A 55,038-nucleotide genomic window follows, 5' to 3' on the forward strand; every position below is an offset into this window, starting at 1 on the left:
CGCGGGCTGCACCCGCATCCGCCTGGCCCCCGGCGCCGCGCAGCCGCTGCTGGGCGTCCCGGCGGCCGAGCTGACCGATCGGGTCGCGCTGCTGTCGGCACTGCCCGGTCCGGCGGCAGAACTGGCCGACGTGCTGCTCGAGCTCGACCCGGATGAGGTGACCGCGTTCCTGGAAGCCGAACTCCCGCACCGGGTCACCGAGGACCCGGTGCGCCGCGACCACCGCCGGCTCTTGAATTCGGCCGTGACCGCCATGGACACCGCCGCGCCGGTCGGCGAGCTCGCCATCGGTCTGGCGGTCTCCGAACGCCAGCTCCGCAATCTGTTCACCGCCGGAATCGGCGTGTCTCCCAAGCACTACGCGCGTATCACCCGGCTGCGCCAGGTGCTCGCCGCGGGCGGCAACACGCCGTGGTCGGATCTGGCCCACTCCTCGGGCTACTACGACCAGTCCCACCTGAGCGCCGATTTCCGCTCGCTCATGGGCGTCGCGCCGACCGCCTACTACCGTGGCGACATCCCGGCCCCGACACCGTGCCAGGCGCTGACCCGGCGTTAGCGCGGAGCGGTGTGATCAGCGGCTGGGTTTCGCTTGCGGGCCACAGGGTTTCGACGACCGCCGTGAGTCGGATGCGGGATTTGCCGAGGCGGCCGGTGAATACGCGCCGGCCCGCGGCGGCGTCGCGCATCTCGGTGGCGTCGGTGAGGGTGAGCGCGCGAGCCCGGATGATCAGCCGGATATTCCATGTGGCGGCGGGCAGATCCGGGTGGACGTTGCCCCGCAACGTCACTCGCCCCGTGTGTCGATGGCGACCGCGCCGCACCCGCGGCGCCGGGTCCGGGCACGGAAACGCCGGCCGACTCTGCTCACCCGGAGGGGGACGTGCGGGAGAGCGAATCGGCCGGCGGAATCGGGCCAGCGCCTCGAGATGGCCCGATGACCGGTGCGGAGCCGGGCAGGGGGACCGGCTCCACGGGGTCGGAAAGCGGGACTAGCTGGCGTAGGCGCGCAGGCGGTCGGCGCGCTCGCCCTTGCGGAGCTTGGACATGACCTCACGCTCGATCTGGCGAACCCGCTCGCGGGAGAGCCCGAAGAGCTTGCCGATCTGGTCGAGGGTGCGCGGCTGGCCGTCGTCGAGGCCGTAGCGCAGCCGGATGACCTGCTGTTCGCGTTCGTCCAGGGTGGCGAGCACGACGCGCACGTCGCGGTGCAGCAGCCCGGCGATGACCGCGCTCTCGGCGGAGGTGGCCTCGGAGTCCTCGATGAAGTCGCCCAGCGGAGCCTCTTCGTCATTGCCGACCGGCATGTCCAGCGATACCGGGTCGCGGCTGTGGTCGAGCAGATCGGCGATCTTGTCGACCGGGATGCCGGATTCGCGCGAGAGTTCCGCGTCGGTCGCCTCGCGGCCCAGCTGCTGGTGCAGCTCACGCTTGATGCGGGCCAGCTTGTTCACCTGCTCGACCAGGTGGACGGGGAGGCGGATGGTGCGGGACTGATCCGCCATGCCGCGGGTGATGGCTTGGCGAATCCACCAGGTCGCGTAGGTCGAGAACTTGAAGCCCTTGGTGTAGTCGAACTTCTCCATCGCGCGGATCAGACCCAGATTGCCTTCCTGGATCAGGTCCAGCAACGGCATGCCACGACCGGTGTAGCGCTTGGCCAGCGAGACCACTAGGCGAAGGTTGGCTTCCAGCAGGTGCTGGCGGGCGGCCTGACCCTCGCGAACCAGGATCGCCAGATCCTTCTTCTTCGCGGCGGACAGGCGCTTGCTCGTCTCCAGCAGGTGCTGAGCGTAGAGGCCCGCCTCGATGCGCTTGGCCAGCTCGACCTCGTCGGCAGCCGTGAGCAGCGCCGTCTTGCCGATCCCATTCAGGTACACACGTACCAGGTCGGCGGCGGGGCTCTGGGCGTCGAGGTCTTGTTCGCTGGTGCGCACGTCAGTGGTGGCGGGGCTTGTCATGACTTGCCTCCTGTCGGTGGTGTCTCGCTCCGTACAACGGGCCCGACTTCAGGAAAGTTCCCCGCCTGAGCCCTGGTAAACCGCACCTGAGCTGCGGTTTTTACGGTGCACGGCTGAGAAGTTCCTGAGAAGCGCGGATCCCCGGGAACCGGTGCCGCCGGCGGACGGGCCCTCGGTGTCCGGGTGGTTGCCGCCGCCGGACTCGAACTTCACGATGCCGCAATCGAATACGTGTGAACGGCCGGTGCCGAGGCGTCGTGAAGCGAGTACGGGATAGAACGAAACGGGGTTCGAGCGCATTCCCCGCCCGGACCGGATCGGTATCGGCGTGACATTCGATCGTGACCGACCTCACCGCCGGTCAGTGCGGGTTTTCCGCGGAAACGACGACGGCCGCCGGGTGTCCGGCGGCCGTCGGCGGGGGTGGTTCGCGGGGGTTCAGCTCGGGTGCACGAGACCGTGCCGGACCAGTCCGGCGACCACGGTCATGGCGGCGGTCTCGAAATCGGGGGTCGCCGCGTCGCCGGTCTCGCCGAACGCCAGCAGGTCGACCAGTTCGCGGAGCGGGAGCCCGTCGGGCCGCATGCCGGCCAGCAGCGCGGCCGTGGTGTCGTCGACCTCGTGCTGCCAGCGCGGCCCGTCGCCGCGGTGCAGCCGGGCCACGGCCTGCGCCCAGCCGTCGTCGCCGGGGAGATAGACGCGTTCCAGCGCGGTGGCCGGATCGACCCGGTAGCGCGAATCGAGGATCAGGTCCGGGTCGGCGGCCGCGGCGCGCAGCCAGGCCGAGCGCTCGAAGTAGGCCAGCGCCTCGGGCCCGAGCGGATCGTCGAAGCCGTGGGTGAGGTCCTCGGCGAGCAGTTCGGTGGGGCCGTCGATGGCGCGCAGGTACACGAAGCCGAAGCCGATGCCCTCGACCTCGGACTCGCGGAAGGCGTCGAGCCAGCGTTCGGCGCGGGCCTGGGCGGCGGGTTCGCGCGGGTCCAATCCGGCATCGCGCAGCCAGGTTCCGACATAGAGGGCCGGATCGGCGATGTCGCGCTGCACGATCCAGGCGTCGATGCCCCGGTCGGGCAGCCAGCTCGCGACCCGGCTCCGCCAGTCCTGGCCTTCGAGGTGGACCCAGGAGGCCAGCAGCGCGGCGGTGCCGCCCGGGTTGAGCAGCTCCGGGATGCCGGAGATGACGAGTTCGCTGGCGCCGTCGAGGGCGAGACCGGAGTCGCGGTAGGTGTGCTCGACCCGGGCCGGGCCCACCACGAACGGGGGATTGGCCACCACCTGGTCGAAGCGGCGGCCCGCGACCGGCTCGAACCAGGAGCCTTCCAGCAGCTCGATATCGAGGTCGTTGAGCGCGGCGGTGGCCTCGGCCAGCCAGATGGCCCGCTTGTTCACGTCGGTGCCGGTGACGCGGCGGCCGTAGGAGGCGGCGTGCACGGCCTGGACGCCGCAGCCGGTGCCCAGGTCGAGCACGGTGCCGGTGGCCGCGGTCGGGGTGGCGCGCAGCAGCGACAGCGAGGCGTGGCCGACGCCGAGCACGTGGTCGGCGTCGAGGGGCCGCCGCCGCATGGAGTCGTCGAGGTCCGACAGCACCCAGCGGGTGCCGTGGCCGAGGTCGAGCGGACGCAGGTCCAGGGCGGCGCGGATCTCGCCGCCGTCACGCTCGACCAGGCCGGCGGCGACGGCGCGGTCCAGGTCGACGGGCGAAAGCGCCGCTGCCGCTTCGCGTTCGGGGACCGCGTCGCCGAGCAGCAGCAGCCGCACCAGGGTGCCGAGCTCGCCGAGCTCGGCGGCGGCCCGGCGGACCGGGACGGGTTCGCCGCGGCCGAGTGCGGCGTGGGCGGCATCGCCCAGCGCCTCGAGCAGGGTGTCCGCGTCGTAGCGGACGCGGGTCAGCGCCGCGCGTAGATCGGGCGCGAGGTCGGCGAGCAGGGACGATGTGGTCGTCTGGTTCGTCGGCATGCCGAGAACTCTGCCACCGCTACCTGTGGGCATCCGGCAGTGGGCCCGGTTGCGGGTGTCCGGGCCGGACGATCGAGCCGGACACACCCAAGGAAACCGGTTGGTTGCTGGCCGCCGATCCAGCCGAATCCCGGCTCACATGTCGATGAATTCATGATCTCACCTGCGGTTATTCGCCATTGTCACAACCACTTTCGTTGCTACTGTGACCGGCATCACCAGGAGGTATCGCAGTTGACAACTGAAACCCAGACCGGCGGACCGGATCCCGACTGGCCCCAGGTCTTCGACAGCCCCGAGTTCCAGAGCCTGCGGCGTCGTTTCCGCCGCTTCGTCTTCCCCATGACCGCCCTGTTCCTGGCCTGGTACGCGCTGTACGTACTGCTCGCCGACTACGCGCACGGCTTCATGTCGCACAAGGTGGGCGGCAATATCACCGTCGGCCTGATCTTCGGCCTGCTGCAGTTCGTCTCGACCTTCGTCATCACCGGCCTATACGTCCGCTACGCCGACCGCACCCTCGACCCGGCCGCCGAGGCGATCCGCGCCGAACTGGAAGGACCGAACCGATGACCACCTATCTGGCCGCCGCCGTCGAGGGCAGCCGTCCGGGCCTCAACATCACCATCTTCGCGATCTTCGTGGCCATCACCTTGGGCATCGTGGTGTGGGCCAGCCGTGACAACCGCACGGCCGCCGACTATTACGCCGCCGGGCGCGCCTTCTCCGGTCCGCAGAACGGCATCGCCATCTCCGGCGACTACCTGTCGGCCGCCAGCTTCCTCGGCATCGCGGGGGCCGTCGCGCTGTACGGCTACGACGGGTTCCTCTATTCCATCGGATTCCTGGTGGCCTGGCTGGTGGCGCTGCTGCTGGTCGCCGAGTTACTGCGCAACACCGGCAAATTCACCCTCGGCGACGTGCTCGCGTTCCGGATGCGGCAGCGACCGGTGCGGGCCGCGGCGGCCACCTCCACGCTGGCGGTGAGTCTGTTCTATCTGCTCGCGCAGATGGCGGGCGCGGGCGTGCTGATCTCGCTACTGCTGGGCGTATCCGGCTCGGCGGGACAGAATCTCGTGATCGCCGTGGTCGGCGCGATCATGATCGTCTACGTGCTCGTCGGCGGTATGAAGGGCACCACCTGGGTGCAGATCGTGAAGGCGGTGCTGCTGATCGGCGCGGCCGCCGCCATGACCGTCTGGGTGCTGGGGCGCTACGACTTCAACTTCTCCAGCCTGTTGCAGGACGCGGTGAACCACGGTGGCAAGACCGGCGCGAAGCTGCTGGAGCCGGGTGCGAAGTACGGCAAGACCGGCACCAGCAAGCTCGACTTCCTCTCGCTCGCACTGGCTCTGGTGCTGGGCACCGCCGGACTGCCGCACGTGCTGATGCGGTTCTACACGGTGCCGACGGCCAAGGAGGCCCGCCGCTCGGTGGTGTGGGCGATCGGGCTGATCGGCGTCTTCTATCTGTTCACCCTGGTGCTCGGCTACGGCGCGGGCGCGCTGGTGGGCCCGGAGAAGATCGCCAAGGCGCCGGGCAAGGAGAATGCCGCCGCGCCGTTGCTGGCGCTGGAGCTGGGCGGCCCGGTGCTGCTGGGATTCGTTGCGGCCGTGGCGTTCGCGACGATTCTGGCGGTGGTCGCGGGGCTGACCATCACCGCGTCGGCGTCGTTCGCGCACGACGTGTACGCCAATGTGATCAAGCGCGGCCGGGGCGGCGCTGACGCTGGGGAGGGCAAGGACAGCGAGGTGCGGGTCGCGCGGATCACCGCGGTGGTGATCGGCGCGCTGGCGATCGTGGGCGGCATCCTGGCGAAGAACCAGAATGTGGCGTTCCTGGTGGCGCTGGCGTTCGCGGTGGCCGCCTCGGCAAACCTACCGACCATTTTGTATTCATTGTTCTGGCGGCGCTTCAACACCGCCGGCGCGCTGTGGAGCATCTACGGCGGACTGGCGGTCACCATCGTGCTGATCGTGTTCTCCCCGGCGGTCTCCGGGGCGCCCACCGCCATGATCAAATCCCATGACTTCCACTGGTTCCCGCTCGCCAACCCGGGCCTGGTGTCCATCCCGGTTTCGTTCGCTCTGGGCTGGCTGGGAACCGTGTTGTCGAGGGAGCACGACGACGGCAAGTACGCCGAGATGCAGGTGCGGTCGCTGACCGGCGTCGGAGCGGAAAAGGCTGTGCAACACTGATGTCCGAATTAATTGGCGGAAAGTTCGCTGAAAAGCGTTTCAGAATTTCAAGATCAACAATTTGAAGATCAAAAATACTGCCCCGCAACGAGGTTGGGCTGTGTATGCTATTGATCATGCACGGCCCCACTACGAGGTGGGATGACGGCGAGGCGGTGTCGTATTGGACCTCAACAGGCTCCGGATGCGGAGAGCGACTGCAATTGCAATCGCTTTCGGCGTACTGGCTTTGATGGTCACCGGTGCGTTGGATCGATTGTTGCTGGGTGTTTTCATGGCTACCGGTCTGACGCTCGGCTGGGTTAATGCCCGGCTAACGTGGATGTCCATCGTGCGCATCACTGATGCGGAAACTCCCAGCAAACAGAAATTGGCGCTGTCCTCGGCGTCTCGATTGATCATTCTGACCGGGCTGTCGATTCTGGTGGCATTCCTGACCCGTCCCTACGGCGTCGGAATCTTCTTCGGGCTCGCGGTCTTTCAGCTGATTATGGTTCTCCATACGGCTCTGCCCGAGGTGAAAGGGCTTCGACAGCAGTCATGAGCATTCTCGCGATACTAGCCGCCGAGGAACCCTCCGGTGAGTCCAAGATTCATGTCGGCGATCACGCCCAGGCGCACCTGCTGGGCATGACCTTCAATGTCGACACCATCGTGTCCACCGCGGTGGCCGCGCTGATCGTGCTGGGGCTGGCCTTCTACCTGCGGGTGAAGATCACCTCGGGCGTGCCCAACGGGGTGCAGCTGTTCTTCGAGACCATCACCGTCCAGATGCGCTCCCAGGTGGAGACCGCCATCGGGATGCGGGTCGCGCCGTTCGTGCTGCCGCTGGCGGTCACGCTGTTCACCTTCATCCTGCTGTCGAACTGGTTGTCGGTCTTGCCCGTTCAGTACGGTTCGGGCGAATTGATCGCACCGCCGGCGTCGGACTTCAACTTCACGCTGGCGCTCGCGCTGTTCGTGTTCCTGCTCTATCACGCCGCGGGCGCGTGGCGGCGCGGGCCGGGCGGGCACGCGAAGCAGTTGCTCAAAGGCCACACCGGCTGGGGCCCCATGGTTTTCATCAATGTGGTCGAGGAAATCGCCAAGCCGCTGTCGCTGTCCTTGCGACTTTTCGGCAACATGTTCGCGGGCGGCGTCATGGTTTCGGTGATCACGTTGTTCCCGTTCTGGATCAGCTGGGGACCGAATGCCGTCTGGAAACTCTTCGACCTGTTCGTCGGGGCGATTCAGGCGTTCATCTTCGCCCTGCTGACCATTCTCTACTTCAGCCAGTCGATGTCGCTGGAGAGTGAAAACCACTGAGCGGCTCGGGCCGTTCGGCGTTGCAGTACCCATTCGGGCTGCGGCTATTTTTCAAAACAAGGAAGTGAACAATGGCAGACCCAGCAACCGCGAGCATCGTTCAAGGCGCCCTCATCGGCGGCGGCATCATTCTGGCGGGCGGTGCCATCGGCGCGGGCATCGGTGACGGTCTGGCCGGCGCGGCGTTGATCAACGGCGTCACCCGGCAGCCGGAGGCGGAAGGCCGCCTGCGCGTGAACTTCTTCCTGACCGTCGGTCTGGTCGAAGCGGCCTACTTCATCAATCTAGCGTTCATGGCACTGTTCGTATTCGCTACTCCCGGTAAGTAGACGTCATCATGTCTCCCAGAACGGATGTGGAGGCCGCGGGGAACTTTCTGGTTCCCAACGGCACCTTCGTCGCCGAGTTATTGATCTTCCTGATCGTGCTCGCAGTCATCTGGTTCTTCGTGGTTCCGCCGATCCGAAAGGTGCTGGCGGAACGGGAGGCACGTGTCGAGGTCACGACGGCGACCGCCAAGGAAGCCAGCGAAACCTTCGCCGAAGCCGAAGCGCGCTACGAGGCCGCCCTCGAGCAGGCCCGACTGGAAGCGGCCGATATCCGCAACCAGGCTCGGGCCGAGGGGCGGGCCATCCTCGACGAAATGCGCGGCGAGGCCCAGAAAGAGGCCGACCAGATCGTGGCCGAGTCCACGGCGCACTTGCGCGCCGAGGCCGACCAGGTCGCCGCCGAACTACGCGAAGCCGTCGAACCACTCGCTCAGGACCTGGCCGGCCGGGTCCTGGGCGGGAACGATCGTGCCCGGACCACTGCGGGCCAGCAGAGAGGACGGGGGTCTGCATGATCCTCACCGATACCCATCTCGCCGAGGGTATTTACAACATCACCTTCGATTGGCCCGTCTTCCTCAGCCAGCTGTTCGGCTTCGCCGTCATCGTGTGGTTCATCATGAAATACGTTGTGCCACCGGTGAAGAAGATCATGAACAATGCTCAGGACCAGATCCGCCGGCAACTCGAGGAGAGCGAGGCGGCGGCCGATCGGCTGGCCACCGCCAAAGCCGCCTACGACAATGCCGTCGCCGAGGCCCAGGCCGAACTCGAGCGCATGCGCGAGGACGCCCGCGCCGACGCCGAACGCATCATTCTCCAGATGCGCGAGGCCGCGGCGGCCGAGGTGGAGCGGGTCCGCAAGCAGGGCCGCGATCAGATCCTGCAGTACCGCAGGCAGATGATCCGGGACCTGGAACAGGATCTGGCGGCCGCCATGCTCGCGCTCACCGAGGAGAAGGTGCGCGAGCAGATCGGGTCGCCGCAGTCGCGCGCCGACAGTATCGAGAGGTTCCTCGAAGATCTGGAGGCGCTGGCCAATTCCGGTGAGGCGCGGCGGCAGCCGCAGACCGAGCGGAAGTAGCCAACTCGCAGTTCGAGCCCGGCACCCCGGATCCGCTCCGGGGTGCCGGGCTCGTTCATGCCGGCCGGCGGCTGGTCAGGCAGTAGGGCAGGCCGGACGGGTCGGCCATGACGAGCCAGTGCTTGCCCTGTTCGACGCGGCGGGCGCCGAGCCCCTCGTGCCAGGTGGCGGTGGCTTCGATATCGGTACAGGCGATATCGGGGTGCGCGGAGGTCGGGCGGTCCTCGCCGAGGCGCTGCATGAGGAAGTCCAGGGGGAGGCCGGGGCGGCCGGTGAGGCGGGAGAACTCCGGGAGGCTGGCCGGCTTCCAGGCCCAGCCGGTCAGTTCGGTCCAGAAGCGGGATTCGGTGTCGTAATCGCTCACGCCGATATCGAGGCAGATCTGATCCAGGCGGCTGCGGTCGCCGGACGGTCCGGTGACGGTGGGTGTGAGCGGGCCGGCGGTGTCGCGGAACGGCGTGAAGCAGAACGGCATTCCGGCGGGGGAGCGCAGCACCGCGTAGCCGATGCGTTCGGTGAGGATGTAGTCGCCGTCGAGGGTGGCGCCGAGCTGTTCGGCGCGTTCGGTGGCGGCCACGACATTGTCGACATCGAGGTCGAGGTGGACGCGGCCGGGCCCGCCGGTGGACTGCATCTTGAGCGTGGGCGCGCCGGAATCCGGGAGCAGCGTGAGGAATTCGTCGTGTTCGCCGCGCGGGGCCGATCGGGTGGTGGCGGTGACTCGGGTCCAGAATTCGGCGCAGTCGTCGAATTCCGCGGCGGGCCGGTCGAGAAAGGCCCATACCCAGCGAATGGTCATGCGGTCTCCAGGGTTTCGCGCTTGCGGAAGGTCTTACGGTAGGTCAACGGCGGCACGCCCAGTTCGGAACGCATGTGATGGCGCAGGGAGGCGGAGGTGCCCAGGCCCGCGTTGCGCGCCACCTCGTCGACCGGCAGGTCCGTGGTCTCGAGCAGGTGGCGGGCGTGGCGGACGCGCTGCTGCAGGATCCACGCGCCCGGCGCCATGCCGGTCTCGGCCTTGAACCGGCGGGTGAAGGTGCGCACGCTCATATGCGCGTGCGCGGCCAGCGAATGCAGATCCAGTTCGTCGTCGAGGTGGTGCAGCGCCCAGCGGCGGGTGGGCGCGGTGCCGTCGCTGCCCGCCTCGGGGACCTGTCGTTCGATGAACTGCGATTGACCGCCCTCGCGCCAGGGCGGCACCACGCAGTAGCGGGCCGCGCCATTGGCGGCGGCGGTGCCGTGGTCGGTGCGGATCAGGTGCAGGCACAGGTCGATGCCGGCCGCCAATCCCGCTGAGGACCAGACGTTTCCGTCCTGCACGAACAGCTGGTTCTCGTCGAGGACGACGTTCGGGTAGAGGGCGCGGAACTGGTCGGCGAAACGCCAGTGGGTGGTGGCGCGGTGGCCGTCGAGCAGGCCCGCCGCGCCGAGCACGAAGGCTCCGGTGCAGATGGAGACGATGCGGGTGCCGGGGCGGATGGTGGCGAGGGCGTCGGCGAGTGCCTCCGGCAGCAGGCCGTCCTGCCGCGGCCCGGGGATGCGGGTGCCGGGGATGATCACGGTGTCCGCGCGGGCGAGCAACTCCGGGCCGTGCGCGGGGGTGACGGTGTATCCGCCGACCGCGGCGACGGCTCCGCCGCCGAGACCGCAGATCCGCACGTCGTAGAGCGGATTTCCGTCCTCGTCGGTGGCCGCGCCGAGGACCATCGACGGGATGGTCATGTCGAAGCCGACCGCCGGTTCCAGGACCAGGACGGCGACGAGGTGCGGTGCCGGCACGATGACTCCTTCTCACGGTTGGCTAGATCTTGACGCATTGTGGCATTCAGGCCACTCGTGCGGGTAGGGGTTTTCGGTCACGCTCGATCGGTGAGCGAACTGACGGATGACCTCGACCGGGAAGCGCCGGACGGCGCCACGGCCCGGGCCGAGGCGGAGTCCACCGTTGATCAGGTCCGATCCGGCCCGGGCGCCATCGCGACGGGCGGTACCGGCACCGTGTCGGCGCGTGCGGGATTGCACCCGGCCTGGATCGTGGCCGTGGTCGGCTTCATCGCATTGCTGGGCGCGGCCGGATTCCGCTCGGTGCCCGGCGTGCTCATGGATCCGCTGCATCAGGAATTCGGCTGGTCGCACGGCACCATCGGGGCGGCGGTGTCGGTGAATGTGCTGCTGTACGGCCTGATTTCGCCGTTCGCGGCGGCGCTCATGGATCGTTTCGGCATCCGCCGGGTGGTGGCCTGCGCGCTATTGCTGATCGCGGCGGGCGCGGGGCTGACCGTGTTCATGACCCGGCCGTGGCAGCTGATGGCGACCTGGGGTGTGCTGGTCGGCGTCGGCGTGGGTTCGATGTCGATGCCGTTCGTGGCCACCATCACCGGGCGCTGGTTCGTCAAGCAGCGCGGCCTGGTCACCGGCGTGCTCACCGCGGCCGGAGCCACCGGGCAGCTGATCTTCCTGCCGCTCATCGCGAGTCTGGCCCGGGACCACGGCTGGCGGACGCCGTCGATCGTGGTGTCGGTGACCGCGCTGGCGGTGGTGCCGCTGGTGCTGCTGTTCATTCGCGACTTCCCCAGCGACGTCGGGGCTCGTGCCTACGGCGCCGAGCCCGGCAGCGAGGCGGGTGTGCGGACCTCGGCTCCGGGTGGCGCGGCCCGCGCCCTCACGGTCTTGGCGAGCATCGTGCGCAAGCCCGTGTTCTGGCTGCTGGCAGGCGGTTTCGCCATTTGCGGGGCGTCCACGAACGGTCTGATCGGCACCCATTTCGTCAGTGCCGCCCACGACCACGGTATGCCCGCCACCACCGCGGCCGGCCTGTTGGCGCTGGTCGGGGTGTTCGATGTGGCGGGCACCATCGCCTCGGGCTGGCTGACCGACCGCCTGGACTCGCGCTACCTGCTGGTCGCCTATTACACGCTGCGCGGGGTCTCGCTCTTGTTCCTGCCGGTGCTGTTCGGGCCGGACGTGCAGCCGAGCATGTGGGCGTTCATCATCTTCTACGGCCTGGACTGGATCGCCACCGTGCCGCCGACGGTCGCGCTGTGCCGCAAGTACTTCGGCGACGACGGGCCGGTCGCGTTCGGCTGGGTCTTCGCCTCGCACCAGATCGGTTCGGCGCTGGCGGCTTTCGGCGCGGGCGTGATCCGGGATGTGCAGGGCAGTTACACGACGGCCTGGTTCATCGCCGGTGGCCTGTGCGGTCTCGCGGCCTTGCTGTCCGCGGCGATCCCCGTCCACCGGGACGCCCGGGCGCTCGCGGGGAGCTAACCCTGCGAGTCGGTCCAGCCTTCGATGGACTTGTGCGGTCCCGATTCCAGCGCCGTCTGATCGCGTCGCCCGTCCCAGCGGCTCGGTTCGTCGCTGGTGCGGGGCGGCCGGTCGTTGGCGATCAGGACCGCGATCCACGGCAGCGGCACCGAGACGCCGATGATCAGCAGCGACAACCACCAGTTGTGCCACAGCCCGTAGGCGGCCGCCGCGCCGATCAAGCAGGGGATGCGGAACGCCATGATGGTGATGTACCGCCGCACCCGGTCCCGATGCTGCTGCTCGAGCGAGGTCTGCGCCTCGGTGATCAGGGCAGGATGCTGCTTCTCCTCACCCGGGAAGTACCCCTGGGAGGCCCGGGGCGGTTTCGGGATCGAACCGGCGGGGTGGAACTCGACGTCCGGGCGACCCGCGCCGCTACTGCCGTCGGCCTGGGATTCGCCGTCACGCTGCATACCCCCGAGTCTTCCACTACAGCGCGTCGGATGCACACGCCGCCCGCCCCCGGCCGGGCCGACCTGGCATGATTGATGCCGTGAGCACAGATACCCTGGTCCGTCCGGAAGAGACCACCGACAACTCGACCGACAACGACACCCCCAAGGTCTTCCACTACGTCAAGAAGAACAAGATCGCCGAGAGCGCGGTCATGGGCACCCACGTCGTGGCCCTGTGCGGCGAGGTCTTCCCGGTCACCAAGTCCCCCAAGCCCGGCTCCCCGGTCTGCCAGGAGTGCAAGCGCATCTACGAGCAGATGAAGAAGGACTGACTCGTCTCGGCGGTCGGGCGCCGACGCGGACGCCGGGGGAGTGGCGGCCGCGGTCGCGGTTTCGCGGGTCATGACCTCGTACCGTGTCAGTCATGAGCGAACGCGTGGTGATCATCGGTGGGGACGCGGCGGGGATGGCGGCGGCTTCGCAGGCGCGCAGGCTGAAGAGTGCGCGGGAGTTGGAGATCGTCGTCTTCGAGCGGGGGCATTTCACCTCGTATTCGGCGTGCGGGATTCCGTATTGGGTCGGCGGGGAGGTCGGCGGGCCCGATGAGCTCATCGCGCGGACCCCGGAGCAGCATCGGGCGCGGGATATCGATCTGCGGCTGCGGACCGAGGTGGGGGAGATCGATGTGGCCGGGCAGCGGGTGCGGTTCCGCGAGCTCGACAACGGGCGCGAGGGCTGGATCGGCTACGACAAGCTCGTGATCGCCACCGGTGCGACGCCGATCCGGCCGGAATTGCCCGGGATCGACGCGGACGGGGTGCACGGTGTGCAGACCCTCGACGACGGTCAGGCTCTCATCGACACCCTCGAATCGATTCCGGGGCGGCGCGCGGTGGTGGTGGGCGCGGGGTACATCGGGGTGGAGATGGCGGAGGCGATGATCCATCGCGGATTCCAGGTCACCATGATCAACCGTGGCGCCGAGCCGATGTCCACCCTCGATCCGGATATGGGCGCCCTGATCCGGAAATCGATGCAGGGCATGGGAATTCAGGTCATCGGCGACACCGAGCTGACCGGCGTCCGGACCGACGAGCGGGGGCGTGTCACCGCCGTCGTCACCGCCGATGCCGAATATCCCGCCGATGTCGTGATTCTCGGCATCGGCGTGCGTCCCGCCACCGACCTCGCCGATGCGGCCGGCCTCCCGCTGGGGATGTCCGGGGGCCTGCTCACCGATCTCGCGATGCGGGTGCGCGGGCACGAGAACATCTGGGCGGGAGGCGATTGCGTGGAGGTGCTCGACCTCGTCTCCGGCTCCGAACGTCACATCCCGCTGGGTACCCATGCCAACAAGCACGGCCAGATCATCGGTTCCGGCGTGGGCGGCGATTACGCCGTCTTCCCCGGCGTGGTGGGCACCGCGGTCAGCAAGGTGTGCGATCTGGAGGTCGCCCGAACCGGTCTGCGCGAGCGCGACGCCCAGGCCGTCGGGCTGCAATACGTCACCGTCACCATCGAATCCACCAGCCGCTCCGGCTATTACCCCGGCGCCGCGCCGATGACGGTCAAGATGCTCGCCGAACGCCGCACCGGCCGGCTCCTCGGCGTCCAGATCGTCGGCCGCGAGGGCGCGGGCAAACGCATCGACATCGCCGCCGTCGCCCTCACGACCCGCCTGACCGTCGACCAGATCGTCGCGCTGGACCTCGGCTACGCCCCACCCTTCTCCCCGGTCTGGGACCCGGTCCAGGTCGCCGCCCGCAAAGCCGTCACCGAGGTCCGCCGCGACGCCATCGGGTAGCGCTCCCCACCCGCGTCGCGGGCTGACCCGCGACGCGGGTCGGTTCCGGCGCATAGACTGCCGTCATGACCGCGGCGCGTGAGATTCCCGATCCGTGGGCGGTGGGGCGCGCGAGGCCGCACTGGGTCCCGTCGCGAGGACTGAGCAACGGGCTCGACGCGCAGGGCTGGGGAATCCTCGCCGACCTCGACGAGTCCCACATCTATCGCGTGCTCTTCGCGCTCTCCGATATCGGCGTGGCCGCCTACGTTCTCCCGGTCCGCGTCACCGTCCTGGAGGCCGGCGATCCCGAGGTGCGGTGGCGGCTGTGGGTCGACCTCCCGCGTTATCGCGCGGCGGAGGACCTGCTGATGGTCCTGCTGCGGCACGGCCGCAAGCGACGTCCCGATCGACCGGCCCCGGCCCGCCGCCGTCGTCGTCGGCGCGTGCCGCTGGTCCGCGAACGCTGAGCGTCGGTCAGATCGCGTCGAGCTGCCCCAGCACGTCGAAAGCGCTCTCGGCGGTGCGGCGTTCCAGCTCGATCTCCGCTTCCACGGCCGGTGCGAGCGACGGATTCTCGAGCGCGAGACCGTTGGCGAAGATGGTGGTGTTGGCGGCCAGGTCGGCGAACACCAGCATCGGCTTGGTGGCCACGCCCTGCCCGAGCGCGGCGTCGAGACCTTCGCCGAGGAAGTAGAAGCGCCACAGCGGGCCCATCTTCGCGTGGTAGATCCGGTCGGTGCGCTCGGTGATGGTGTCGCCGATGCTCGCGATTCCGGCGACGATCGTGAAGTAGTCGCCCGCGTCGGCGGGAGTCGAGCCCGCCGCGGCCACGGCCCGGGGTAGGTCGACCACCAGGTGCGCGTTGTATCCGGCGAGCGCGACGCGGGCGGGGGAGGCCGCGCAGTCGGCCGCGAGCGCGAAGTAGTTGCGCCAGTGCGGTTCCGGCGTGCCGCCGCTGAATTCGGCGTGCACATTGTCGAGGAACCGGCGCAGCAGATCGAAGCTGACCCGATGGGCGTATTCCGGGTCGGCGAATGCCCGCGGATTGTGCTGGAGCGGCATCACGGCGAGCTGTTCCACGGTGTCCAGACCGGTCGCGAAGGTGCCGCGCCGGTCGGTGTGGCGTTCGAGGATCGCGGTGAGGCCGTGGTCGCGGGCGACCGCGTCGTCGAGCCGGGTGAGCACGTCATCGCCGGTGAGGGCGCTGGTATCGGAGAGCCGCGCGATCTCGTCGACCTCGGCGGGGGACAGGGTGGGCGCGCAGTCCGATGGCTCGGGCGGCGCGGCGAACGCGGTCGCGGGGGTGACGATCGCGGCGGCGGTGACGGACAGTGCGGCCAGGGAACGCGCAAATGCATTGGGCACGATGGATTTCTAGCAGGAGGCGCCGCCCGAGTACAGCCTGACACTCGTGCGATCGGGCCGAACCGTCAGGCGAGGCCGGGAAGATGCTCCAGGGGTTCGCGCTGTCCGTCGGGGGTATGGTCGGCCGATGTCGTTGGCGTGGAACGGTATTCGGCGCGCGGCGTGTCCGCCGGTCGGATACCGAGGAAGAACTGCATGCTTCCCGGGTAGGACGGGTCGGCGGTGACGCCGTAGAGCTGGGCGTTGATGGTGTACTCGGCGCCGGTGTCGGGGTCGCGCAGGCGCATCGCCGGGTCCGGTCTCCCGTAGCTGGCGGGGGCTTGGTCCCACAGTTCCCGGACGATGTCGAAACGCGAGAGGTCGGCGAGGAATTCGCGGGCCCCGTCGGCGGCGCTGTTGTCGGAGAGCAGTCCCCGCAATCCTTGGACGGCGAACCGGATCTCATTGTCCAGGTCCAGGAGTACCCGGCGGGAATTGTCGTCCGCGAGATACCAATGCAGCAGATTGACGCCGATATCCAGTCCGGGGAAGGCCCGCCGGTAATTCTCGTTGCACGCCAGCACGGTGCCCCGGATATCCAGATAGGCGGCGAGATTGGGTTCGTGCAGATCCAGCGCCTGCCGCATTTCGGTGCTGACCGCCGCCGTCAGCTCCTCGGTGGTCGGGAACGCGGTGTGGCAGAGTCCGGCCAGGTCCAGCAGGTGCCGTTGCTCGGCCGAGGAGATCGGGCTGTGCCGGTCCAGGAATCTGACGATCGCCTCGACCACCTCGTGGCCGGGATGGGTGCGGTAGCCCTTCTCCAAATGCACGATGTAACTGGCGCTGGTCCCGATGCCGAATGCCAGCCGCTCCCGCGAGATTCTTCGAGCCCGCCGCAATCTGCTCAGCAGTGCCCCGAACGTGGGCGGTCGTAACCGGGGTTCGTCGAGCGCCGGATTCACCTGCAGCATTGCGCCATCCCGCCGTGGTCGGATCAGCGCGGCAACCCATCCGAGTGACTCATATGTCGCCAAGCCGATCGAATATGTCAATCCGCCCGAACGTAACACCCGGGAAACGCCTTTCGCATATTCGACACGGCCCGAAACCCTCACGGTTGGTCAGTCGGATACCGTGGCAACACTTTTCGCTGCTCCAGCAAATATCGGACATAGGGGACATTGGAAACAATTCCCCCGCAACGATATCCAGTGCGGTGGATCAGCGCAGCGAGTAGACGTAGCGGCTGGTGGGGATGACATCCAGGTCGCGGTCGGCGCCGAAGCGGGAGATGCTGTCCAGCATATTGGCGCAGCGGCGTTCCAGTTCGGCGTCGTCGCCGCCGCTGCCCCAGTAGGCGTGCGGGTCGGACATGGCCGCCATGGGGAACAGTTCCTCGACGATGGCGTCGGCGCGGGCGCCGGCGGTCATGGGGGCCAGCACCGGATTCTGGATGTAGCCGACGGCGGCCTGATTCTCCAGGGAGACGCGAGTGTGGTCGCCGATCCAGGTCTCCAGCCATTCGTTGCGGGGCATGCCCGGGGGAATGCGTAGGATCGCGATGCGGGCCAAGGCCTCCGCCCGGGCGCCGCTGTCGGTGCGGGGCGGCGTCACGGGCGTGTACTCGTCGACCAGGAAGCCGTCGAGGCGATCGGACAGTGGCCGGAGCAAAGAGGTGACGAAGTCGGCGTCCTCGACTCCGCGCATGGTCACCACGGCGTCGACAGGCGTGTCATAGGTGCAGAACCAGAGGTCCGCCGCGGCGACGTACTCGTCACGGATATTGATCTGCAGTTCGCTGACGCCGCAGCGGGCCAGGGTTCTGCGCAGCTCGCGGTCGTGCAGATTGGTCTTCAGTTCGGCCCCCCACAACAGATACGTCAGTTTCATAGCGTCACTTACCGTGATGTGATGTGGATCATCCTGCGTACTGGACAGTAACCCAGACATTCCGCCGACGACCAGGTGATCTCGGTCACTGGGACTGGTGACCGCCGGGCTTGCGCTGGAGGGCCATCGCAAGGGTCAGGAGCGGCGGTTCACCGCCGGCGGACCGACCGGTCGAACCGCTGACGGCACCCCCGCGAGGGGCGGTCCGGACCGGTCGACGATCACCGTGAACGCGGCCTCAGCTCTTGGTCAGTGGCGAGGTCAGTTCGGCGAAATCGTTGGTGCGGGCCAAGTCTCGCAGCAATTGGACCAGATCGTCCGGGGGAGCGGTGAGGCGGCGGTGGGTGAGGTCGAGCCAGCCTCCCGTGGAAGTGATCGTGGCCGCGACCTTGCCGTCGGCGCGGGTGAAGGTATTGCGCAGCACGAAGCGAGCGCCATCGGGCGCCAGACCGGCCAGTTCCAGGGTGAGTTCGGCGGGATCGAGCAGGCGCAGTTCGGCGCGATAGTGCAACTGGTCGGTCTGGATGACCGGGCCGATGCCGCGGCGGGCGAATTCGGCTGCGGAGAAACCGGATCCGGTGAAGTACTGCATCCGGTTGTTCTCCGCGGCCGCCAGATAGGCGTTGGTGCGCATGTGGCCGTTCTGGTCCATATCCGACCATTGCGGCTGGAACAGGACGGCGAAGACGGTGCGCGGCTGGGTGTTGGCTGGCTGATCGCTCATGGGATCCATGCTCATGGCAGCCGGCCGGTCCGATCCAGTTCAATCTTTGAACCACGGTCGGTGGCGAGCGGCGATTACGCTGGCCGGATGAGCGGTTACGGTCAATTCTGCGCGGTCGCGCGGGGCCTGGAGGTGCTGGGCGAGCGCTGGACGCTGCTCGTCGTGCGGGAATTGCTGATGGGCGCGTCCTCGTTCGGCGACATTCGCCGGGGCTTGCCGCGCATCCCGAAGGCCACCCTGTCGGCGCGATTGCGGGCGCTGCGGGCCGCCGGAATCATCGACGCCGACTACCGCCTCACCGAGACCGGCGCGGCACTCGCACCGGTGATCCGGGAGCTGGCCTGCTGGGCGGTCACCACCGACGCCGTCGCGCTGTCCGAACACGACCTCGATACCGCCGCGCTGACCTGGGATATGCGGCGCCGCATCGATATCGAGGCGCTGCCCGCGCAACCGGTCGTGCTCGCGGTGGAATTCTCCGACCGTCCACCCGCCGACCGCCGCTTCTGGCTGCACCTGTCCCGCCGTGAGGTCAACCTCTGCCGCGACGACACCGGCGCGCCGGTCGACCTGTGGCTCACCGCGCCGACCGAGACCCTGACCCGATGGTGGCTCGGCGAAATACCTTGGCCCGAGGTCCTCGGCCACTCGGAGGTCCGGCTGCACGGCGATCTCGCCCTGCAGCGCCGCCTGCCCTCCTGGTTCCAGCGCTATGTGTTCACTCCGGACGCGCTGGCCGTGGCGGGCAGCTGATCAGGGCGTCGCCTCGCCGTCGCCGAGCCGCTCGGGCTCCGACTCACCCAGCAGCTCGTCCTGGAGGACCTCGAGCATGCAGGTGTTGTTGTCGAGCAACCCCAGCAGCTCGTCGAGCCGGTCGTACTTCATCCAGTCATCGTCGCGCGCCCGGGTCGGGGAGACAAGGGAAGGGCCGCGGGCCGCACTCTCGTGTACGGTCCGCGGCCCCGGCATTCACCCGGAGGTCTGCGATTACCTCTTGCGCCGGCCCCGGTTGACGAGGACGGCGATGAGCACGCCGCCGACGACGAGCACGGCGGCGCCGACCGCCGCGGCGACCAGGATCAGCGTCGAATTCGATTCCGGATCGGTCGAATTCGCCGCGACCGGTGCGCCCGGTGTCCTGCCCGACGGGGACGTGCGGCTCACGCTCGGGCCGGAGTGCTCGCCGAAGACATCGGCGGTACTCGCGTAGCGCGGGCCGCTTTCCTCGGTGCCGCTGACGGTCAGATCCAATTGCACGGGGACGGGGGTGTTCGAGCCCATCGTGGTGTGATTCGACCCGACCTTGACCGAGATGTAGTACCAGCCCGCCAGCGCTTCCTTGTGCGACTCGTATCGGTCGGCGGTGCGGTTGGTGTATCGGATCGGCGTGGTCGCCAGCGCCTTGCTCGATGGCAGCACCGTGTCACTGCCGGTGTAGGCGCCGGTGTCCGAGTCGATCTCCTCGCGGATCGGGTTGTAGAAGGCGGTGCGGATATTGGAGACATTGTCCGATCCCCGCGTGCCGTTCCCGCTGTAATCGACGCGGTACGACAGGGCCTGACCCCAGTCCAGATGCACTCGGTAGAACACGAATTCGCCCGGCCGCACCACATCGGAGTAGCGCCCGCCGCCCGGGAGGTCGGCGGCGACGGTGAACGAAGCACCGCCCGTGACCGGTGTGCCCGGCCCGCTCTGCTCGACGAAGGTGGCGGGCTTGGCGGCCGCCGCGGGCCCCGGGTCGGTCACGCCCGGCTCGATCGCGAAGAGCAGTTCGATCGGAAGTCGTTCCGGCGCACCGGTGGCCACTGTGTCCCACTCCAGCTGGAAGAAGTACTTGCCGCCGCCCTTGCAGGTGTCGGAGGGGTTCTCGCGTTTCTGGGTCGCCCGCTCGAACGACTTCGCCACCGTCATGGCCACGCCGTCACTGGAACTGGTGCTTTGCTGGAACTCGTAGAGATTGCAGTCCTTGCCGTCCGCGCCGAAGGCGCGCATCCGGATGACATTGATGTCCTCGACGGCGCCGACCCCGGCCACGCGTGGAAACGACACGGTGCCACTGAAATACGCGGTCGCGCCGTCCGGGATGTCGATGCCCCAGTAGCGCTTCTCCTTCTGGCCGATGGTGTCCAGGTACTGCCCGGGCGTGGCCACCGGGGCGGTGGCATGGCTGCCGGTGCCGGTGATCGATGTGCCCACGGCCTTGTAGTTCCGTAGTGCGGCGGCGGTGACGCGCGGCAGCGTGCGCTGCAACGCCGCTCCGTCGGCGGCGTCGGTGTAGGTGCCGCCGGTGGCCTGGGCCATGCAGGTCAGCTGCGCCCGGGCCTTGCCGTCGACGGCGAAACCGATGGTGTGCAACACCAGATCCAGTCCGCGCTGCTTCAATTCGGCCGCCACCTCACACGGGTCGGGCGGGGAGCAGGTGTCGTCGCCGTCGGAGACCAGCACGATCGAGCGCGGTCCCGAAGTCGGCAGGGCCGCGGCGGCCTGGCGCAGCGAGGTGCCCATGGGCGTCCAGCCGCGGGCCCGCACGCCGTCGACGGCGCTGCCGAGCGCGGCCCGATCGAGGGTCTCGGGTTCGTGCAGGACCTGGACGTCCTGGCAGCCGGCGGCCTTGTCCGCCTCGGTATTTCCGGTGCCGGTGCCGTATACGGCCAGCCCGACCCGCGACTGCGCGGGGGCGGAGTCGACGAACGAGTGCACGGCGATCTTGGCGGCGTCCATCATGGTGCCCGCCGGATCGGGCCGTTCCATCGATCCCGAAGCGTCCAGGATCAGCATTGTCGGTGCGTAGTCCGGTGTTTCCTGCGCTGCCGCGGGCACCGTGGCCCCGGCCAGCGCGATGAAACCTACGGCGGCCGCGGCCGCCCAGTGTCGGAGTCTTTCAGTGGTATTCGACATCGTCCTCGTCTATGGGTCGAGATTCAGAACGAAACAGACATTACGGACATTCAATGAGTGGTGGGACACCTGAATTCACGGGGCCTACAATCCCCGGCGTGAGTCTCACCCCCGCCGACCTGGTCGGCTATATCGATCGCGACCTCGACGACGATCTGGCGCGCTGGTTCCCGGACGCCGAGCCGGTGCGAATCCCGGAGGAATCCCGGCCCGTCGCACCGTTTCTCGCCCGCCTGGACGACGACCACGCCGCGGCGCTGGCCGCATTCGACGACCGCGTCCGATCGGGCCGCATGCCGCAGTTCCTCGACATCTTCGACTGGTCCTACGCCTTCGACTTCGCCGGAAACGACTGCGGCATCCTCGATTCGGACTACGCGACCGAATTGACCGACGACGACGTGTACTCCGTCGGCGCCGATGGCGGCGGCAATCTGTACGTGGTGCTCACCAATGGTCAAGTGGCCGTGTGGTTTCACGAGGAAGAGGTGGTCGAGGGTGGCACCCGTTTCGACAACCTCGACGTCTTCGTCTGGTCCTTCGTCCGCTACCGCGCCGTGCGTGCGGGCGTGCTGGAACTCTCGGCGGTGGAGGCGGATTTCCTGGCCCTGGGCCAGGACGGCGCGCTCGAACCGGGGCTCGGACTGCTGCGCCTGATGCGGTAGCCGGGAGTCAGGCGCTGGGCCGCTTGCCGAAGGTGCCGAGCAAGGCGTCGGCCTCCGCGCGCACCCGGGCGCGCAGGGCCTCGACCACCGCGGCCACCTCGGGGCGGCGCAGTGTCTCGGCGCGCGACACCAGCCAGTAGGTGAGGCGGACGCCGACCCGGTCGGGCAGGACGCGCACCAGGTCGGCGTGCCGGTCGGCCATGAAACAGGGCAGCAGGCCCAGGCCCGCGGCGGCCCGGGTCGCCTCCACATGGACGAAAACATTGGTGGAGGAGATCGATTCACGCATGGCCGGGGCGAATCCGGAGGCCAGGTCCAGGTCGTCGACCTGGAGCATGGAGTCGATGAAGTAGATCAGGGGATGGTCCGGCAGATCCCCGACCGAGGCGGGGGCGCCGTGCTCGGCCAGGTAGGCCCGGGACCCGTACAGGCCCAGCACGTAGTCGCCGAGGCGCAGGGCCTCGGCGCGGCGGAGCCGGGGTTCGCCGACCACGATCTCGAGATCCAGGCCGGAGCGTTGCGGGGACGCGCGCCGGGTGCCGGTGACGATCTCGACGCTGACCCGAGGGTGCAGGCGCTGGATGTCCGCGATCGCCGGGGCGGCCAGGTAGGCGCTGAAACCGTCGGTCGCCGACATGCGGACCACGCCTTCGAGTACCCGCTCGCCGCGCTCGCCGGTGAGGGATTTGACCGCGGATTCGACGGATTCGGCGGCCCGTAGTGCCGCCCGGCCCAGATCGGTGAGCTCCCAGCCGCCCGAGCCGCGATTCAGGACCCGTCCACCGAGCGCCCGTTCGAGCGCGGCGATGCGGCGCGAGATCGTGGTGTGGTTGATGCCGAGTTCCTCGGCGGCGGAGACGTATCGACCGCTGCGGCCGACCGCGAGCAGCACCAGCAGATCGTCGGGGCTCGGGGTGGCGGAGGTCACGCTCATTTCTGCATATTTGCAGAGATCGGTTGCGAAAGTGGTCATTGCAGCGACTTCGGTCTGCACGAATACTCTCCTTCAGTGCTGTGGGCTGCGTCACAACGCGGTCCGTGTGTGAAGGAGATCAGGCATGAGCGTCCGAGAAGCGGTGCGGCAGGCGGGAACCGGACCCGCCGCACTCCGGAGGGTGGTGGCGGCCTCCATGGCCGGCACCGTCGTGGAGTGGTACGAGTTCTTCCTCTACGGCACCGCGGCGACGCTGGTGTTCAACAAGGTGTTCTTCGCCAAGGGCACCAGCGACCTGGATGCCATCCTCGCCGCGTTCATCACCTACGCGGTCGGCTTCGCGGCCCGGCCGATCGGCGGAATCGTGTTCGGGCACTTCGGTGATCGGCACGGCCGCAAGAAGCTATTGCAGCTGAGCCTGGTGCTCGTCGGCGCGGCCACCTTCCTGATGGGCTGCCTGCCCACCTTCGCCCAGGTCGGCTACCTGGCTCCGGTGCTGCTGGTGACGCTGCGGTTCATCCAGGGTTTCGCCATCGGCGGCGAATGGGGCGGCGCGGTGCTGCTGGTGGCCGAGCACAGCCTGAGCCGGGGGCGCGCGTTCTGGTCGTCGTGGCCGCAGGCGGCGGTGCCGCTCGGGAACATGACCGCCACCGTCGTGCTGCTGGTACTGACCTCGTCACTGTCGGACGCGGCGTTCCTGTCCTGGGGCTGGCGGGTCGCCTTCTGGCTCTCCGCGGTGGTGGTGCTGATCGGCTACTACGTGCGCAGCAAGATCACCGACGCGCCCATTTTCCTTGCGGCGCAACAGCAGGCGGAGCGGGAGAAGGCCGACTCGTTCAGCCCGTTCGAGGTGCTGAAGCGGTACCCGCGCGGCGTGTTCACGGCGATGGGCCTGCGCTTCGGCGAGAACATCATGTATTACCTGGTCGTCACCTTCTCCATCACCTATCTCAAAGTGCACGTCGGCGCGAACACCAAGGTGATCCTGTGGTGGCTGCTGGCCGCGCACGCCGTGCATTTCGTGGTCATCCCGCTGGCCGGGCGGCTCAGCGACCGGTACGGGCGCAAGCCGATCTATCTCATCGGCGCGCTCGCGGCGGGAACCTGGGGCTTCTTCGGATTCGCGCTCATGGACTCCAAGCACAATGCCCTGATCCTGCTCGCCGTCATCGTCGGGCTGGTGTTCCACGCCCTCATGTACGCGGCGCAGCCGGCGATCATGGCCGAGATGTTCCCCACCCGCATGCGGTATTCCGGTGTGTCCCTGGGGTATCAGGTGACCTCCATCGTGGCCGGCTCGCTCGCGCCGATCATCGCGGTGAAGCTGCTCGACGTCTACAAGTCCTCGGTGCCGATCGCGGTGTACCTGGCCGCCGCGTGCGCGGTGACGGTGATCGCGGTGCTGTGCGCGAAGGAGACCACGGGGCTCGACCTCGAAGCCGTCGACCGCGCCGACGCGGAAGCCACCGCACCGCAGGCTGATTCGAAGACGGTGAGCGCATGAACCCGGGCGGTAACGACGAGGGCCACCTTCGCGGAAGGACGGTGCTGGTCACCGGCGGCGGGAGCGGGATCGGCGCGGCGTGCGCGCGAGAACTGGCCCGGCGCGGCGCGGCGGTGCGGGTCGCCGACATCGACGGGGTCGCCGCCAAGACGGTGGCCACCGAGATCGGCGGCACCGCATGGGAAGTCGACCTGTCCGACGTCGCTGCCCTGGAGAATCTGGCACTGGACGTCGACATCCTGGTCAACAATGCCGGCGTCCAAACCGTCGCTCCCATCACCGAATTCCCGCCCGAACGGTTCCGGACCATGCTCGCGCTCATGGTGGAGGCGCCGTTCCTGCTCATCCGCGCCGCGCTGCCGCACATGCAGCGGCAGCGGTTCGGGCGGATCGTCAACATCTCCTCCGTGCACGGCCTGCGCGCCTCGGCCTTCAAATCGGCGTACGTGACGGCCAAGCACGCCCTCGAGGGCCTGTCCAAGGTGACCGCGCTGGAGGGCGGGCCGTACGGGATCACCAGCAACTGCGTCGATCCGGGCTACGTGCGGACTCCCCTGGTGGACAAGCAGATCGCCGATCAGGCCAAGGCGCACGGGATCGCCGAACAGGAGGTGGTCGAGACCATCATGCTGACCGAGAGCGCGATCAAACGGCTCGTCGAACCGGAGGAGGTCGCCTCGCTGATCGGCTGGCTCACCTCCGAGATGGCGGGAATGGTGACGGGCGCCTCGTACACCATGGACGGTGGATGGAGCGCGCGATGACAGGGATCGTCACACCGGAGGCGGGCCACGAGCCGCAGTGGACACCGGGACTCGACGTCATCGATGACGCGCAGCTCACCCGGTTCGCGCGGTTCGTCACCGCGCGCACCGGCGTGCCCCTGCCCGATTATCAGGCGCTGTGGCAGTGGTCGGTCGATGATCTGCCCGGCTTCTGGCGGGCGGTGTGGGACTGGTTCGAACTCGGCGACGTGCCCGGTGCCGTGCTGGCCGGCGACTCGATGCCGGGCGCCCGCTGGTTCCCCGGGACCACGGTCAACTACGTCGACCAGGTGGTGCGGCAGACGCGCACCGATCGGCCCGCCATCCTGGCGCTGCACGAGGACGCCCCGCCCCGCGAACTGTCCTGGCGGGAATTGCTCACGCGCACAGCGGCACTCGCGCGGTCGCTGCGCACGCTGGGGGTCGGGCCCGGAGATCGGGTGGCCGGGTACCTGCCCGATCTCGCCGAGACGGTCATCGCCTTCCTCGCCACCGCGAGCATCGGGGCGATCTGGAGCGTCTGCGGGCAGGACTACTCGGCCCGAGCCGCACTGGACCGGCTCGGGCAACTGGAACCGACCGTACTGATCACCGCGGACGGCTACCGGTACGCGGGGAGAACCCACGACAAGCGCGACGAGATCGCCGCCTTGCGCACCGGATTGCCCACCCTGCGGGCGACCGTGGCCATCTCCCGGCTCGGGCTCGTGGTGAACGGCGCCCTGCCCTGGGACAGCGTCGCGTCTCTCGAGTACACCGGTCCCGGAATCGACACCGTGGCAGTGGATTTCGACCACCCGCTGTGGGTCCTGTACTCCTCGGGCACCACCGGGAAGCCGAAGGGAATCGTGCACGGGCACGGCGGCGTGCTGCTGGAACACTTGAAATCGCTGTCCCTGCAATCGGATATCGGGCCCGAGGACACCTTCTTCTGGTACACCAGCCCGTCCTGGATGATGTGGAACTACCGGGTCGCCGGATTGCTGGTCGGGGCCACCATCGTCTGCTACGACGGCAGCCCTGCCCACCCCGCGCCGGACGGGTTGTGGCGGTTGGTGGCCCGCACCGGCACGACCGTGGTGGGCACCAGTCCCGGATACCTGCTCGCCTGCGAGAAGGCCGGCGCGGTGCCGGGACGCGACCATGACCTGTCGGCCCTGCGATCGGTGGGCGTCACGGGTGCGGCACTGCCGCCGTCGTCATCACTCTGGGTGCGCGACACCGTGGGCGAGCACGTGTCGGTGTCCTCGATCAGCGGCGGCACCGATGTGGTGTCGGCCTTCTGCGGCGGTGTGCGGACGGTGCCGGTGTGGCCCGGGGAGCTGTCCGCGCCCTATCTCGGTGTGGCGCTGGACTCGTGGGACGAACACGGCCGCCCCACCCGGGGCGAGGTGGGGGAGTTGGTGATCACCGCACCCATGCCGTCGATGCCGCTGCGATTCTGGAACGACCCCGACGGTTCCCGCTACCGCGAGGCGTACTTCGACGCCTACCCCGGGGTGTGGCGGCACGGGGACTGGATCACCCGCACCGAGCGCGGCAGCGTCATCGTGCACGGCCGTTCGGACTCCACCCTCAACCGCAACGGGATTCGCATGGGCAGCGCGGACATCTACCGAGCCGTGAGCGCCCTGCCCGAGATCGCCGACGCGCTGGTGCTCGGCGTCGAGCAACCCGACGGCGGTTACTGGATGCCGTTGTTCGTCGTGCTCGCCGACGGCGCCGAGCTGACCGACGCGGTGCGCGACCGCGTGAATACGGCCATCCGCGGCGAACTCTCGGCGCGGCACGTCCCGGATGAGATCATCGCCGCCCCGGGCATTCCGCACACGCGGACCGGCAAGAAACTCGAAGTCCCGCTGAAGAAGCTGTTCCAAGGCCGGGATCCCGACGAGGTCGTCGCACGCGAGGCCGTCGACCGCCCCGAACTACTGGACTGGTTCGCCGCCCTGCGGCGCGGGTGACCGGCGCGACTGCCACCAGTGGCGGAACTGATCCATCCGGGTGGCGCGGGCGGGCCAGAACTCCTCGACACTCGCGTTGAACTCCGCGCCCAGGATGACCGCGAACCCGAGGAAGAAGGTGAACAGCAGGAAGGCGATGGGGGTGGCGAGCGCGCCGTAGGAGATGCCGGTGCGGGTGACCCAGGCCAGGTAGCGGCGCAGACCCTCGCTGGCGGCCATGAAGAACACCCCCGCCACCAGCGCCCCGCCGAAGAGACGATGCCAGGGCAGGGTGCGGTGCAGGGCGGTCTTGTAGAGGAACGTCAGGCCGACCATGAGCAGCAGACCGGTGCCCGGGTAGTAGAAGGCGTCAATCAGGCGCAGGCCCGGTTCGCGCCAGGCGTGCGGGAGGACCCGGCCCATGAGGGTCGGTCCCAGCGCGATCAATGGCAGGACCAGCACCGCCACCATCAGGAAGCCGACATACAGCAGCAGTGCGTAGGTGCGCTGCCACACCGGGTGACGCGCGGTAGCCTGGCCGTGCGCGGCGGTGATGGCGTCGACGAAGGTCGCCATGGCCGAGGACCCGGCCCACAGCGACAGCAGGAAGCCGACCGACAGCACCCCGGCGTGCCCGCGTTGCAGCACGTCGTTCACGGTCGGCTGGACCAGGGTGTCGACCACGCTGGGGCTGAACGCCTTCCGCGCGAAGCTCACGATCTTGGACTGCACGATGTTCACCGTGTTCGGCCCGAACCAGTGCCCGACATAGCCGAGGCTGCCGAGCAGACCCAGCAGCAGCGGGGCCAGCGACAGCGTCTGCCAGAAGGCGGCCGCCGCGGATTTGGCGAAGATGGAGTCGCCCCACGCCTTGACCGCGACATGGGTCACGAGCTGCCGGACGCGGCCCCAGCAGGTGGCGGCGAGCACGACGGGGGTGCCAGGCGGGGACGCGTCGGCGTGTTGCGGAGATTCGTCGTGCGCGTTCATCGTGGCCTAAGCATCGCCTACCAGGGCTTCGAATGGGATGGGACCCGCAATGTGTCGTGCGGCACTCGAAGGGGCTGTGTCGGATTGGAAAGCAGTCGGTCGCACTCGCTAATCTCTTCCGAGTGACTTCGGGTGGTGGCGGTTCGCTACGTGCATGGCAACGCAGGGCGCTGACGAAGTATCTGACTGCCAAGCCACGGGACTTCCTCGCCGTCGCCACGCCCGGCGCGGGTAAGACGACCTTCGCGTTGCGGGTGGCCGCCGAACTGCTCAACGACCGCACGGTCGACCAGGTGACGGTGGTCGCGCCCACCGAGCACCTCAAGCACCAGTGGGCGGCGTCGGCCGCGCGCACCGGCATCCAGCTGGATTCGAACTTCTCCAACTCGACCGGCTCCACCTCGTCGGACTATCACGGCGTGGTCGTCACCTACGCGCAGATCGCGTCGCATCCGTTCAAGCACCGGGTGCGCACCGAGAACCGCAAGACGCTGGTGATCATGGACGAGATCCATCACGCCGGCGACGCCAAGAGCTGGGGTGAGGCCGTCGAGGAGGCGTTCAGCGACGCCACCCGCCGCCTGCACCTGACCGGCACGCCGTTCCGCAGCGACGACTCCAAGATCCCGTTCATCACCTACGAGGCCGACGAGTCCGGTTTCGAGAAGTCACGCGCCGACCACACCTACGGCTACTCCGAGGCGCTCGCCGACGGCGTGGTCAGACCCGTGGTGTTCCTCGCCTACTCCGGCGAGGCGCACTGGCGCGACAGCGCGGGCGAGGAGTACTCGGCGCGACTGGGCGAACCGTTGAACGCGGAACAGACCGCGCGGGCCTGGCGCACCGCCCTGGACCCGGCCGGCGACTGGATGTCGAAGGTGCTCACCGCGGCCGACACCCGGCTGCGGCAGCTGCGCGCCACCGGCATGCCCGACGCGGGCGGCCTGGTGATCGCCACCGACCAGGAGAAGGCGCGCGACTACGCCGAACTGCTGGAACACATCTCGGGCACCAAACCGACCATCGTGCTCTCCGACGACCCGGACTCCTCCGATCGCATCGGCGAGTTCAGCAACAACACCGACCCGTGGATGGTCGCGGTGCGCATGGTGTCCGAGGGCGTCGACGTGCCGCGCCTCGCGGTCGGCGTGTACGCCACCAGCGCCTCCACCCCGCTGTACTTCGCGCAGGCCATCGGCCGTTTCGTGCGCGCCCGCAAGGCCGGCGAGACCGCGAGCGTGTTCCTGCCCTCGGTGCCGGTGCTGCTGGACCTGGCCGCCCAGCTGGAGTTGCAGCGCGACCACGTCATCGGCAAACCGCACCGCGAGGCCAACGGCCTCGAGGACGAACTGCTCATCGACGCCAACAAACAGAAGGACGAGCCGGGCGAGGAGGAGAAGAAGTTCATCGCCCTGGCCGCCGACGCCGAACTCGACCAGGTCATCTACGACGGCGACTCCTTCGGCACCGCCACCTTCTCCGGCAGCGACGAGGAAGCCGACTACCTCGGCATCCCGGGCCTGCTCGACGCCGACCAGATGCGCGCCCTGCTGCGCGAACGCCAGTCCCGCCAACTCCAGGACCGCAGCGCCGCCGCCGAGGCCCGCCCGTCCGGGGCCGGTGTGGAGGCGGCCGCCGAACGCGCCGCCACCGCCGACCGACTGGGTGAATTGCGCCGCGAACTCAACAGCCTGGTCGCCATGCACCACCACCGCACCGGCAAACCGCACGGCGTCATCCACGGCGACCTGCGCCGCGAATGCGGCGGCCCGCCGACCGCATTGGCCACGGCCGATCAACTCTCGCAGCGGATCGCGGCCCTGCGTCGGGTCTGAACCGGGGGCGTCCCGCGCCCGGCAGGGAAGAGAGCGCTTGTCGCCGACCGCGTCCCGACACGTCCGTGACCGTGCCGCATCCGATCGCAGCGCGATCTCGGTCGGCATCCACCGCATTCGCGTACCCGGCAGATCTCGGTGACGGTGTTCGTCGCCGGCTGATCGAGACGCTGGCGCACAGATGGGCGACGCGTCGGTCGAGCCGGATGGGACGAGCGGCACCGCCGGTGTGAACGTGGCAGACGGGTTGGTGAGACTGGGCCTGGTTCCCGGGGAGAGGACCGCGCGAGCACTGCTGGTCCGTGACGAGAGAGCTGCTCGCGGACCGCATCCCGCCCTGGTGGCGTGGCTAGGCGATCTGCAGTTCGACGACGACGGGGTCGCCCGCGGCGAGGCTCTCTGCGGTCCGAACCGCCTTCTTCACCGGTAGGACATAGGTGCCGCGCTTGCTGTCGGGGAAGATCGAGGTGGACCAATGGCTGGTTCCGACGGTGACTTTCACCTTCACCGAACCGAATCCGGCCGCAGTGTGGCCGTAGAGTTCGTCGATCTCGTCGGTGACGGCTTCGGGCAGGCTCACGAAATGCCACGCGGCCTGGGCCTCCCATTCCCAGAGCTCGGCGGTGAACGTGTACGTGGACTTCGCCATACGCCGACGATAGCCACGGGGTCCGACAAACCAGGCTCGACAGCGCGGGCCCGTTAGGTCAGCGCGCGAAGTAGCGGGCTGGGGAGACACCGACCTCGCGGTGAAAGGCGGCGACATAGGCGCTCGGGGTGGAGTACCCGACGCGGGCTGCGATCCGGGCGACCGGCAGGCCCGACCCCAGCAGCGGCAGCGATGCGGCCAGGCGGAGCTGGGTTCGCCACTGGCCGAATGTGACTCCGGTCTCGGCGAGGAAGCCCCGCGCTCACCGGCCTCGAGATCGACCCGGCCCTGGCGGCCCGCCTGCGCACCCGCAAGGCCGACAAGATGCGGATCATCGAGGGTGACGCCACCGCGATGCCGTTGCCCGACACCGAGTTCAGCTCCGTGGTCAGCTTCACCATGCTCCACCACGTCCCCACCCCCGTCCTCCAGGACGACCTCTTCGCCGAGGCGTTCCGAGTCCTGCGCCCCGGCGGCGTCTTCGCCGGCAGCGACGGCCTCGACCGCCCCACCTTCCGCCTCATCCACCTCGGCGACACCTGCGTCCCGGTCCCGCCCGAGACGATGCGGGCCCGCCTCACCCGCGCTGGTTTCACCGACATCGAAGTCCGCAGCGCGGCAACCTACTTCCGATTCCGCGCCCGCCGCCCCGAATAGGCCGGACCGCCGCAGCGGCCCGGCCCCGGGGCCGCGACATGGCCGTCCGCGCCGGCGAGAGCGACGCCCCGGCCGATCGGTTTGGACGGCACCAGTAGATCCAGACGCGCCGGCGAAAGAGTCAGGTGCGCACCGCGTGTGGCTGAACCCGGTTCCACGCCCCTTCGTCCAGGCGCGACGAAGTCCTTGCTCAGCCGAAGAACACCGCTGGGTCGAGTGCGTCGATGGGGGTCCACCGGGGGATCGACACGGGGGCGTCGTCCTCGTGCTCAGCGGGCGGGGCGCTGCGGTAGCCCTGGAGATCCACGGCCAGCCAGGGGTTTTCGTCGACCAGCCGGACGACCGCGTAGCAGGTGGCCAGCATGTGCAGGCAGCGGGCGTTGCGGGCGCGGCAGGAGCAGTCGGTGGCCGCGAGGATCGGGGTGACCGAGATGCCCGCGGCGACCACGGCGGCGTGGAGTTCGTCGCTGAGGGTGAGAGTGTCGGCGGGGACCACGGCGGCGATGGCGTCGATGGTGGCGCGGGGGAACGCGGTGAGTTCGAGGTGGGTGACCGAGGCTTCGGAGCCGCGGTGGATGTGGGCGCGGACCACGGTGCCCTCGATCTCGGTGCGGACGCCGTTGTTGCGGGCGATGCTGCGGGCGCGGGGGAGCAGCGGCTCGGGTTTGGTGAGGTTCAACGGTTCCGCGAGCCGGACCCAGTCCCTGCCCCAGGCGGTGTATCCGAATTCGTTGTCGGCCATGTCAGTTCCCCCGCTTCCGGCGCAGCAGTTCCATGAGTCGTTCGTCGTCGAGGCGGGCGAGTTCGGCGACTCCGGCCTCGTCGGTGAGGTCGGTGAGCGCGGACTTGCGGTCGTGCATGCCCGCGATGTGCTCCTCGATGGTGGTGCCCGAGGTGAGGGTGGTGACGGTGACGGTGCGGGTCTGCCCGATGCGGTGCGCGCGATCGGAGGCCTGCGCCTCCACGGCCGGATTCCACCAGCGGTCGTAGTGCACCACGTCGGCGGCCCGGGTCAGCGTCAGGCCGGTGCCGGCGGCGCGCAGGCTCAGCACCAAGATCGGTGGGCCGTCGGGGGATTGGAAGCCGGAGACGATCTCGGCGCGCTGCTCGGCGTTGAGTCCGCCGTGGAAGAACGGCACCCGCACGCCGAACTCCTCGGCGCAGTGCCGCACCAGCAGTTCGCCGGTCTTGCGGTACTGGGTGAACACCAGGGTGGGCGCGTCGTTGTCGAGATTGCCGGCCAGGATGTCGGAGCAGACGTCGAACTTGCCGGAGCGCCCGGCCAATTCGTCCAGGTCGCCGGTGATCAGCCCCGGATGGTTGCACACCTGCTTGAGTTCGGTCAGCACCGCCAGCACCCGGGTGTGCCGTTGCGCGCCGCTGCCGAAGCCCGCGGCCTCGGCCCGGTCCAGCAGCTGGTCGTAGATCCGTTCCTGTTCCGCGGTCAGGTCGCACATCAGATCGGTGTGGATCTTGGGCGGCAGGGTCGCGGCGACCTGGGTTTTGCGGCGGCCCAGCACAATCGGCTCCAGGGCGTCGCGCAATCGCAGCACCGCGCTCGCCGAGCCCTCGCTGATGGGCCGCACGAACCGCCGCCGGAACTGTGCCTTGTGGGTGAACTCGCCGGGCACGACCAGGTTCAGCAGCGCCCACAGTTCGTCGAGGTGGTTCTCCACCGGCGTACCGGTCAACGCGATGCGCGCGTCGGCGGGAATCGCCCGCGCTGCCTTGGCGACCTGGGTACGCGGATTCTTGAGCATCTGCGCCTCGTCGAAAACGACGCTCGCCCAGCGCCGCCCGGACAGGGCCGCGCCGTGCCCGCGCAGGGTCGGGTAGCCGGTCACCACGATGACACCCGCTTCCGCGTCCGGGGCCTCGCCGCCGCGCCAGGCCACGGCCCGCAGTCCGGGCGCGAATCGGTCGATCTCATGCGCCCAGTTGCCGACGAGTGAGGTGGGACACACCACGAGTTGTGGCCCGTCCCCGGCCTTCCCGAGGAGGTAGCCGATGGCCTGCACGGTCTTGCCGAGGCCCATCTCGTCGGCCAGCACCGCGCCGCCGTGTGTGGCGGTCGTCTCACGCAGCCAGCTGATGCCGCGCGCCTGATACGGCCGCAGCTCGGCCTTCAGCCCGGAGCGCAGCTCGGCGCTCAGCGCCAGAGTGTCGCGCAGCGCCCGCAGGGTCCGGGCCGCGGACACCACGGTCGTTCCGGTGGCATTGGGGACGGCGTGCGCGGCCGTGGGCAGCAGCCGGGTCTCGATGTCGGCGTCGAGGGCCTCGCGTAGGCGATGGATCGAATCGCCGGGATTGTCGATAGCGAGAGTGCATAACCGTTCCGGTTCCACCAGAGCGCATTCCACGTCCGTGACGCCGATCCCGTCGCGGTCCGGGACGGCCAGGGCCAGGGTCTGCGTCTCGCCCAGTCCGCGCGGCGCGCGTCCGGGACCGTGGCCGGTCCACGTCCAGAGCGCGACCATATGACGATCCTGCAGGTAGGTGGCTTGTGAGGTCTGCGGCACCCATCCGTTGTACTCGGCCGGGCCCGCCGGGCGCACATGACGCTTCTCGCGTTGCGCGCAGCACTTTCACGTGTCTTCGGCCACAGTTGTGACCGCTACCACGTCTTATAGCGCCCATGCATAGCAACAGCGGGCGACCTGCCGGTCGCCCGCTGTGGGGGTTTTCTGTTGGGAAGATGGAATTGTCGAGAGTGGGAGGAGCTGTTACAGCGCCGGTGCCGACTCCGAGTCGATCACGGCCTCGAGCTCACGAAGACGGTCCATGTGCTCATTGGCGTGATGCTGGCAGAAGAGCAACTCTCCACCCGCGGGCAAGGTAGCGCGCACGCGCGCAGCCGCCCCGCAGCGGTCGCAACGATCGACCGCGGTCAGTGGGGTGCTTGTCAGGGTTCCTGGCATGACTCCTCCGTCCTGGCTCTGGGTGTTCACGCACCGTTCGCCTGGTGTGGGGGCCCGCGGACCATTCCGCGAACCTCGCTACCGCTACTTCCCAGCAGTGGCTTGTTGACTACTCTGTCAGACGTTCGGCGAGAGGACTTTGTTCCCGTGCAGTTTCCCGTGTGTTTTCAGTAACACGACCTGGGATTTCGCTGAAAGCGAACAGGTCCTGGTGACCGCTCGCGGGGACGGTGAAACCTCCCGTTCGAATACGCTGATCGAGTTGTCTATCGGGAGACTACCCGGGCGCACCCACACTCACACTCCGATTGGCCGTCGTGCCCTGCGCGCCAGCAAACCGTAATCAAGGCGGCTGAATCGGTGACCGGGCCGCGACCGGCGCGACCTCGAGTTCACCTGGGGCTTCGATACCGTCAGGGGGTATGCCCTTCCTGCATCGTTCGCCCATCGCGAACGGCCGCTCCGCCCGGCGTGTTCAGAACCAGGATTCGTCGAGTTCCACGGTGGTGCGATCGCCGGAGTCGAGCAGGTCGAATTGCGGTGCGGTGCGGGGGAGTTCCCAGCGGAAGAAGTACCGGGCGGCCAGTCGCTTGCCCTGGCCGAAGGCCGACTCGGGCAGGGCGTGGGCGGCCACCGCCTGCTCGAGCCAGATCCAGGCCAGCACCACATGGCCGAACGCCTCCAGATAGACCGCCGAATTGGTCAGCGCCGCTTCGGGGTTGCCCGTGCCCCACAGGCCCGCCGTGGTGGCGGCCAGCCGGGACGCGGCGGCCTCCAGGGCGGCGGCGAACCCGGCCAGCTCGGCGTCGCCGGTGCCGCGGGCCGTGGCGACGGTGACCGCCATCGTCTCCAGCAGGGCCGCCAGGGCCGCGCCGTTGTCGAGGGTGACCTGCCGGCCGAGCAGATCCATGCTCTGAATGCCGTGGGTGCCTTCGTGAATCGGATTGAGGCGATTGTCGCGGTAGTGCTGCTCCACGTCGTAGTCGCGGGTGTAGCCCGCGCCGCCGTGGATCTGGATGGCCAGGTCGTTGGCGGTCAGGCAACACTGGCTGGGCCAGGACTTGGCGATCGGGGTGAGGATGCGCAGCAGCGTGCCCGCCCGCTCCCGGCCGGATTCGGTTGCCGCGGTGCGGTGCTCGTCGACCAGCTTGCCGCAGTAGAGCTGCAGCGCCAGCGCGCCCTCGGCATACGCCTTCTGCGCCAGCAGCATGCGCCGCACGTCAGGATGCTCGATGATGGGGACCTGCGCGCCGCCGCGGGCGCTGACCGGGCGGCCCTGCGGGCGGGTGCGCGCGTAGTCGAGAGACTTCAGGTAGCCGGTGTAGCCGAGCGCGGTGGAGTCCAGGCCGACCCCGATGCGGGCCTCGTTCATCATCGTGAACATCTGCGCCAGACCCTGATTCGGTTCGCCCACCAGATAGCCGACCGCGCCCGGCTCGCCGCCCGGGGTGAAGTTGCCGTCGCCGAACACCGGCGCGGTGTTCACCGTGCCGCGCCAGCCCATCTTGTGGTTGATGCCCGACAGCGCGACATCGTTGTGCACGGTCGGGTTGCCGTCGGTGTCGGGCAGGAACTTCGGCACCACGAACAGCGAGATGCCGCGGGTGCCCTCCGGCGCGCCCGGGATGCGGGCCAGCACCAGGTGCACGATGTTCTCCGAGAGGTCGTGGTCGCCGCCGGAGATCCACATCTTGTGGCCGAACACGCGGTAGGAGCCGTCCGCGGCCGGTACGGCCCGGGTGGTGATGTCGGCCAGGCTGGACCCCGCCTGCGGCTCCGACAGCGCCATGGTGCCGAAGCTGCGACCCTCCAGCATGGGGCGCACGTAGGCGTCGATCTGCTCCGGGCTGCCGTGCGCGGCAAGCAGATTCGCGTTGCCCGTGGTGAGCAGCGCGTAGGCGGCGGTGCCGACGTTGGCGGCGTGGAACCACGACATGCACGCGGTGTAGACCGAGTGCGGCAGCTGCATGCCACCGACCTCGTAATCCATTGCCGCGCCGATCATTCCGGCGTCGGCGAAGGCTCGCAGTGCCTTGCCGACGGCGGGGATGATGTGCACGCGCTCGCCGTCGAAGGTGGGCTCGTGCAGGTCGCTGTCGCGATTGTGCGGGGCGAAGTAGGTGGTGGCCAGGTCCTGGCACAGGCGCAGCACCTGGTCGAAGGTGTCGCGGGAGTGGTCGGCGAAGCGGTCCCGGGTGGTCAGGGACTCCACGTCGAGCCAGTCGTAGAGCAGGAACTCGAGGTCGCGCGCGGACATGATGGTGGAGGGGTTCATGGTTCCTCGGACGGTCGGGTACGTGAAGTCGTACCTGCCGGTCTACCAGATGGCCCGTGCACTCCGCTGACCAGCGTCGACGCGCCGGAACCTACCGGACCTGACTCGGGGTCGGTAGGGGGTTCCGGTAACTTCGCGCGGCGCCGTCAGGACCGCACCGCGTGGCGGCCGCGGTGGGCGCGGCCGAAGTGGCCGGGCGACTGGCCCTTCCAGGTGCGGAACGCCGAGGCGAACGCGGAGACGCTGGCGTAGCCGAGCCGGTCGGCGGCCTGTTCGACGGTGAGCCCGGCGATGAGCAGCTCCTCGGCGAGCATGCCGACCGTCTCCAGGCTCAGCTCGCGGAAGGTGGTGCCCTCCTCGGCCAGGCGGCGGCGCAGCGTGCGCACGCTGACGTCGAGGTCGGCGGCGATGCGGGTCTGGTCGGCGGAGCCCCCGTGGCGGATGAGCAGCTGGCGCACCCGCCCGCTCAGGCCGCTGCGGCTGCGCCGGGACTCCATCAGGTCGGCGCACTGCTGCTCGTAGAAGCGGGCGGTGGACAGATTCGCCTGGGGCAGCGGGGTTTCCAGGGTGGCGGCCTGAAACTCCATGCGCGACCGCGGCATCGAGAAGCGCACGTCCTCGACGCCGAAGACCGCGCCGAACATCTCGTAGATGGGGTGGGCGTCGATGTAGAGCTCGACGCGCACGGCGGGGACGCGGATCGGGATCAGGTCCTGCTGGACCGTGGCGATGGCCGCCAGATCCCGCTCCAGGGCGAACCGGCGGATCTCCGGGGGTAGCGCGCTGTCGTCGCGCTGGATCCACACCTGGGTGTCGCGGGTGTCGATGGAATGGCGGGCGGTGGTGAAGGACAGGTCCGCGTAGCGCAGCGCGATGTCCATCGCGTGCCGCAGACTGGCGCTGCTCATCAGCGCGAAGCCGAGCACGCCCATGGACGGCGGGTGGCACAGCAGCCCGGCGAGCAGTCCCATCCCGGGTTCGTCGTCGGTGGCGGCGACGACATTGGCCATGACGGAGTATTCCTGCGCCATGGTGATTTCGGTCGACGGGTCGCGCAGGGCGGGTTCGCGGATGCCGCTGCCGCGCAGCACCTCGGCCAGTGGAATGCCGCGGCCCACAGCGAAATCGGCCAGCAGCGCGGTGCTGGTGATGGAACGAATCTGCGCCAACTCTTCCGTCACTCAGGCAGTCTCGCAAACTTCGGGCGTCCGCACTGCCGTTACCGGCCGGTAAGTTGCCTGGGTGCGGCCCATATTCGCCGATTCGTGGCCGATTGTGAGCTGGCCGCCCGAAACCCGCACCCATACGGTGAGTTTCATGCGCACCGCGCGGTACACACCGTCGCGGGCGCCGGACGCCGGAAAGGTCCGCCCGCTCATGCTCACCGTTTTCGCACCCGCCGACGGCCGGATCGTGGACACCATCGCCGCCGAGACGCCCGAACGGGTGCGCCTCGCCGTCGAGCGGCTGCGCGACCACGCCGTGCTCTGGCATTCGCTGGGGGTGGTGGGCCGGATCCACTGGCTCACCGTCTTCCGGAACTGGTTGCTGGACAATCGGACCGACCTGGTGGCGCTGCTCGGCCGGGAGACCGGCAAGACCGAGGCGGAGGCCGATGCCGAATTCGGCCTGGCCCTCGACACCTTCGACCACTATCGCGCGCACGGCGCGGATTTCCTGGGCGGTCGGCACCCGCAGGTCGCCCTGCGTCCGGGCGCGGCCATGCAGCTGGCGGTGTCGCGGCCCGCGGGGGCGGTGGTGGGGGTGATCGGGCCCTGGACCTATCCCTTGGCGCTGGCCGTCTTCGACGCGGTGCCCGCGCTGGTGGCGGGCGCGGCGGTGCTGGTGAAACCGTCGTCGGAGACGCCGCTGACGCTGCGCGCGATCGCCTGCGGATGGCTGAGCACCGGCGCCCCAGCGGTTTTCGAGACGGTCGCCGGACCGGCCGCCGGACCCGCGGTCCTGGACTGCGTCGACTATGTCCGTTTCACCGGGAGCGTGGCGACCGGGAAGGTGGTGGCGCTGCGGGCGGCGGCCCGGCTCATTCCGTGCTGCCTGGATCTGGGCGGCAAGTCGGCGGCGGTGGTTTTGCCCGATGCGGACCTGGATCGGGCCGCTGCCGGCATCGCGCTGGGCGGGCTGGCGAACAGCGGGCAAAGCTGCCAGTGCGTGGAACGCGTCGTCGTCGAGTCCTCGATCTACGACGTGTTCCTGGACAAGCTGACCGCCGAGGCCGCCGCTCTGCTCGGCGACGAGGACGGGGCCGGGGTGATGACCTCGGCCGCGCACGTCGGCCGGGTCCGTGACCAGGTGCGCGACGCGCTGGCCAAGGGGGCGACGCTGCGCTGCGGCGGCAGCGGCACGGACTTCGGTTTCGAACCCACCGTGCTGGGCGAGGTCGATCCGACCATGTCGGTGTTCACCCAGCAGACCCTCGGCCCGGTGCTGCCCGTGGTGCGGGCGGGGGACGCGGGCGCGGCCTTCGACCTCGCGGGTCGCGCTCCGGCCGGACCCTGCGTGAGCGTCTGGACCCGCGACACGGTCACCGCGCGCCGTGCCACCGCCCGCCTCGCGCCCGCCCGGGTGGGCATCAACGACGTGTCCCCGCACCTGGCCCGGCCACAGCCCTACTGAGCCGCGGGCCGGGCCGCCCTCGCCTAGATTGGACGGGTGGGAATCGAACAGGACACGACACCGGCCACCCTGCTGCACATCTGCTCCCGCGACGAGTGGGAGAACGCCCGCGCCGCAGGCGAATACCGCGCGCCGTCGCTGGCCGAGGCCGGATTCATCCACCTGTCCGCCCCCTACCAGGCGCATCTGCCCGCCAATCGCCTCTTCGCCGGTCGCACCGATCTGGTGCTGCTGCACTTGGATCCGGCCGCGCTCGGGTCACCGGTGACATGGGAGCCGGGCGTGCCCACCGACCCGGACTCCATGCTGTTCCCGCACCTGTACGGTCCGCTGCCGCTGGCGGCGGTCACCGCGGTGACCGATTTCGCGCCCGGACCCGACGGCGGCTTCGCCCCACTGGAAGCGAACTGATCACGCCCCGGAGGTAGCTCCCCGCCATTCGCGCGAGTTGTCCTAATCTGGACGCGTGAACGTCGATGTGACAGCCCTGCCCGGTATCGGTGTCCGCAAGGACTTCGAGGTCAGATCGGGACGGCGGATCGGAGTCGTGGCGCACCGGGACGGCGGCATCGACCTCATCGTCTCCCAGCGCGACGACCCGGACGCCTGCATCGCGCAGGTACCGCTGACCCCGGACGAGGCCGCGGTGCTGGCCAATCTGCTGGGCGCGCCGCAGCTGGTGCAGCAGCTGCGGGAAGAACACTCCGACCTACCCGGGATCACCACCAGACAGCTCAGCGTCAGCGGGAGCTCGCCGTACCGGGGGCGCATGCTGGGCGAGACCGCCATGCGGACGCGCACCAAGGCATCCATCGTGGCGATCATGCGGGCGGGGCAGGTGCAACCGTCACCGGGACCGGACGAGGTGCTCGACTCCGGGGACATCCTCGTCGTGGTCGGCACCCCGCACGGGCTGGACGCGGCCGCCCGCATCCTGGCCGACGGCTGAACCGGTGGACTCGACCGGCCTAGCCCTGTTCGAACTCGGCGCGATCTTGTTCGCGCTCGGCATGCTGGGCCGGCTGGCCGCCCGCTTCGGCATGTCGCCGATCCCGCTGTATCTGCTGGGCGGCCTGGCCTTCGGGCAGGGCGGCATCGTGAAGATGAAGGCCGCCACCGAATTCGGGCACATGGCCGGCGAGATCGGCGTGGTGCTGCTGCTCCTGCTGCTCGGATTGGAATACACCGCAGCCGAATTGGTGACCGGGCTGCGCCGCTCCTGGGTGGCGGGTCTGCTCGACATCGTCGCCAATGCCACGCCCGGTGTGGTGGTGGCGCTCATCCTCGGGTGGGGGCCGGTCGGCGCGGTCACCCTCGGTGGCGTCACCTATATCTCGTCCTCCGGCATCGTCGCCAAGGTGCTCAACGACCTCGGCCGGCTCGGTAACCGTGAGACGCCGGTGGTGTTGTCCATCCTGGTGTTCGAGGATCTGGCCATGGCGATGTATCTGCCGATCCTCACCATGATGCTGGCCGGGCTGAGCTTCGCCAGCGGGCTGCGGTCGCTGGCCATCGCGCTGGTGGCGATCACGGTGGTACTCATCGTGGCGTTGCGCTACGGCCGCTACGTCTCGGCCATCGTGGACAGCAACGACCGGGAAGTGTTCCTGCTCAAGCTGCTCGGCGCGGCGCTGCTGGTGGCGGGCGCGGCCTCGGCGCTGAATGTGTCGGCCGCGGTCGGGGCGTTCCTGCTCGGCATCGCCATTTCCGGATCCACCGCGCAGGAGGCGGCCAAACTCCTCGAACCCCTGCGCGACCTGTTCGCGGCCATCTTCTTCGTGGCGTTCGGGCTCAATACCGACCCCACCGCGATTCCGCCGGTGCTGGGGTGGGCGGTGCTGCTGGCGGTCGTGACCGCGCTGACCAAGATCGCTACCGGGTGGTGGGCGGCCTCGCGGCAAGGGATCCGGCGGATGGGCCGGGCGCGAGCGGGCGCGGCGCTGGTGGCGCGCGGTGAGTTCTCCATCGTCATTGCCGGGCTGGCGGTTTCGGTGGGCGGAGTGGACCCGCGGCTGGCGGCGCTGGCCTCGGCCTACGTGCTAATGATGGCCGTGCTCGGCCCGATCGCGGCCCGCGTCGTCGAGCCCGCCGTCCGGCTGGTCCAGCGCGACCGCGGGCGGATCGATCCCGTCCCCAGCTGACGTCGTGCCGTTTCCGGCCGCATCGGCGGGTTTCGCGGCATCGGTGCGGGTCGGAGCGCGTTTCGCCGCCTTACGTTCGCGCACCGCGATGAGCCGGTGCGACAGCGCCACCGCGATCGCGCCCACCGTGAATCCGATGAGCAGCGCGAAGAAGTGGCCGTAGTCGGTGAACGTGCGCCCGTGCCACACCCCGTACCCGTACCAGACCAGCATCGCCAGCGCCCACACCCAGCGGGCCGGGCCGCGCAATCGGAAGGCCAGCACCGCCAGCATGGCCGAGATGCCGTAACTCGGGCCGACATCGGCGGCGAACGCCACCCGCGTCGGGATCAACTGCTTGTCCAGCTTGTGCGCGATGCCGAGCACCGTGATCAGGGTCGCCCCGACATGGCCGACGGCCACCACCACGATCCAGCGCAGCGACCCCAGCCAGCGTTCGGCCAGCGCCATCAGGGTGATCAGGATGACGATCTCACCCCAGGGGAAGCCGCCATCGGTCCAGAACGCCGAGGCCACCAGCACCTGGATCGGATCCCGCTGCATATTGCGCAGATTCGTCGAGGCCGAGAAGATCAGCCGCCGGCCCACGATGTCACTCGCCCCGCGCAACGTCCACCAGGTGATGAACAAGGTGAACGCGTACGCGATGCACGCCGGGGTGACCGCGAGCAGATCACGATAGGCCTGGATCCCGCGCCGCACCCGATGCGGCTGCCCCCACCACCGGCCGACCGCGCGCAACTGCTCACCGAGGTCAACGGTCCGCAGCCAGGGCGGCTGATAGGTGCCCAATGCCATTGCGCCATGCTAACCCGAGGTCAGGGACCGGTCAGCGCATCGCCGCGACCCGCCTGTGCACCGGGACCGGCGCGATCGAGCCATATTCGGCCACGTCACGGGCGAGCCCGTGCTCCGTACCCGATCCATGACCACGGTCGCGGTCGCCGCGAGCCGCGATCCCGGGCATCAGCGCCTGCGCGGATCGTGCCCGGCCCGGGGCGACGGCGGCGTGGCGGCGGGGGACTACCGTCGATGCGGTGCGCGGTCATTCGATCGAGCTGCGCGCGGGCATTCGATGGTGGAGCCGTTGTCAGGAGGTGTGACCGGGTGCGGATGTGGCGGGGCGTCATGCTGTGGGCCGGGGCGGCGGTGGTGACGCCGTTCCTCGGATTCACCGGATACACCCTCGGAAGGGCTCGGCGGGCGCCGCGGCCGGGCGCGGAGGTGGTGGTCGTGCTCGGCTGCCGGCTGCGTGGCGACCGGGTCTCGCCGATGCTGGCCCGGCGGCTCGATCGGGCGCTCGAGGTGATCGGCGAGGAGCGGGGACGCAGGCCGCTGGTGGTCGTGTCCGGCGGGCAGAGCGGCCGCGATACCGTGCCCGAGGCGATGGCCATGGCCGATTATCTTGTCGCGCACACGATTCCGGCGACCGGCATCGTGGCGGAGAATCGGTCCCGGAACACCGAGGAGAATCTGCGGTTCACCGCCGAGGAATTGGGCTCGCTCGGCATCGACCCGCGCACGGCGCGAATCACGGTGGTCACCAGTGATTTTCACGTCCTGCGGACGCAGCGGCTGGCGCGGCGGCTGGGGCTGCGCGCCGAAGTCACCGGGGCGCGGACCACCCGTCTGCTGACCCGCAGATCGTTCGCCCGCGAATTCGTGGCCGTTCTCGTGTCGCTGGGCCGGAACGGATAGTCGGCACGATCGGCGGGTGTACCGGTCCACGGCGGGATTCAGTTGGCCGCGCCGCGCAGGTCCAGCCGGCGCATCACCCGGTCCACCACATCGGGCGGGACGCCGGGTTCGCGGCGCGCGGCCAGGGCTTCGGCGCGGCCCGCTTCGAGCACGTCGTTGGTGATGGCCCGCATCTTCGCGGTGAACGCGATGGCGCGATCGGTGGCCAGGCGGGCATTGCTGTCGGCGGCCTCGGGGTCGGCGTGCGCCAGGCGGCGTTCGAAGCCGCCCCGGAGACGCTCGTAGACCTCTTCGGGCAGGTGCTCGGTCTGTGAGATCTCTTCCAGGCGTGCGAGTTCGGCCTGCAGCACCCGGGTCCAGAGCTCGCGCTCGATGACCCGTTCGGCGCCGGTGTCGGCCCGCACGCCGGTGGCGCGCACCACCGCGGGCAGGGTCGGGCCTTGCAGCAGCAGCGTGAACAGTACGACCGCGAAGGCCGTGAACAGGATCTCGGTGCGTCCCGGAAAGGGTTTCCCGGTGTCGGTGGTGAACGGAATGGCCAGCGCGAGCGCGACGGTCGCCACCCCGCGCATACCCGCCCACCAGGTCACCAGGGTCTCGCGCCAGTTGTAGGGCTCGTCGCGATCGCGGGCGCGCCACCAGGATTGGAAGATCGTGGTGGTGATCAGCAGCCAGATCAGCCGCAACCCCACCACCACGGCGATGACCACCGCGGCCCCGCCGAGGAAGCGTGGCCAGTCCGGTCCGGCGTCGCGCAGCACCGTGCTCAACTCCAGCCCGATCAGCCCGAACGCGAACCCGGTGACCAGCATTTCGGTGATCTCCCAGAAGGAGTCGCCGACCAAGCGATAGTCGCTGTCGCCGAAGTCGGTGGCGGCGTCGGTCAGGTACATCGAGCACACCAGCACCGCCAGCACCGCCGAGCCGCCGCGCGATTCGGAGAACCCGTACGCCGCGAACGGCAGCAGCAGTCCGAGCGCGACCCGCCACGGGGCCTCGTCGAGCCGCTGCATGAGTGTGCTTCCGGCCCAGCCGAACAGCAGCCCCACCGCCGCCCCGACCAGTGCCGACACCCCGAAGTCGAGCAGCGCGCCCCAGGCGGAGAAGCTGCCCGACACCACCGCCTGCACCGCGACCGTGTACAGCACGATCGCGGTCACGTCATTGAACAGCCCTTCCCCCTCGAGCACCGCGACCAGTCGCCGCGGCAGCCCCAGCTTGCCCGCCAGCGCCGAGACCGCCACCGGATCCGGCGGCGCCACCAGCGCGCCCAGCGCGACCGCCGCCCCGATCGGGATCGCCGGATACCAGAGGTGGAACGCCCAGGCCACGGCCACAGTGGTCACGATGACCAGCACCACCGCGCGCAGGCTGATGGCGGCCCAGTTCTCGGCGAACTGTCGCCACGAGGTACGTCGCGCGGCCGCGTACAGCAGCGGCGGGAGGACCAGCGGCAGAATCAGTTTCGGGTCGATCTGAATATTGGGGACCTGCGGGATGAGCGCGAGCACCACGCCGAAGGCGGTCATCAGGACCGCCGGGGCCTGGCCCAGCCGTCGTCCGAGCGGCTGCGCGAGGATCGTCGCGAACAGCACCGCGAAGATCAACTCCAGCTGATGGTGGTCCACGGCCCTCAGTTTGCTGTGGATGCGCCGGAAAGTCGAACACCGCAGACCGATTCTCAGCGAACGGGAACCGTGATTCTCAGGCTGCCGGGTAGGTGGTTCTCAGCTACCCGGCGAGGCGGGTCAGCCTGCGCGGTAGCGGTCCGAATGCCAGTCGCCGGGGACGGCCATCTCGTGGCGGCCGGGCGCCTGATAGTCGGCGGCCGGTGGATACAGTCCCGCGGTTCGATAGTCCTGCCGGCCGGGTTCGTCCTGGCCCGAGCCGCGCGCGGCGGCGGCCGAGGTGGCCGCCGAGGCGGCCTGCAGCGACCAGCCGGGCCGGTGCTCGGGGGCGGGCCGGGTGGGACCGGGCATCATCGACCGCTCGTCCACTTCGGTGAGCCCGACGTGAATGAGCAGCACCAGGGTGACGATGCTGACGCTGATCATGAGCGGGGCGAGTAGTTCCATCGCGCCCGTGCCGTGCGGTGTCTGGGCGTTGTCCATGTGGTGGGCACTCATCGACGCCATGCCGGTGTAGTGCATGCCGCACACCGCCACACCCATGATCAGGGCCGCGCCGATGGTCGCCCAGATCCCGGTGATGACCACCGTGAACCACAGCGCGACGGTCGCCGCGACCACCGCGATCACCATCGACAGGCTGACGATCCAGGCGTCGTAGCCGATCATGGCGTCCGACTTCATGGCGTACATGCCCGAATAGTGCATCGCGCCGACCCCCAGGCCGGTGACCGCGCCGCCCGCGAACAGCGAATACCGGCCGAACGGCTCACGCGCCACCACGAACAGCCCGGCCCACACCACCAGGATCGAGATCAGGGCGCTGAGCAGGGTGAGCGGCACGTCGTAGCGGACGACCGCGCCGCGGATGCTGAAGCCGAGCATCGCGATGAAATGCATGACCCAGATGCCGGTACCGCCGATGGCGATCGCCGCCGAGATGAGCCAGCCACCGCGCCCTTCCCCTGTCCGCGCGCGTACCGTGCACCGCAGCCCGAGCAGGGATCCGGTGACGGACATGATGTAGGCCAGGATGGGAGTGATCCATCCATAGCTGAAGTGGTGAATTTCCAGCACTCGAACTCCATTGCCAGAACAGGGGTTTCGCAATCGCAGACGCGACGGGGGCACACTACCGGGCATGATTCGAATTGGGAAATTGAAAGGGAATGTTTCATCTAAATTAATTCCGGCTGGGAAGTTTCCGAGTGGACGGCAACCTGCTGGTTCCCGGAATGTCATGTCCCGGTAGGACTTTGGCTAATATGACTGGTTCTAATCATGTGTCATACGCATGACGACTGAACTGATCTTGTGGCGTAGTTATCATTCGGCAGCATTGTCGGCGAACGGCTTTCACTGCGATACCGGATCACGTCGCGTAGCGTGCCGATCGGGTAACCCGTAGTTCACGGCCCCGGGATCGGCGCATGACCACGCGACTGACGACATTCACCAATGACGGACTCACCGTCGACGTCGTCGACGACGGGCCGGTCCACCTGGTCGGGCACGACTGGGGCGCCACCGTGGCGTGGCCACGGCTGCCACGGCCTGAACCAAACCCACCGGTACGCGTGTCGCTGTTCGATCGCGGTGGCGCACAACGGCCATCATGTGGGGAACCGTGCCGGGTGCGCACCCGGCCGGAACCGATCAGGAGGCTGTAGTGAGCGACCATGAAGTGAAGATGATCATCCTGTCCACCGATGACCTGGACGAGTCGATCAGCTTCTACACCGAGACCCTGGGCATGCCGTTGAAGTTCCGCGACGGCGCGCACTTCGCGGCGCTCGACGGCGGGCCCATCACCCTGGCGCTGGCCACCGCCGTCGACCACCCGATTCACGGGCAGGTGGTCGTCGGCATCAAGACCGCGGACGTGGACGCCGCGGCGAAGGCGATCGAGGCCAGCGGCGGCGGCATCGTGACCGCGCCCTACAACGACGCGCACGAACGCCGCGCGGTCGTCTACGACAACAAGGGCAACGGCCTGGTCTTCTACAGCCCGCTGCCGAAGTGACTCGCGCCGAACTACTCCGCCGTCTCGGCTGATTCGCGCGCGGACTTGCCACGCGAGGCCAGTGAGGCCGCCGCCGCGACGGTCGGCCAGGGCTTGGGTCGCGGCGGCTTGGTGACCTCGGCCCGAATCAGGTGGTCGCCGTAGGGTTTCGCGGCCTCCTCGTCGAGGCCGTGGTCGGTGATGAGGGTGTGGATCTCGTCGAGTCCGGCGACCCGGGCCAGGGCGCGGTGGCCGAACTTCGAACTGTCGACGACCACGGCGGTGGAGCGCGCGGTCGCGATCATCGCCCGTTTGACCGGCACCTCGAGGGTGTTGGTATTGGTGATCCCGGCGGCCGGGTCCACCGCGTCCGCGCCGAGGAAGGCCCAATCCGCCGCGTAATCGCGCAGGAATTCGACCGTGCGGTCACCGGCGAGGGTGTAGACCGAGCCGAGCAGTTCGCCGCCCGCGACCAGCAGCCGGAAGCGCTGCAGGCCCGCGATGTACTCGGCGATGCGCAGGTCATTGGTGATGACGGTGAGATTCTCGCGCCGGCTCAGCGCGACCGCGACCTCGTAGGTGGTCGAGCCGCTGTCGAGGACCACCGTGTCGCCCTCGGCGACCAACCCCGCGGCCACCCGCGCGATGGCCGACTTCTCGTGCAGCCGAGTGTTTCGCTTGGCCGAATACGGCAGATCCGAGGTGACGCCCGGGATGGGCCGCGCGCCGCCGTGGGTGCGCTGGATCTGGCCATCGCGTTCGAGCGCTTCCAGGTCACGGCGGATGGTCGAGGTGTCCACTCCGAGCTCGCGGGCGAATTCCTTCGCCTCGACGTAGCCGTCGGTGGTCAGCCTGTCGAGGATCTGACGCCGGCGGGTGCTGGAGAGCAACGGACCTCCTGGTGGGTTGTCGAGCCATCGTCGCCGTCTCGGATGGTACGCGATCCTGCGCGAAACATTGACAGTAATCGGCGGCGGTTGCATGATTTCGTGCAACATTCGCTCGAAAACGAGCAATCGCAGAGACCGTGTAGGGCAGAGGTATTCGTATGAGTGACCCGTTGCAGCTCCTCGCAGAGGAAGGCGTCTCCCTCTGGCTGGACGACCTGAGCCGCGGCCGGATCGAATCCGGTGGGCTGGCCGCATGGATCGACCGCGGGATCACCGGTGTGACCACCAACCCGGCGATCTTCGAGGCCGCCCTGCGCGGGTCCGAGCAGTACGGAACGCAGCTGCGTGAATTCGCGCAACTCGGCATGGGCACCGCGGACGCCGCGCGCATCCTCACCAGCTGGGACGTGCGCGCCGCCTGCGACGTGCTGCGACCGGTGCACACCGCGACCGGCGGGCTCGACGGATACGTGTCCCTCGAAGTCGATCCGGCGTGGGCGCACGACACCGAGCGCACGGTCAGCGAAGCGGTGCTGCTGTCGTGGCTGGTCGACCGGCCCAATCTGATGATCAAGGTTCCGGCCACGCCCGCCGGACTGCCCGCGATCACCGCCATCCTGGGGCGCGGGATCAGCGTCAACGTGACCCTCATCTTCTCGCTCGGACGGTATCGGGACGTGCTCGACGCCTTCCAGGCCGGGCTGGAACTGGCGCGCGAGAACGGGCACGACATCGCCCGGATCGCCTCTGTCGCTTCGTTCTTCATCTCGCGGGTGGATTCCGAGGTCGATGGCCGGCTCGACGCGCTGGGCAGTGATGCGGCGCGGGCGGTGCGCGGCCGCGCCGCGATCGCGAACGCGGTGCTGGCCTACGAGGCGTACGAGCAGACGCTGCGCGGTGAGCGCTGGGCCGCGCTCGCGGCGGCGGGCGCGCGGCCGCAGCGACCGTTGTGGGCGTCGACCGGGGTGAAGGATCCCGCCTACGACGACACTCGGTATGTGGTGGATCTGGTCGCGCCCGGGACCGTGAACACCGTGCCCGAGCCGACGCTCGCGGCGGTCATCGATCACGGCAAGGTGGCCGGCGACCAGGTCACCGGCCGCTATGACGACGCGCACCGGGTATTCGCGGAGCTCGACGCGCTCGGTATCGACATGAACGACATCTCCGCCAAGCTCGAACGGGAGGGCATCGCCAAATTCCAGCAGGCGTGGCGTGACCTGATCGCCGGTGTCGAATCCGCGCTGACCGGCCGTGGCGCCGCGGTGCGGGGATGACCGGCTCCCCGGCGTGGGCGCGGCTGGCCGCGCATCGCGAAGACCTTGCGGGGGAGCGGATCTCGGAGCTGTTCGCGCGGACGCCCGATCGCGGTCCGGCGATGACCGTCGAGCACGACGGGATCGTGCTGGACTATTCGAAGAATCTGGTCACCGGCGAAACCGTCGACCTGCTGGTCGAACTCGCCGCCGAACGCGGACTGGCCGCGGGTATCGAGGCGATGTTCGCCGGTGAGCCGATCAATATCACCGAGAATCGCGCGGCGCTGCACACGGCGTTGCGGGCGCCCGCCGACGCGGTGGTGGAGGTGGACGGCGTCGATGTCGTGCCCGCCGTGCAGCGTGTCCTCGCGCGGATGGCCGGATTCGCGCAGGCGGTTCGGTCGGGGGAGTGGCGTGGGGCGACGGGCGAGCCGATGCAGGCCGTGGTCAATATCGGGATCGGTGGTTCGGATCTCGGACCGGCGATGGCGTGCCTGGCGCTGCGCGAATACGGCACGGGCACATTGGAATCGCGATTCGTGTCCAATGTCGACGGGCATGATCTGACTCGCGCCCTACATGACATGGATCCGTCCACAACGCTTTTCGTGGTCTCGTCGAAGACGTTCACCACCGTCGAGACCCTCGCCAACGCGCGGGCCGCCCGGGATTGGCTGATCGACGCACTCGACGATCCCGCCGCTGTCGCAAAGCATTTCGTGGCGGTGTCGGTCAACGCGTCCGAGGTCTCGTCCTTCGGCATCGATCCGGCCAATATGTTCGAGTTCTGGGATTGGGTCGGCGGCCGCTACTCGCTGAGCTCGGCGATCGGCCTGTCGGTGATGATCGCGATCGGCGCCGACCAGTTCCGGTCGTTCCTCGCGGGCGCGCATTCGATGGACGTCCACTTCCGCACCGCGCCACCGCATCGCAATCTGCCGATCCTGCTCGGGCTGCTCGGGATCTGGTATCGCAACTTCTGGGATGCTCAGACCCACGCGGTGCTGCCCTACGATCAGCGGCTCGCCCGGCTGCCCGCGTACCTGCAACAGCTTGAGATGGAGAGCAACGGCAAGTCGGCGGACCGGGACGGGAACCCGGCCGGTGTCGGTACCGCGCCCATCGTGTGGGGTGAGCCCGGCACCAATGGCCAGCACGCCTTCTTCCAGCTGCTGCATCAGGGAACCGTCACGGTCCCTTGCGATTTCATCGGTGTGCTCACACCGGCTCATGATTTGACCGGGCATCACGACCTGTTGATAGCGAACCTGTTCGCTCAGTCGCAGGCGCTGGCCTTCGGTCGCGCCGGTGACGATGTCGCGGGGGAGCATCGCGCGTTTCCGGGCAATCGGCCGAGCAGCACCCTGCTGCTGGATGAGCTGACCCCGTACTCGCTGGGTGCGCTCGTGGCCCTGTACGAACACAAGGTGTTCACGCAGGGATGGATCTGGAACATCAACTCGTTCGACCAGTGGGGCGTCGAGCTCGGAAAGAACCTCGCGACACGGATTTTCGACGATATCGAGTCCGGATCCGAACTGTCACATGACAGTTCGACCAATGCCCTCATCGAACGTTACCGCCGCCTGCGCAAGGCGGCCGATCACTCCGAGAAAGCAGCACAGCGATGACCCTGAAGATCGGCTACAAGGCCTCCGCCGAGCAGTTCGGCCCCCGTGACCTCGTCGAATACGCTGTGCGCGCCGAGGAATTGGGCCTCGACAGCGTGGTCGTGTCCGACCACTTCCTGCCCTGGCGGCACAATGGCGGGCACGCGCCGTTCGCGCTGTCGTGGATGTCGGCCGTCACCGAGCGCACCAGCCGCGTCCAGATCGGCACCAGCGTCCTCACCCCGACGTTCCGCTACAACCCCGCCGTGATCGCCCAGGCCTTCGCCACCATGTCGCTGCTGTCCAACGGGCGCGTCATGCTGGGTGTCGGCACCGGCGAGGCGCTCAACGAGATCGCGGTCTCCGGGCGGGAATGGCCGGAATTCAAGGAACGCTTCGCCCGCCTGCGCGAAGCCGTCACCTTGATGCGCGAGCTCTGGACCGAATCCGACGTGTCGTTCGAGGGCGAGCACTTCACCACCGTGAAGGCCAATATCTACGACCGTCCCGAACAGCCCGTCCCCGTGTACATCGCCGCGGGCGGTCCGGTCGTCGCCAAGTACGCGGGCCGCGCCGGCGACGGTTTCATCTGCACCTCAGGCAAGGGCATGGACCTCTACAACGACAAACTCATGCCCGCCGTCGCCGAAGGCGCGGCCGCCGCCCACCGCGACCCCTCGACCATCGACAAGATGATCGAGATCAAGCTCTCCTACGACCGCGATCCCGAACTGGCCCTGGCCAATACGCGCTTCTGGGCCCCGCTGTCGCTGACCCCCGAACAGAAGCACAGCGTCGACTCCGCCGTCGAAATGGAAGCCCTCGCCGACCAGCTTCCCATCGAACAAGTGGCCAAGCGCTGGATCGTCGCCTCCGATCCGGACGAGGCGATCGCCGGCATCAAGCCGTACCTCGACGCGGGCCTCAACCACCTCGTCTTCCACGGCCCCGGCCACGACCAGGAACGCTTCCTCACCCAGTTCGCCACCGACCTCCTCCCGCGCCTGCGCGAACTCGGCTGAGCCACAGCCGATTCCGGGAAGGGTCTTGATGTGCTTCCTGGACTCCTCAGAGGTGGAGGGCCACCTGACCGGAATCGGTCTTCCAGTATTTCCGGTTCAGCTGGGCTTTGCCGGTGCCTTCGGTGTAGGGCACAAGCACGGGGAGGCCATTGGTCGGCTTCAGTGTCACGGTCCACGTCTCGACCCGGCTCGAGCATTGCAGGGTCACTCCCGGTGGCGAGCTGGTCAGCTGGATCGTGCCGCTGCCGCTGGTTCCCATCTGGGCGGAGACGTCGAGATATCCGATTCCGCCTTCGCACATGTAGGTTCCGGTGGCCTGCAGGCCATCGGGCGATGACGTCACCACGGAATTCAACGTGATGAACTCATCCTCCTGGGCGGCGCTCACCGGACCCGACCCCAGCATCGTCATCGCGGCCCCCGCCGCCGCGATCACCGCGCACCTGGTTCCGAACATCGCTCGACCTCCTGAAACATCAACTGCCACGGGAAGAATCGCTCTAGATGGTAACCAGCCGCAGCTCAGGCCACGCAGAATTCGTTGCCTTCGGGATCGGCCATCGTCACCCACGTGAACGGGCCCTGCCGTCCGTCGTGCAGCACCTTCGCGCCCATCCCGATCAGCCGGTCGACCTCCGCGGCCCGCTTCTCATCACCGACCCGAATATCCAGGTGCAGCCGGTTCTTCACCGTCTTCGCCTCGGGCACGAGCTGAAACAACACCCGCGGCCGCTCCGGATGCCGAATCGCCCCACCGGCTTTCCACACGAGCTTCCCCCGATGGGTCGTCGTCTCGTCCTCGCTCGCATGCCCCTGCTCGACCATGCTCCGAATGAACCCCTCATCCTGCGGCTCGACCTCCCACCCGAGCGCCTCCGCCCACCAGTCGGCCTGCGTATGCGGGTCGGAACAGTCCACGACCACCTGAAACTCGTATCCCATACCGGCACCCTAACCGGGAACCCCGACAGCGAGCGGAACCCTCTCGACGCGGGTAACCGATGTCGGCGATACACGTCCTGACAAAACACCGTCGAAGCCATGAGCCGAGACCTGCGACGGACTCGGTTGCGCACGTGAGGCACTGACCCGAGTCGATATGTCGGTGCGCGATGCGACCATGCCCGCATGTCACTGGAGTTCTTCAACGGGTTGTCCGGAACGCTGTCGATCGAGCTGTCCGAGCCGACGGAAGACATCGCCGCGAACCTCTCGAATCAGCGGGCGAAAGCGACCGCGGAGATCGCAGCGCTCTCGTTCACACCGGAGGTCTTTCAGGACGATGACTTTCGCGACCTGACCGCCGACGAGCTCGACCTCGTGGTTCTGGAGGCGACCGCGCTGACTCTGCAGGGGGAGGGTGAACCCGTCGGCCATCGGGCACCGAATGGTAAATGGTTCACCGTCCGTGACCTGGTGGCCGCCATCGCCGAAACAGAACGGCGTACTCGCCACCAGTCGCAATGGTTCGGCGGCATCGACGTGCATCACGTCTTCTTCGAAGGCATCGACCAGGAGGCAGACGGGATCTGGCGAATTCTCTGGGGATCGTGAGCTGATGCCGGATGACGGTGGGCTGAAGTTTCGAAGCTCGGCGATCGACCGTCGGCTATGCAAGACTCTGCGGGTGAGTTTTGCTGTGCTGCACAGCAATCGGGATCGGATAGAACGCGTGGAGTCAAGTGTCCTTCGAACAGTGGTGTACACGTTGGGAATCGGTATCGCTGGCGGAGGCGGCCGAACTCTACGACATCGCCGAAGCCAGCGACACCCGTGTGGAGGACCTGGAGGAACTCTTCGGAGAAGAACCGGAGTGTTTCTTCGTCCACCAGGGTGACCTCACCATCGACGGGCCCTTGTCGATCGGGAACGACCCCGACCTGGCGCCGGACACCGTCTACGTCATCGACGGCGACCTGACGGTCAACGGGCCCATGCGCATACTGAACGGAGACGTCTACACGCCGCTCTATGTCACCGGTTCGGTCACCGCTCAGCACCTGCTGTGCCTCATGGACAGCAATCTGTTCATCGGCGGCTCGCTCACCGTCGAGGGCCTGCTGATGACGGAACTCTCCGACATGGGACTACTCGTCGTCCACGGCGCGACATCCGCGGGAGCGTGGCTCGAAACCTGGGACAAGGGCGAAGTCGCGTTCATCGGTGATCTGAAGGCCCGACGTCTGCGCGTTTCCGACGCCGACTACCTCGAGGACGCCGATGCCGATGACGCGGCGGACATCCTGCTGCCCGAGTTCCTGGAATGTCACGCGGACGATACCGCGCAGACCCTCTGGGCGGCCGCGCTCGAAGGGCGTCCTCTGCTGCGCGACTGACGTCCGGTCGGCGATCAGCCTCCGCACAATGGCGTCGCCGCCCGCACGAGTGCCGCAGCATGCAACCCGTCGAGCCGCTTGCTCCCGGCGACGCCGGCCACTCCCGCCGCGACCCGCGCCGGACAATCGGCCGCCGCCAATTCGGTTCGGTCAAAGGCCAATTCGGCGAGAATCTCGGTATTCAGCCCATCGATCACCGGCCGCACACCCGCGAGATCCGTACCCGGCGCCTGAGCCGCCGCCAGCCCATACCGCCACTCCGTCACCAACCCCCGCTGCACGATCTTGTTGGCCTCGATCTGCCCCTGAAAGACCTGCCGCACCAAACCCCCGGGCAGCCCTCGCTCCGCCCCCGCCTGAGCCATCGCGTCATAAATCGCCGCTTCCCGCGCCGGATCATCGATCACCGGCTCACCCCCATCCCGAACCGCGGCCTCCCATTTGATCGCCGCGACGGTATCCGCGGTAGCGAGCCGCTCCGCCAGTAACCCCACCAACCGCTCCGTACTCCCGGAATCGGCCTCGGCCACACCGCCTTGACCGGCCAGCAGAACCACCGCCGCCGCGGCCGCAATCGCCAGACTCTTCATCGCCCCGTCCTTCCCTCGCGGCCACGTTACCCGGACAACAAGAACGACCCGGCCGATCGACGAACTACTCGGCATGCTCGGCCCATCGCCCGCTGCCGATCGGATCGGCTAGGTTCCGAACAGCCGGCCCACATCGACCGCCGCTCTCGCTTCGGGCGTGCTGATCTCGAAGTACTGTTCGGGCGAGACATGGTGCAGCGAAGCCACTATGGCAGCGGGGATGGACTCGATCTTCGTGTTCAAGGCGCGGACGTTCGCGTTGTAGAGCCGCCGGGCGGCGGCGATTCGATCCTCGATGTCGTTCAGGTCGCGCTGCAATGCCACATAGTTCTGGATGGCTCCCAGCTCGGGATACTGCTCGGCGAGAGCCGACAGCCGCGACAAGGCTGCGGTCAGGGTGTTCTCCGCTGTCGCGACCCCGTCGAGTTCGGCACCGGCCCGGCGTGGCTCGGCGGCGATCGAGCGCGCATGATTACGCGCTATTGTCACGGCCTCCAAAGTCCCGCGCTCGAATGCGGCGGCACGCTCGACCGTGGCGACCAGATTCGGCACCAGCTCATGGCGCCGCTGCAATTCGACGTCGACCTGCTTCCACGATTCGGCGATCAGGTTCCGCAGCCGAACGAAATCGTTGTACGCGGCGAAATACCAGAGCACCGCGACCAGTGCGATGGCGACAACCACTATGACGATGACGGTGAGACTCATGCGGCTGTCCTTTCCCCAGGTGTTCCGTAGTCGCTCCACACGAATCGCGGGATGCCGTCCGCGATTACGCGCAGCGCATCGAAAACACCACTGATCTCATGCGGCCGATTGCCGAGGGTGCTGATACCCACCAGCAGATCTCCGACGATCTCGAACTTGGTCAGTGTCACCGCACCGCCGTGCCTCCGGGCGAGGTCCACCAGCCGG

At 68.5% G+C, this 55,038-nt stretch carries 59 protein-coding genes (1 of these 59 only partly in view); 30 read left to right on the forward strand and 29 right to left on the reverse strand.

Going from position 1 to position 55,038, the window contains the following annotated elements:
• On the forward strand, window positions 1–559 hold a 559-nt coding region (locus ACWELJ_RS09330; RefSeq protein ID WP_452365686.1), incomplete at its 5' end, for a helix-turn-helix domain-containing protein.
• 433 nt (window positions 560–992) lie between these two features.
• Here the strand turns inward: ACWELJ_RS09330 and ACWELJ_RS09335 are convergent.
• Complete coding sequence (locus ACWELJ_RS09335) at window positions 993–1,961, reverse strand: sigma-70 family RNA polymerase sigma factor (RefSeq protein WP_452365687.1); 969 nt, start codon at window positions 1,959–1,961, stop codon at window positions 993–995.
• A gap of 438 nt (window positions 1,962–2,399) precedes the next feature.
• Window positions 2,400–3,917 (reverse strand): DUF7782 domain-containing protein, encoded by a 1,518-nt coding sequence (locus tag ACWELJ_RS09340; RefSeq protein WP_452365688.1) that lies wholly within the window; start codon window positions 3,915–3,917, stop codon window positions 2,400–2,402.
• A gap of 234 nt (window positions 3,918–4,151) precedes the next feature.
• On the opposite strand from ACWELJ_RS09340, the gene ACWELJ_RS09345 reads away from it, so the two are divergent.
• The 7 genes from ACWELJ_RS09345 to ACWELJ_RS09375 all read left to right on the forward strand — a co-directional run bounded on the left by ACWELJ_RS09345 (window position 4,152) and on the right by ACWELJ_RS09375 (window position 8,833).
• Window positions 4,152–4,490, forward strand: a complete 339-nt coding sequence (locus tag ACWELJ_RS09345) for a DUF485 domain-containing protein (protein WP_452365689.1) — start codon at window positions 4,152–4,154, stop codon at window positions 4,488–4,490.
• Window positions 4,487–6,115: a solute symporter family protein gene (locus tag ACWELJ_RS09350; protein ID WP_452365690.1), complete on the forward strand. Its 1,629-nt coding sequence runs from the start codon at window positions 4,487–4,489 to the stop codon at window positions 6,113–6,115. Before ACWELJ_RS09345 ends, ACWELJ_RS09350 begins: the two co-directional genes overlap by 4 nt.
• Window positions 6,116–6,299: 184 nt before the next feature.
• On the forward strand, window positions 6,300–6,659 hold the full coding sequence (locus tag ACWELJ_RS09355) for a hypothetical protein (protein WP_452365691.1): 360 nt from the start codon (window positions 6,300–6,302) through the stop codon (window positions 6,657–6,659).
• A complete protein-coding gene (gene atpB / locus ACWELJ_RS09360) occupies window positions 6,656–7,420 on the forward strand; it encodes a F0F1 ATP synthase subunit A (protein ID WP_452365692.1) in 765 nt (254 codons plus the stop codon). The genes ACWELJ_RS09355 and atpB overlap by 4 nt, the downstream gene beginning before the upstream one ends.
• Before the next feature lie 71 nt (window positions 7,421–7,491).
• Window positions 7,492–7,749, forward strand: a complete 258-nt coding sequence (locus ACWELJ_RS09365) for a F0F1 ATP synthase subunit C (protein ID WP_040810042.1) — start codon at window positions 7,492–7,494, stop codon at window positions 7,747–7,749.
• A 26-nt stretch (window positions 7,750–7,775) separates the two neighbouring features.
• Window positions 7,776–8,264, forward strand: a complete 489-nt coding sequence (locus ACWELJ_RS09370) for a F0F1 ATP synthase subunit B (protein ID WP_452365693.1) — start codon at window positions 7,776–7,778, stop codon at window positions 8,262–8,264.
• The gene (locus ACWELJ_RS09375; protein WP_452365694.1) at window positions 8,261–8,833 is read left to right on the forward strand and encodes a F0F1 ATP synthase subunit B family protein; all 573 of its coding nucleotides are present in this window, start codon (window positions 8,261–8,263) and stop codon (window positions 8,831–8,833) included. The genes ACWELJ_RS09370 and ACWELJ_RS09375 overlap by 4 nt, the downstream gene beginning before the upstream one ends.
• 55 nt (window positions 8,834–8,888) lie before the next feature.
• Here the strand turns inward: ACWELJ_RS09375 and ACWELJ_RS09380 are convergent, their stop codons facing one another.
• Window positions 8,889–9,632 (reverse strand): VOC family protein, encoded by a 744-nt coding sequence (locus ACWELJ_RS09380; RefSeq protein ID WP_452365695.1) that lies wholly within the window; start codon window positions 9,630–9,632, stop codon window positions 8,889–8,891.
• Complete coding sequence (locus ACWELJ_RS09385; protein WP_452365742.1) at window positions 9,629–10,555, reverse strand: GlxA family transcriptional regulator; 927 nt, start codon at window positions 10,553–10,555, stop codon at window positions 9,629–9,631. The genes ACWELJ_RS09380 and ACWELJ_RS09385 overlap by 4 nt, the downstream gene beginning before the upstream one ends.
• Window positions 10,556–10,807: 252 nt before the next feature.
• On the opposite strand from ACWELJ_RS09385, the gene ACWELJ_RS09390 reads away from it, so the two are divergent.
• On the forward strand, window positions 10,808–12,100 hold the full coding sequence (locus ACWELJ_RS09390; RefSeq protein WP_452365743.1) for an MFS transporter: 1,293 nt from the start codon (window positions 10,808–10,810) through the stop codon (window positions 12,098–12,100).
• Here ACWELJ_RS09390 and ACWELJ_RS09395 read toward each other — a convergent pair.
• Window positions 12,097–12,555 carry a DUF3099 domain-containing protein gene (locus tag ACWELJ_RS09395; RefSeq protein WP_452365696.1) on the reverse strand — a complete coding sequence of 153 codons (459 nt, stop codon included), beginning with the start codon at window positions 12,553–12,555 and terminating at the stop codon, window positions 12,097–12,099. The two genes, ACWELJ_RS09390 and ACWELJ_RS09395, sit on opposite strands and share 4 nt — an antisense overlap.
• Window positions 12,556–12,635: 80 nt before the next feature.
• Between ACWELJ_RS09395 and ACWELJ_RS09400 the strand changes: the two genes are divergently transcribed.
• The 3 genes from ACWELJ_RS09400 (at window position 12,636) to ACWELJ_RS09410 (ending at window position 14,790) form a co-directional block, all read left to right on the forward strand.
• The gene (locus tag ACWELJ_RS09400) at window positions 12,636–12,869 is read left to right on the forward strand and encodes a DUF3039 domain-containing protein (protein WP_452365697.1); all 234 of its coding nucleotides are present in this window, start codon (window positions 12,636–12,638) and stop codon (window positions 12,867–12,869) included.
• 92 nt (window positions 12,870–12,961) lie between these two features.
• On the forward strand, window positions 12,962–14,341 hold the full coding sequence (locus ACWELJ_RS09405; RefSeq protein WP_452365698.1) for an FAD-dependent oxidoreductase: 1,380 nt from the start codon (window positions 12,962–12,964) through the stop codon (window positions 14,339–14,341).
• Between the two features lie 65 nt (window positions 14,342–14,406).
• Window positions 14,407–14,790, forward strand: a complete 384-nt coding sequence (locus ACWELJ_RS09410; protein ID WP_452365699.1) for a hypothetical protein — start codon at window positions 14,407–14,409, stop codon at window positions 14,788–14,790.
• A gap of 7 nt (window positions 14,791–14,797) precedes the next feature.
• Here the strand turns inward: ACWELJ_RS09410 and ACWELJ_RS09415 are convergent, their stop codons facing one another.
• The 4 genes from ACWELJ_RS09415 to ACWELJ_RS09430 all read right to left on the reverse strand — a co-directional run bounded on the left by ACWELJ_RS09415 (window position 14,798) and on the right by ACWELJ_RS09430 (window position 18,281).
• Entirely contained in the window at window positions 14,798–15,688 is an 891-nt protein-coding gene (locus ACWELJ_RS09415; protein ID WP_452365700.1) for a DUF5995 family protein, read from the reverse strand.
• 65 nt (window positions 15,689–15,753) lie between these two features.
• On the reverse strand, window positions 15,754–16,638 hold the full coding sequence (locus tag ACWELJ_RS09420) for an MmyB family transcriptional regulator (RefSeq protein ID WP_452365701.1): 885 nt from the start codon (window positions 16,636–16,638) through the stop codon (window positions 15,754–15,756).
• A 250-nt stretch (window positions 16,639–16,888) separates the two neighbouring features.
• Window positions 16,889–17,557, reverse strand: a complete 669-nt coding sequence (locus tag ACWELJ_RS09425; protein ID WP_452365702.1) for a hypothetical protein — start codon at window positions 17,555–17,557, stop codon at window positions 16,889–16,891.
• Between the two features lie 238 nt (window positions 17,558–17,795).
• Window positions 17,796–18,281, reverse strand: a complete 486-nt coding sequence (locus ACWELJ_RS09430) for an acyl-CoA thioesterase (RefSeq protein WP_452365703.1) — start codon at window positions 18,279–18,281, stop codon at window positions 17,796–17,798.
• An 87-nt stretch (window positions 18,282–18,368) separates the two neighbouring features.
• Here ACWELJ_RS09430 and ACWELJ_RS09435 point away from each other — a divergent pair, with 87 nt between their 5' ends.
• Window positions 18,369–19,034 (forward strand): winged helix-turn-helix transcriptional regulator, encoded by a 666-nt coding sequence (locus ACWELJ_RS09435; protein ID WP_452365704.1) that lies wholly within the window; start codon window positions 18,369–18,371, stop codon window positions 19,032–19,034.
• Here ACWELJ_RS09435 and ACWELJ_RS09440 read toward each other — a convergent pair whose 3' ends face one another.
• The gene (locus tag ACWELJ_RS09440; protein WP_452365705.1) at window positions 19,035–19,166 is read right to left on the reverse strand and encodes a hypothetical protein; all 132 of its coding nucleotides are present in this window, start codon (window positions 19,164–19,166) and stop codon (window positions 19,035–19,037) included. It abuts the gene before it with no gap.
• A gap of 102 nt (window positions 19,167–19,268) precedes the next feature.
• Window positions 19,269–21,179, reverse strand: a complete 1,911-nt coding sequence (locus tag ACWELJ_RS09445; protein ID WP_452365706.1) for a vWA domain-containing protein — start codon at window positions 21,177–21,179, stop codon at window positions 19,269–19,271.
• 98 nt (window positions 21,180–21,277) lie between these two features.
• Between ACWELJ_RS09445 and ACWELJ_RS09450 the strand changes: the two genes are divergently transcribed.
• Entirely contained in the window at window positions 21,278–21,844 is a 567-nt protein-coding gene (locus ACWELJ_RS09450; RefSeq protein ID WP_452365707.1) for a hypothetical protein, read from the forward strand.
• Between the two features lie 7 nt (window positions 21,845–21,851).
• Here ACWELJ_RS09450 and ACWELJ_RS09455 read toward each other — a convergent pair whose 3' ends face one another.
• On the reverse strand, window positions 21,852–22,817 hold the full coding sequence (locus ACWELJ_RS09455; protein WP_452365708.1) for a LysR family transcriptional regulator: 966 nt from the start codon (window positions 22,815–22,817) through the stop codon (window positions 21,852–21,854).
• Between the two features lie 85 nt (window positions 22,818–22,902).
• On the opposite strand from ACWELJ_RS09455, the gene ACWELJ_RS09460 reads away from it, so the two are divergent.
• From ACWELJ_RS09460 to ACWELJ_RS09470, 3 genes are read left to right on the forward strand one after another with little or no spacing between them, the layout of a single operon-like run.
• Complete coding sequence (locus ACWELJ_RS09460; RefSeq protein ID WP_452365709.1) at window positions 22,903–24,282, forward strand: MFS transporter; 1,380 nt, start codon at window positions 22,903–22,905, stop codon at window positions 24,280–24,282.
• Entirely contained in the window at window positions 24,279–25,046 is a 768-nt protein-coding gene (locus ACWELJ_RS09465; protein WP_452365710.1) for a 3-hydroxybutyrate dehydrogenase, read from the forward strand. Before ACWELJ_RS09460 ends, ACWELJ_RS09465 begins: the two co-directional genes overlap by 4 nt.
• The gene (locus ACWELJ_RS09470; RefSeq protein WP_452365711.1) at window positions 25,043–27,010 is read left to right on the forward strand and encodes an acetoacetate--CoA ligase; all 1,968 of its coding nucleotides are present in this window, start codon (window positions 25,043–25,045) and stop codon (window positions 27,008–27,010) included. Before ACWELJ_RS09465 ends, ACWELJ_RS09470 begins: the two co-directional genes overlap by 4 nt.
• Here the strand turns inward: ACWELJ_RS09470 and ACWELJ_RS09475 are convergent.
• Window positions 26,975–27,979 (reverse strand): YihY/virulence factor BrkB family protein, encoded by a 1,005-nt coding sequence (locus ACWELJ_RS09475; RefSeq protein WP_452365712.1) that lies wholly within the window; start codon window positions 27,977–27,979, stop codon window positions 26,975–26,977. The two genes, ACWELJ_RS09470 and ACWELJ_RS09475, sit on opposite strands and share 36 nt — an antisense overlap.
• A gap of 122 nt (window positions 27,980–28,101) precedes the next feature.
• Here ACWELJ_RS09475 and ACWELJ_RS09480 point away from each other — a divergent pair, with 122 nt between their 5' ends.
• Window positions 28,102–29,814 carry a DEAD/DEAH box helicase gene (locus ACWELJ_RS09480; RefSeq protein ID WP_357283047.1) on the forward strand — a complete coding sequence of 571 codons (1,713 nt, stop codon included), beginning with the start codon at window positions 28,102–28,104 and terminating at the stop codon, window positions 29,812–29,814.
• A gap of 349 nt (window positions 29,815–30,163) precedes the next feature.
• Here ACWELJ_RS09480 and ACWELJ_RS09485 read toward each other — a convergent pair whose 3' ends face one another.
• Entirely contained in the window at window positions 30,164–30,463 is a 300-nt protein-coding gene (locus ACWELJ_RS09485; protein WP_452365713.1) for a DUF1905 domain-containing protein, read from the reverse strand.
• A gap of 58 nt (window positions 30,464–30,521) precedes the next feature.
• Window positions 30,522–30,665: a helix-turn-helix domain-containing protein gene (locus ACWELJ_RS09490; protein WP_452365744.1), complete on the reverse strand. Its 144-nt coding sequence runs from the start codon at window positions 30,663–30,665 to the stop codon at window positions 30,522–30,524.
• Between the two features lie 98 nt (window positions 30,666–30,763).
• Between ACWELJ_RS09490 and ACWELJ_RS09495 the strand changes: the two genes are divergently transcribed.
• Window positions 30,764–31,120: a class I SAM-dependent methyltransferase gene (locus ACWELJ_RS09495; RefSeq protein ID WP_452365745.1), complete on the forward strand. Its 357-nt coding sequence runs from the start codon at window positions 30,764–30,766 to the stop codon at window positions 31,118–31,120.
• 190 nt (window positions 31,121–31,310) lie between these two features.
• On the opposite strand, the gene ACWELJ_RS09500 is transcribed toward ACWELJ_RS09495, so the two are convergent.
• The 5 genes from ACWELJ_RS09500 to ACWELJ_RS09520 all read right to left on the reverse strand — a co-directional run bounded on the left by ACWELJ_RS09500 (window position 31,311) and on the right by ACWELJ_RS09520 (window position 37,494).
• Entirely contained in the window at window positions 31,311–31,862 is a 552-nt protein-coding gene (locus ACWELJ_RS09500; RefSeq protein ID WP_452365714.1) for a hypothetical protein, read from the reverse strand.
• 1 nt (window position 31,863) lies between these two features.
• Window positions 31,864–33,597, reverse strand: a complete 1,734-nt coding sequence (locus ACWELJ_RS09505; RefSeq protein WP_452365746.1) for a DEAD/DEAH box helicase — start codon at window positions 33,595–33,597, stop codon at window positions 31,864–31,866.
• 246 nt (window positions 33,598–33,843) lie between these two features.
• Window positions 33,844–34,038 (reverse strand): DUF7455 domain-containing protein, encoded by a 195-nt coding sequence (locus tag ACWELJ_RS09510; RefSeq protein ID WP_246597932.1) that lies wholly within the window; start codon window positions 34,036–34,038, stop codon window positions 33,844–33,846.
• A gap of 475 nt (window positions 34,039–34,513) precedes the next feature.
• Window positions 34,514–36,313 carry an acyl-CoA dehydrogenase gene (locus ACWELJ_RS09515; protein WP_452365715.1) on the reverse strand — a complete coding sequence of 600 codons (1,800 nt, stop codon included), beginning with the start codon at window positions 36,311–36,313 and terminating at the stop codon, window positions 34,514–34,516.
• A 146-nt stretch (window positions 36,314–36,459) separates the two neighbouring features.
• Window positions 36,460–37,494, reverse strand: a complete 1,035-nt coding sequence (locus ACWELJ_RS09520; protein ID WP_452365716.1) for an AraC family transcriptional regulator — start codon at window positions 37,492–37,494, stop codon at window positions 36,460–36,462.
• 136 nt (window positions 37,495–37,630) lie between these two features.
• On the opposite strand from ACWELJ_RS09520, the gene ACWELJ_RS09525 reads away from it, so the two are divergent.
• From ACWELJ_RS09525 to ACWELJ_RS09540, 4 genes are read left to right on the forward strand one after another with little or no spacing between them, the layout of a single operon-like run.
• Window positions 37,631–38,947, forward strand: coding sequence for an aldehyde dehydrogenase family protein (locus ACWELJ_RS09525; protein ID WP_452365717.1), 1,317 nt, complete (start codon window positions 37,631–37,633; stop codon window positions 38,945–38,947).
• A 42-nt stretch (window positions 38,948–38,989) separates the two neighbouring features.
• Complete coding sequence (locus ACWELJ_RS09530) at window positions 38,990–39,358, forward strand: DUF952 domain-containing protein (protein ID WP_452365747.1); 369 nt, start codon at window positions 38,990–38,992, stop codon at window positions 39,356–39,358.
• 55 nt (window positions 39,359–39,413) lie between these two features.
• The gene (locus ACWELJ_RS09535; RefSeq protein ID WP_452365718.1) at window positions 39,414–39,896 is read left to right on the forward strand and encodes a cation:proton antiporter regulatory subunit; all 483 of its coding nucleotides are present in this window, start codon (window positions 39,414–39,416) and stop codon (window positions 39,894–39,896) included.
• A gap of 4 nt (window positions 39,897–39,900) precedes the next feature.
• Window positions 39,901–41,088, forward strand: coding sequence for a cation:proton antiporter (locus ACWELJ_RS09540; RefSeq protein WP_452365719.1), 1,188 nt, complete (start codon window positions 39,901–39,903; stop codon window positions 41,086–41,088).
• Here the strand turns inward: ACWELJ_RS09540 and ACWELJ_RS09545 are convergent.
• On the reverse strand, window positions 40,987–41,886 hold the full coding sequence (locus ACWELJ_RS09545; RefSeq protein WP_452365720.1) for a rhomboid-like protein: 900 nt from the start codon (window positions 41,884–41,886) through the stop codon (window positions 40,987–40,989). The two genes, ACWELJ_RS09540 and ACWELJ_RS09545, sit on opposite strands and share 102 nt — an antisense overlap.
• A 315-nt stretch (window positions 41,887–42,201) precedes the next feature.
• Between ACWELJ_RS09545 and ACWELJ_RS09550 the strand changes: the two genes are divergently transcribed.
• Window positions 42,202–42,786: a YdcF family protein gene (locus ACWELJ_RS09550; protein WP_452365748.1), complete on the forward strand. Its 585-nt coding sequence runs from the start codon at window positions 42,202–42,204 to the stop codon at window positions 42,784–42,786.
• Between the two features lie 38 nt (window positions 42,787–42,824).
• On the opposite strand, the gene ACWELJ_RS09555 is transcribed toward ACWELJ_RS09550, so the two are convergent.
• Together ACWELJ_RS09555 and ACWELJ_RS09560 are read right to left on the reverse strand one after the other, a co-directional pair.
• A complete protein-coding gene (locus ACWELJ_RS09555) occupies window positions 42,825–44,414 on the reverse strand; it encodes a Na+/H+ antiporter (RefSeq protein WP_452365721.1) in 1,590 nt (529 codons plus the stop codon).
• 120 nt (window positions 44,415–44,534) lie between these two features.
• Entirely contained in the window at window positions 44,535–45,491 is a 957-nt protein-coding gene (locus ACWELJ_RS09560) for an MHYT domain-containing protein (protein WP_452365722.1), read from the reverse strand.
• Window positions 45,492–46,083: 592 nt separating this feature from the next.
• Here ACWELJ_RS09560 and ACWELJ_RS09565 point away from each other — a divergent pair.
• On the forward strand, window positions 46,084–46,437 hold the full coding sequence (locus ACWELJ_RS09565) for a VOC family protein (protein ID WP_452365723.1): 354 nt from the start codon (window positions 46,084–46,086) through the stop codon (window positions 46,435–46,437).
• 11 nt (window positions 46,438–46,448) lie between these two features.
• Here the strand turns inward: ACWELJ_RS09565 and ACWELJ_RS09570 are convergent, their stop codons facing one another.
• Window positions 46,449–47,306 (reverse strand): DeoR/GlpR family DNA-binding transcription regulator, encoded by an 858-nt coding sequence (locus tag ACWELJ_RS09570; RefSeq protein WP_452365724.1) that lies wholly within the window; start codon window positions 47,304–47,306, stop codon window positions 46,449–46,451.
• A gap of 158 nt (window positions 47,307–47,464) precedes the next feature.
• Here ACWELJ_RS09570 and tal point away from each other — a divergent pair, with 158 nt between their 5' ends.
• From tal to fgd, 3 genes are read left to right on the forward strand one after another with little or no spacing between them, the layout of a single operon-like run.
• Window positions 47,465–48,583, forward strand: a complete 1,119-nt coding sequence (gene tal, locus ACWELJ_RS09575; RefSeq protein ID WP_452365725.1) for a transaldolase — start codon at window positions 47,465–47,467, stop codon at window positions 48,581–48,583.
• A complete protein-coding gene (gene pgi / locus ACWELJ_RS09580; RefSeq protein ID WP_452365726.1) occupies window positions 48,580–50,196 on the forward strand; it encodes a glucose-6-phosphate isomerase in 1,617 nt (538 codons plus the stop codon). Before tal ends, pgi begins: the two co-directional genes overlap by 4 nt.
• Entirely contained in the window at window positions 50,193–51,197 is a 1,005-nt protein-coding gene (gene fgd / locus ACWELJ_RS09585; protein WP_452365727.1) for a glucose-6-phosphate dehydrogenase (coenzyme-F420), read from the forward strand. Before pgi ends, fgd begins: the two co-directional genes overlap by 4 nt.
• A gap of 46 nt (window positions 51,198–51,243) precedes the next feature.
• Here fgd and ACWELJ_RS09590 read toward each other — a convergent pair whose 3' ends face one another.
• Window positions 51,244–51,633: a hypothetical protein gene (locus tag ACWELJ_RS09590; protein ID WP_452365728.1), complete on the reverse strand. Its 390-nt coding sequence runs from the start codon at window positions 51,631–51,633 to the stop codon at window positions 51,244–51,246.
• 86 nt (window positions 51,634–51,719) lie between these two features.
• On the reverse strand, window positions 51,720–52,139 hold the full coding sequence (locus ACWELJ_RS09595) for a VOC family protein (RefSeq protein WP_452365729.1): 420 nt from the start codon (window positions 52,137–52,139) through the stop codon (window positions 51,720–51,722).
• A gap of 186 nt (window positions 52,140–52,325) precedes the next feature.
• Between ACWELJ_RS09595 and ACWELJ_RS09600 the strand changes: the two genes are divergently transcribed.
• A complete protein-coding gene (locus ACWELJ_RS09600) occupies window positions 52,326–52,751 on the forward strand; it encodes a hypothetical protein (RefSeq protein WP_452365730.1) in 426 nt (141 codons plus the stop codon).
• Window positions 52,752–52,879: 128 nt separating this feature from the next.
• A complete protein-coding gene (locus ACWELJ_RS09605) occupies window positions 52,880–53,533 on the forward strand; it encodes a hypothetical protein (RefSeq protein WP_452365731.1) in 654 nt (217 codons plus the stop codon).
• Between the two features lie 14 nt (window positions 53,534–53,547).
• On the opposite strand, the gene aroQ is transcribed toward ACWELJ_RS09605, so the two are convergent.
• The 3 genes from aroQ to ACWELJ_RS09620 all read right to left on the reverse strand — a co-directional run.
• Window positions 53,548–54,123: a gamma subclass chorismate mutase AroQ gene (gene aroQ, locus ACWELJ_RS09610; protein WP_452365732.1), complete on the reverse strand. Its 576-nt coding sequence runs from the start codon at window positions 54,121–54,123 to the stop codon at window positions 53,548–53,550.
• Between the two features lie 108 nt (window positions 54,124–54,231).
• Window positions 54,232–54,831, reverse strand: a complete 600-nt coding sequence (locus tag ACWELJ_RS09615) for a LemA family protein (protein WP_452365733.1) — start codon at window positions 54,829–54,831, stop codon at window positions 54,232–54,234.
• Window positions 54,828–55,038, reverse strand: partial view of a DUF3137 domain-containing protein gene (locus ACWELJ_RS09620; RefSeq protein WP_452365734.1) — the end only. It continues 533 nt past the right edge of the window; only the last 211 of its 744 coding nucleotides appear in the window; its start codon lies beyond the right edge, outside the window — the gene reads right to left on this strand; it ends in the stop codon at window positions 54,828–54,830. Before ACWELJ_RS09620 ends, ACWELJ_RS09615 begins: the two co-directional genes overlap by 4 nt.

The organism is Nocardia sp. NPDC004582 (genome assembly GCF_053602115.1).

What these genes read in the sequence shown, in the direction of transcription:
- aroQ (WP_452365732.1), bottom strand. Translation starts at nt 54,123, where the DNA reads ATGAAGAGTCTGGCGATTGCGGCCGCGGCGGCGGTGGTTCTGCTGGCC.
- atpB (WP_452365692.1), top strand. Translation starts at nt 6,656, where the DNA reads ATGAGCATTCTCGCGATACTAGCCGCCGAGGAACCCTCCGGTGAGTCC.
- ACWELJ_RS09440 (WP_452365705.1), bottom strand. Translation starts at nt 19,166, where the DNA reads ATGAAGTACGACCGGCTCGACGAGCTGCTGGGGTTGCTCGACAACAAC.
- pgi (WP_452365726.1), top strand. Translation starts at nt 48,580, where the DNA reads ATGACCGGCTCCCCGGCGTGGGCGCGGCTGGCCGCGCATCGCGAAGAC.
- ACWELJ_RS09505 (WP_452365746.1), bottom strand. Translation starts at nt 33,597, where the DNA reads ATGGTCGCGCTCTGGACGTGGACCGGCCACGGTCCCGGACGCGCGCCG.
- ACWELJ_RS09485 (WP_452365713.1), bottom strand. Translation starts at nt 30,463, where the DNA reads ATGGCGAAGTCCACGTACACGTTCACCGCCGAGCTCTGGGAATGGGAG.
- ACWELJ_RS09355 (WP_452365691.1), top strand. Translation starts at nt 6,300, where the DNA reads ATGCGGAGAGCGACTGCAATTGCAATCGCTTTCGGCGTACTGGCTTTG.
- ACWELJ_RS09550 (WP_452365748.1), top strand. Translation starts at nt 42,202, where the DNA reads ATGTGGCGGGGCGTCATGCTGTGGGCCGGGGCGGCGGTGGTGACGCCG.
- ACWELJ_RS09545 (WP_452365720.1), bottom strand. Translation starts at nt 41,886, where the DNA reads ATGGCATTGGGCACCTATCAGCCGCCCTGGCTGCGGACCGTTGACCTC.
- ACWELJ_RS09365 (WP_040810042.1), top strand. Translation starts at nt 7,492, where the DNA reads ATGGCAGACCCAGCAACCGCGAGCATCGTTCAAGGCGCCCTCATCGGC.
- ACWELJ_RS09435 (WP_452365704.1), top strand. Translation starts at nt 18,369, where the DNA reads ATGAGCGGTTACGGTCAATTCTGCGCGGTCGCGCGGGGCCTGGAGGTG.
- ACWELJ_RS09595 (WP_452365729.1), bottom strand. Translation starts at nt 52,139, where the DNA reads ATGGGATACGAGTTTCAGGTGGTCGTGGACTGTTCCGACCCGCATACG.
- ACWELJ_RS09420 (WP_452365701.1), bottom strand. Translation starts at nt 16,638, where the DNA reads ATGCTGCAGGTGAATCCGGCGCTCGACGAACCCCGGTTACGACCGCCC.
- ACWELJ_RS09455 (WP_452365708.1), bottom strand. Translation starts at nt 22,817, where the DNA reads ATGACCACTTTCGCAACCGATCTCTGCAAATATGCAGAAATGAGCGTG.
- ACWELJ_RS09600 (WP_452365730.1), top strand. Translation starts at nt 52,326, where the DNA reads ATGTCACTGGAGTTCTTCAACGGGTTGTCCGGAACGCTGTCGATCGAG.
- ACWELJ_RS09410 (WP_452365699.1), top strand. Translation starts at nt 14,407, where the DNA reads ATGACCGCGGCGCGTGAGATTCCCGATCCGTGGGCGGTGGGGCGCGCG.
- ACWELJ_RS09395 (WP_452365696.1), bottom strand. Translation starts at nt 12,555, where the DNA reads ATGCAGCGTGACGGCGAATCCCAGGCCGACGGCAGTAGCGGCGCGGGT.
- ACWELJ_RS09445 (WP_452365706.1), bottom strand. Translation starts at nt 21,179, where the DNA reads ATGTCGAATACCACTGAAAGACTCCGACACTGGGCGGCCGCGGCCGCC.
- ACWELJ_RS09500 (WP_452365714.1), bottom strand. Translation starts at nt 31,862, where the DNA reads ATGGCCGACAACGAATTCGGATACACCGCCTGGGGCAGGGACTGGGTC.
- ACWELJ_RS09380 (WP_452365695.1), bottom strand. Translation starts at nt 9,632, where the DNA reads ATGACCATTCGCTGGGTATGGGCCTTTCTCGACCGGCCCGCCGCGGAA.
- ACWELJ_RS09385 (WP_452365742.1), bottom strand. Translation starts at nt 10,555, where the DNA reads ATGACCATCCCGTCGATGGTCCTCGGCGCGGCCACCGACGAGGACGGA.
- ACWELJ_RS09350 (WP_452365690.1), top strand. Translation starts at nt 4,487, where the DNA reads ATGACCACCTATCTGGCCGCCGCCGTCGAGGGCAGCCGTCCGGGCCTC.
- ACWELJ_RS09335 (WP_452365687.1), bottom strand. Translation starts at nt 1,961, where the DNA reads ATGACAAGCCCCGCCACCACTGACGTGCGCACCAGCGAACAAGACCTC.
- ACWELJ_RS09405 (WP_452365698.1), top strand. Translation starts at nt 12,962, where the DNA reads ATGAGCGAACGCGTGGTGATCATCGGTGGGGACGCGGCGGGGATGGCG.
- ACWELJ_RS09460 (WP_452365709.1), top strand. Translation starts at nt 22,903, where the DNA reads ATGAGCGTCCGAGAAGCGGTGCGGCAGGCGGGAACCGGACCCGCCGCA.
- ACWELJ_RS09375 (WP_452365694.1), top strand. Translation starts at nt 8,261, where the DNA reads ATGATCCTCACCGATACCCATCTCGCCGAGGGTATTTACAACATCACC.
- ACWELJ_RS09425 (WP_452365702.1), bottom strand. Translation starts at nt 17,557, where the DNA reads ATGAAACTGACGTATCTGTTGTGGGGGGCCGAACTGAAGACCAATCTG.
- tal (WP_452365725.1), top strand. Translation starts at nt 47,465, where the DNA reads ATGAGTGACCCGTTGCAGCTCCTCGCAGAGGAAGGCGTCTCCCTCTGG.
- ACWELJ_RS09340 (WP_452365688.1), bottom strand. Translation starts at nt 3,917, where the DNA reads ATGCCGACGAACCAGACGACCACATCGTCCCTGCTCGCCGACCTCGCG.
- ACWELJ_RS09615 (WP_452365733.1), bottom strand. Translation starts at nt 54,831, where the DNA reads ATGAGTCTCACCGTCATCGTCATAGTGGTTGTCGCCATCGCACTGGTC.
- ACWELJ_RS09470 (WP_452365711.1), top strand. Translation starts at nt 25,043, where the DNA reads ATGACAGGGATCGTCACACCGGAGGCGGGCCACGAGCCGCAGTGGACA.
- fgd (WP_452365727.1), top strand. Translation starts at nt 50,193, where the DNA reads ATGACCCTGAAGATCGGCTACAAGGCCTCCGCCGAGCAGTTCGGCCCC.
- ACWELJ_RS09465 (WP_452365710.1), top strand. Translation starts at nt 24,279, where the DNA reads ATGAACCCGGGCGGTAACGACGAGGGCCACCTTCGCGGAAGGACGGTG.
- ACWELJ_RS09510 (WP_246597932.1), bottom strand. Translation starts at nt 34,038, where the DNA reads ATGCCAGGAACCCTGACAAGCACCCCACTGACCGCGGTCGATCGTTGC.
- ACWELJ_RS09515 (WP_452365715.1), bottom strand. Translation starts at nt 36,313, where the DNA reads ATGAACCCCTCCACCATCATGTCCGCGCGCGACCTCGAGTTCCTGCTC.
- ACWELJ_RS09525 (WP_452365717.1), top strand. Translation starts at nt 37,631, where the DNA reads ATGCGCACCGCGCGGTACACACCGTCGCGGGCGCCGGACGCCGGAAAG.
- ACWELJ_RS09430 (WP_452365703.1), bottom strand. Translation starts at nt 18,281, where the DNA reads ATGAGCGATCAGCCAGCCAACACCCAGCCGCGCACCGTCTTCGCCGTC.
- ACWELJ_RS09475 (WP_452365712.1), bottom strand. Translation starts at nt 27,979, where the DNA reads ATGAACGCGCACGACGAATCTCCGCAACACGCCGACGCGTCCCCGCCT.